This window comes from Synechococcus sp. HJ21-Hayes (genome assembly GCF_024345835.1).
Lineage (GTDB): Bacteria > Cyanobacteriota > Cyanobacteriia > PCC-6307 > Cyanobiaceae > Vulcanococcus.
Map to the genome: position 1 here is coordinate 1 of NZ_JAGQBW010000016.1, position 55000 is coordinate 55000.

The 55000-nt window shown below is 66.5% G+C and carries 54 protein-coding genes (1 of these 54 cut by a window edge); 24 read left to right on the top strand and 30 right to left on the bottom strand.

Going from position 1 to position 55000, the window contains the following annotated elements; all coding sequences use genetic code 11:
- Positions 1-1312 (bottom strand): polyphosphate kinase (locus KBZ14_RS12160; protein WP_255118605.1); only part of this gene is annotated, 1312 nt, incomplete at its 3' end.
- A 44-nt stretch (positions 1313-1356) separates the two neighbouring features.
- Positions 1357-2613 carry an MFS transporter gene (locus tag KBZ14_RS12165; protein WP_255118669.1) on the bottom strand — a complete coding sequence of 419 codons (1257 nt, stop codon included), beginning with the start codon at positions 2611-2613 and terminating at the stop codon, positions 1357-1359.
- A 97-nt stretch (positions 2614-2710) separates the two neighbouring features.
- Between KBZ14_RS12165 and KBZ14_RS12170 the strand changes: the two genes are divergently transcribed.
- The 5 genes from KBZ14_RS12170 (at position 2711) to KBZ14_RS12190 (ending at position 7813) form a co-directional block, all read left to right on the top strand.
- Complete coding sequence (locus KBZ14_RS12170) at positions 2711-3079, top strand: YbjQ family protein (RefSeq protein ID WP_255118606.1); 369 nt, start codon at positions 2711-2713, stop codon at positions 3077-3079.
- 80 nt (positions 3080-3159) lie between these two features.
- The gene (locus tag KBZ14_RS12175) at positions 3160-3792 is read left to right on the top strand and encodes a helix-turn-helix transcriptional regulator (protein WP_255118607.1); all 633 of its coding nucleotides are present in this window, start codon (positions 3160-3162) and stop codon (positions 3790-3792) included.
- A gap of 87 nt (positions 3793-3879) precedes the next feature.
- On the top strand, positions 3880-6012 hold the full coding sequence (locus KBZ14_RS12180; RefSeq protein WP_255118608.1) for a glycosyl hydrolase family 18 protein: 2133 nt from the start codon (positions 3880-3882) through the stop codon (positions 6010-6012).
- An 87-nt stretch (positions 6013-6099) separates the two neighbouring features.
- On the top strand, positions 6100-6579 hold the full coding sequence (gene moaC, locus KBZ14_RS12185) for a cyclic pyranopterin monophosphate synthase MoaC (RefSeq protein WP_255118609.1): 480 nt from the start codon (positions 6100-6102) through the stop codon (positions 6577-6579).
- Positions 6554-7813: a molybdopterin molybdotransferase MoeA gene (locus tag KBZ14_RS12190; RefSeq protein WP_255118610.1), complete on the top strand. Its 1260-nt coding sequence runs from the start codon at positions 6554-6556 to the stop codon at positions 7811-7813. Before moaC ends, KBZ14_RS12190 begins: the two co-directional genes overlap by 26 nt.
- A 147-nt stretch (positions 7814-7960) precedes the next feature.
- Here the strand turns inward: KBZ14_RS12190 and KBZ14_RS12195 are convergent, their stop codons facing one another.
- The gene (locus KBZ14_RS12195; protein ID WP_255118611.1) at positions 7961-8413 is read right to left on the bottom strand and encodes a molybdopterin synthase catalytic subunit; all 453 of its coding nucleotides are present in this window, start codon (positions 8411-8413) and stop codon (positions 7961-7963) included.
- Between the two features lie 10 nt (positions 8414-8423).
- Positions 8424-8687, bottom strand: a complete 264-nt coding sequence (locus KBZ14_RS12200; RefSeq protein ID WP_255118612.1) for a MoaD/ThiS family protein — start codon at positions 8685-8687, stop codon at positions 8424-8426.
- A 68-nt stretch (positions 8688-8755) separates the two neighbouring features.
- Here KBZ14_RS12200 and moaB point away from each other — a divergent pair, with 68 nt between their 5' ends.
- Positions 8756-9262, top strand: a complete 507-nt coding sequence (gene moaB, locus KBZ14_RS12205) for a molybdenum cofactor biosynthesis protein B (protein WP_255118613.1) — start codon at positions 8756-8758, stop codon at positions 9260-9262.
- Positions 9259-9792 (top strand): HPP family protein, encoded by a 534-nt coding sequence (locus tag KBZ14_RS12210; RefSeq protein ID WP_255118614.1) that lies wholly within the window; start codon positions 9259-9261, stop codon positions 9790-9792. Before moaB ends, KBZ14_RS12210 begins: the two co-directional genes overlap by 4 nt.
- 45 nt (positions 9793-9837) lie before the next feature.
- On the opposite strand, the gene modB is transcribed toward KBZ14_RS12210, so the two are convergent.
- From modB to KBZ14_RS12230, 4 genes are all read right to left on the bottom strand, one after another.
- Positions 9838-11670 carry a molybdate ABC transporter permease subunit gene (modB, locus tag KBZ14_RS12215; RefSeq protein ID WP_255118615.1) on the bottom strand — a complete coding sequence of 611 codons (1833 nt, stop codon included), beginning with the start codon at positions 11668-11670 and terminating at the stop codon, positions 9838-9840.
- Positions 11671-11679: 9 nt separating this feature from the next.
- The gene (gene modA, locus KBZ14_RS12220) at positions 11680-12501 is read right to left on the bottom strand and encodes a molybdate ABC transporter substrate-binding protein (RefSeq protein WP_255118616.1); all 822 of its coding nucleotides are present in this window, start codon (positions 12499-12501) and stop codon (positions 11680-11682) included.
- A gap of 36 nt (positions 12502-12537) precedes the next feature.
- The gene (locus KBZ14_RS12225) at positions 12538-13545 is read right to left on the bottom strand and encodes a GTP 3',8-cyclase MoaA (protein ID WP_255118670.1); all 1008 of its coding nucleotides are present in this window, start codon (positions 13543-13545) and stop codon (positions 12538-12540) included.
- Between the two features lie 90 nt (positions 13546-13635).
- Positions 13636-14292 carry a molybdenum cofactor guanylyltransferase gene (locus tag KBZ14_RS12230; RefSeq protein WP_255118617.1) on the bottom strand — a complete coding sequence of 219 codons (657 nt, stop codon included), beginning with the start codon at positions 14290-14292 and terminating at the stop codon, positions 13636-13638.
- Between the two features lie 37 nt (positions 14293-14329).
- Between KBZ14_RS12230 and cynS the strand changes: the two genes are divergently transcribed.
- Together cynS and KBZ14_RS12240 are read left to right on the top strand one after the other, a co-directional pair.
- Positions 14330-14785: a cyanase gene (gene cynS / locus KBZ14_RS12235; RefSeq protein WP_255118618.1), complete on the top strand. Its 456-nt coding sequence runs from the start codon at positions 14330-14332 to the stop codon at positions 14783-14785.
- The gene (locus KBZ14_RS12240) at positions 14782-16956 is read left to right on the top strand and encodes a molybdopterin oxidoreductase family protein (protein WP_255118619.1); all 2175 of its coding nucleotides are present in this window, start codon (positions 14782-14784) and stop codon (positions 16954-16956) included. Before cynS ends, KBZ14_RS12240 begins: the two co-directional genes overlap by 4 nt.
- A gap of 17 nt (positions 16957-16973) precedes the next feature.
- Here KBZ14_RS12240 and KBZ14_RS12245 read toward each other — a convergent pair whose 3' ends face one another.
- From KBZ14_RS12245 to KBZ14_RS12275, 7 genes are all read right to left on the bottom strand, one after another.
- On the bottom strand, positions 16974-17567 hold the full coding sequence (locus tag KBZ14_RS12245; protein WP_255118620.1) for a Crp/Fnr family transcriptional regulator: 594 nt from the start codon (positions 17565-17567) through the stop codon (positions 16974-16976).
- Positions 17554-18393, bottom strand: coding sequence for an ABC transporter ATP-binding protein (locus tag KBZ14_RS12250; protein WP_255118621.1), 840 nt, complete (start codon positions 18391-18393; stop codon positions 17554-17556). The genes KBZ14_RS12245 and KBZ14_RS12250 overlap by 14 nt, the downstream gene beginning before the upstream one ends.
- A gap of 13 nt (positions 18394-18406) precedes the next feature.
- Entirely contained in the window at positions 18407-20437 is a 2031-nt protein-coding gene (locus tag KBZ14_RS12255) for a nitrate ABC transporter ATP-binding protein (RefSeq protein WP_255118622.1), read from the bottom strand.
- Complete coding sequence (gene ntrB, locus KBZ14_RS12260; protein ID WP_255118671.1) at positions 20437-21279, bottom strand: nitrate ABC transporter permease; 843 nt, start codon at positions 21277-21279, stop codon at positions 20437-20439. The genes KBZ14_RS12255 and ntrB overlap by 1 nt, the downstream gene beginning before the upstream one ends.
- A 150-nt stretch (positions 21280-21429) precedes the next feature.
- A complete protein-coding gene (locus tag KBZ14_RS12265) occupies positions 21430-22725 on the bottom strand; it encodes a CmpA/NrtA family ABC transporter substrate-binding protein (RefSeq protein ID WP_255118623.1) in 1296 nt (431 codons plus the stop codon).
- 233 nt (positions 22726-22958) lie between these two features.
- Complete coding sequence (locus KBZ14_RS12270) at positions 22959-23438, bottom strand: nitrate reductase associated protein (RefSeq protein ID WP_255118624.1); 480 nt, start codon at positions 23436-23438, stop codon at positions 22959-22961.
- Positions 23439-23444: 6 nt separating this feature from the next.
- Positions 23445-24524: an anthranilate phosphoribosyltransferase family protein gene (locus tag KBZ14_RS12275; protein ID WP_255118625.1), complete on the bottom strand. Its 1080-nt coding sequence runs from the start codon at positions 24522-24524 to the stop codon at positions 23445-23447.
- Between the two features lie 188 nt (positions 24525-24712).
- Here KBZ14_RS12275 and KBZ14_RS12280 point away from each other — a divergent pair, with 188 nt between their 5' ends.
- From KBZ14_RS12280 to KBZ14_RS12295, 4 genes are all read left to right on the top strand, one after another.
- Positions 24713-26230 carry a ferredoxin--nitrite reductase gene (locus KBZ14_RS12280; protein WP_255118626.1) on the top strand — a complete coding sequence of 506 codons (1518 nt, stop codon included), beginning with the start codon at positions 24713-24715 and terminating at the stop codon, positions 26228-26230.
- 80 nt (positions 26231-26310) lie between these two features.
- Positions 26311-27702 carry a CbiX/SirB N-terminal domain-containing protein gene (locus KBZ14_RS12285; RefSeq protein ID WP_255118627.1) on the top strand — a complete coding sequence of 464 codons (1392 nt, stop codon included), beginning with the start codon at positions 26311-26313 and terminating at the stop codon, positions 27700-27702.
- On the top strand, positions 27699-28490 hold the full coding sequence (gene cobA / locus KBZ14_RS12290; RefSeq protein WP_255118628.1) for a uroporphyrinogen-III C-methyltransferase: 792 nt from the start codon (positions 27699-27701) through the stop codon (positions 28488-28490). Before KBZ14_RS12285 ends, cobA begins: the two co-directional genes overlap by 4 nt.
- Before the next feature lie 194 nt (positions 28491-28684).
- Complete coding sequence (locus tag KBZ14_RS12295; protein ID WP_255118672.1) at positions 28685-29161, top strand: redox protein; 477 nt, start codon at positions 28685-28687, stop codon at positions 29159-29161.
- A 21-nt stretch (positions 29162-29182) separates the two neighbouring features.
- Here the strand turns inward: KBZ14_RS12295 and KBZ14_RS12300 are convergent, their stop codons facing one another.
- The 9 genes from KBZ14_RS12300 to KBZ14_RS12340 all read right to left on the bottom strand — a co-directional run bounded on the left by KBZ14_RS12300 (position 29183) and on the right by KBZ14_RS12340 (position 38471).
- On the bottom strand, positions 29183-29386 hold the full coding sequence (locus KBZ14_RS12300) for a hypothetical protein (protein WP_255118629.1): 204 nt from the start codon (positions 29384-29386) through the stop codon (positions 29183-29185).
- A 136-nt stretch (positions 29387-29522) separates the two neighbouring features.
- Entirely contained in the window at positions 29523-31586 is a 2064-nt protein-coding gene (locus KBZ14_RS12305; protein ID WP_255118630.1) for a transglutaminase family protein, read from the bottom strand.
- A gap of 89 nt (positions 31587-31675) precedes the next feature.
- The gene (locus tag KBZ14_RS12310; protein WP_255118631.1) at positions 31676-32563 is read right to left on the bottom strand and encodes a transglutaminase family protein; all 888 of its coding nucleotides are present in this window, start codon (positions 32561-32563) and stop codon (positions 31676-31678) included.
- Entirely contained in the window at positions 32548-33567 is a 1020-nt protein-coding gene (locus KBZ14_RS12315) for an alpha-E domain-containing protein (RefSeq protein ID WP_255118632.1), read from the bottom strand. The genes KBZ14_RS12310 and KBZ14_RS12315 overlap by 16 nt, the downstream gene beginning before the upstream one ends.
- On the bottom strand, positions 33561-35009 hold the full coding sequence (locus KBZ14_RS12320; protein ID WP_255118634.1) for a circularly permuted type 2 ATP-grasp protein: 1449 nt from the start codon (positions 35007-35009) through the stop codon (positions 33561-33563). The genes KBZ14_RS12315 and KBZ14_RS12320 overlap by 7 nt, the downstream gene beginning before the upstream one ends.
- A 78-nt stretch (positions 35010-35087) precedes the next feature.
- Positions 35088-36800 carry an urease subunit alpha gene (ureC, locus tag KBZ14_RS12325; RefSeq protein ID WP_255118635.1) on the bottom strand — a complete coding sequence of 571 codons (1713 nt, stop codon included), beginning with the start codon at positions 36798-36800 and terminating at the stop codon, positions 35088-35090.
- 44 nt (positions 36801-36844) lie between these two features.
- Positions 36845-37162, bottom strand: coding sequence for an urease subunit beta (locus KBZ14_RS12330; RefSeq protein ID WP_255118636.1), 318 nt, complete (start codon positions 37160-37162; stop codon positions 36845-36847).
- Between the two features lie 16 nt (positions 37163-37178).
- Complete coding sequence (locus KBZ14_RS12335) at positions 37179-37481, bottom strand: urease subunit gamma (protein WP_255118637.1); 303 nt, start codon at positions 37479-37481, stop codon at positions 37179-37181.
- A 36-nt stretch (positions 37482-37517) separates the two neighbouring features.
- Positions 37518-38471, bottom strand: coding sequence for an urease accessory protein UreD (locus KBZ14_RS12340; protein WP_255118638.1), 954 nt, complete (start codon positions 38469-38471; stop codon positions 37518-37520).
- 83 nt (positions 38472-38554) lie between these two features.
- Here KBZ14_RS12340 and ureE point away from each other — a divergent pair, with 83 nt between their 5' ends.
- The 11 genes from ureE to urtE all read left to right on the top strand — a co-directional run bounded on the left by ureE (position 38555) and on the right by urtE (position 48532).
- The gene (gene ureE / locus KBZ14_RS12345) at positions 38555-39058 is read left to right on the top strand and encodes an urease accessory protein UreE (RefSeq protein ID WP_255118639.1); all 504 of its coding nucleotides are present in this window, start codon (positions 38555-38557) and stop codon (positions 39056-39058) included.
- Positions 39058-39765 (top strand): urease accessory protein UreF, encoded by a 708-nt coding sequence (locus tag KBZ14_RS12350; protein WP_255118640.1) that lies wholly within the window; start codon positions 39058-39060, stop codon positions 39763-39765. The genes ureE and KBZ14_RS12350 overlap by 1 nt, the downstream gene beginning before the upstream one ends.
- 54 nt (positions 39766-39819) lie before the next feature.
- Complete coding sequence (locus KBZ14_RS12355) at positions 39820-40704, top strand: ABC transporter permease (RefSeq protein WP_255118641.1); 885 nt, start codon at positions 39820-39822, stop codon at positions 40702-40704.
- Positions 40701-41504 (top strand): ABC transporter ATP-binding protein, encoded by an 804-nt coding sequence (locus tag KBZ14_RS12360; protein ID WP_255118642.1) that lies wholly within the window; start codon positions 40701-40703, stop codon positions 41502-41504. The genes KBZ14_RS12355 and KBZ14_RS12360 overlap by 4 nt, the downstream gene beginning before the upstream one ends.
- On the top strand, positions 41501-42514 hold the full coding sequence (locus tag KBZ14_RS12365) for an ABC transporter substrate-binding protein (RefSeq protein ID WP_255118643.1): 1014 nt from the start codon (positions 41501-41503) through the stop codon (positions 42512-42514). Before KBZ14_RS12360 ends, KBZ14_RS12365 begins: the two co-directional genes overlap by 4 nt.
- Before the next feature lie 5 nt (positions 42515-42519).
- Complete coding sequence (ureG, locus tag KBZ14_RS12370) at positions 42520-43125, top strand: urease accessory protein UreG (protein WP_255118645.1); 606 nt, start codon at positions 42520-42522, stop codon at positions 43123-43125.
- A 184-nt stretch (positions 43126-43309) separates the two neighbouring features.
- Positions 43310-44602 carry an urea ABC transporter substrate-binding protein gene (gene urtA, locus KBZ14_RS12375; RefSeq protein WP_399210830.1) on the top strand — a complete coding sequence of 431 codons (1293 nt, stop codon included), beginning with the start codon at positions 43310-43312 and terminating at the stop codon, positions 44600-44602.
- Positions 44603-44736: 134 nt separating this feature from the next.
- Entirely contained in the window at positions 44737-45894 is a 1158-nt protein-coding gene (gene urtB, locus KBZ14_RS12380) for an urea ABC transporter permease subunit UrtB (protein WP_255118646.1), read from the top strand.
- 3 nt (positions 45895-45897) lie between these two features.
- Positions 45898-47055 (top strand): urea ABC transporter permease subunit UrtC, encoded by a 1158-nt coding sequence (gene urtC, locus KBZ14_RS12385; RefSeq protein ID WP_255118648.1) that lies wholly within the window; start codon positions 45898-45900, stop codon positions 47053-47055.
- The gene (urtD, locus tag KBZ14_RS12390) at positions 47052-47822 is read left to right on the top strand and encodes an urea ABC transporter ATP-binding protein UrtD (protein ID WP_255118649.1); all 771 of its coding nucleotides are present in this window, start codon (positions 47052-47054) and stop codon (positions 47820-47822) included. The genes urtC and urtD overlap by 4 nt, the downstream gene beginning before the upstream one ends.
- Entirely contained in the window at positions 47819-48532 is a 714-nt protein-coding gene (gene urtE, locus KBZ14_RS12395; protein WP_255118650.1) for an urea ABC transporter ATP-binding subunit UrtE, read from the top strand. The genes urtD and urtE overlap by 4 nt, the downstream gene beginning before the upstream one ends.
- A gap of 57 nt (positions 48533-48589) precedes the next feature.
- Here urtE and KBZ14_RS12400 read toward each other — a convergent pair whose 3' ends face one another.
- From KBZ14_RS12400 to KBZ14_RS12425, 6 genes are all read right to left on the bottom strand, one after another.
- Positions 48590-49417 carry an aminotransferase class IV gene (locus KBZ14_RS12400; protein WP_255118651.1) on the bottom strand — a complete coding sequence of 276 codons (828 nt, stop codon included), beginning with the start codon at positions 49415-49417 and terminating at the stop codon, positions 48590-48592.
- A 57-nt stretch (positions 49418-49474) separates the two neighbouring features.
- Positions 49475-50794: an anthranilate synthase component I family protein gene (locus tag KBZ14_RS12405; protein ID WP_255118652.1), complete on the bottom strand. Its 1320-nt coding sequence runs from the start codon at positions 50792-50794 to the stop codon at positions 49475-49477.
- Positions 50791-51474 carry a 7-cyano-7-deazaguanine synthase QueC gene (gene queC / locus KBZ14_RS12410; protein ID WP_255118674.1) on the bottom strand — a complete coding sequence of 228 codons (684 nt, stop codon included), beginning with the start codon at positions 51472-51474 and terminating at the stop codon, positions 50791-50793. The genes KBZ14_RS12405 and queC overlap by 4 nt, the downstream gene beginning before the upstream one ends.
- Positions 51475-51557: 83 nt before the next feature.
- Entirely contained in the window at positions 51558-52205 is a 648-nt protein-coding gene (locus KBZ14_RS12415; RefSeq protein ID WP_255118653.1) for a 7-carboxy-7-deazaguanine synthase QueE, read from the bottom strand.
- Positions 52202-53857, bottom strand: coding sequence for a CTP synthase (gene pyrG / locus KBZ14_RS12420; RefSeq protein ID WP_255118654.1), 1656 nt, complete (start codon positions 53855-53857; stop codon positions 52202-52204). The genes KBZ14_RS12415 and pyrG overlap by 4 nt, the downstream gene beginning before the upstream one ends.
- Positions 53858-53944: 87 nt before the next feature.
- Positions 53945-55000, bottom strand: the 3' portion of a protein-coding gene (locus KBZ14_RS12425; protein ID WP_255118655.1) for a sigma-70 family RNA polymerase sigma factor. The gene runs 54 nt beyond the window's last position; 1056 of the gene's 1110 nt are visible here — the last part of the coding sequence; its start codon lies off the right edge, out of view — the gene reads right to left on this strand; the stop codon is at positions 53945-53947.

A 55000-nucleotide genomic window follows, 5' to 3' on the forward strand; every position in this document is an offset into this window, starting at 1 on the left:
CCCACTGGATGTTGTTGTCCTCGTCGAAGCGGGCCTTGAGTTCCACCAGGGCCATCACCTGCTTGCCGTTTTCGGCAGCGCGGATCAGGGCCTTGATGATCGGAGAGTCCTTGGAGACGCGGTAGAGGGTCATCTTGATGGCCAGTACCGAGGCGTCGTCGGCGGCCTGGTTGATGAACTCCTCCACGGAGGTGGCGAACAGATCGAAGGGGTGATGCAGCAGCACATCGCCCCGGCGCAGCACCGAGAAGATGCTCTCGAATTCTTCGGCTTTGATCGACCCGTCCTCCAGCAGGCTCTTCTGGGCCCTAGCCAGGGCCTTGTGGGTGCGGCCGCGATGGGGTTTGTCCTTGAGGTTCGGCAACGGCACCGCCATCAGGCTCATCAGATCGTCGAGGCCGAGAGGCCCGTTGATCCGGTAGAGGTCGGCCGGTTCCACGGCGGTGCCCTCCAGCAGAAGATCCACCACGGCATCGGGCATCTCATTGGCTACCTCGATGCGCACCACTTCACCGCCCATCCGGCGTTTGCGCAGGCCCTGTTGTAGGGCTTCCATCAGGTCGTCGGCCTCGAGGTCGCGCAGTTCCAAGTCGGCGTCGCGGGTGACGCGGAAGAAGTAGTGGCCCTCGATCTCCATGCCGGGGAACAGCAGGTTGAGGTTGAAGGCCACCACCTGTTCCAGGGGAACCGCCGTGAACAGCGGCGTGGGCTCGTGGTCACTGAGCTCAACCGGCAGCTCCACAAACCGCGGCAGGTTCTTCTGGGGCACCTTCACCCGCGCGAATTGCTGCTGGCCGCTGTCGGGGTCGCGAATCAGTGCGGCGATGTTGAGGCTGAGGTTGCTGATGAAGGGAAAGGGGTGCGCTGGGTCGACGGCCAGCGGCGTGAGTACCGGAAAAATGGCGTTCTGGAAGTAGTCATCCACCCACTCCTGCTGGCGGTGGTTGAGACGGGCATAGTCCATGAGGTGGACGCCGTGCTCCGCCAGTTGGTGCTTCAGGTAGAGGCGGTAGTGGGCCTGCTGCTGCTCCAGTAGCGGGTGCAGGCTCTCCCGGATTCTGGCCAGCTGCTGGGTGGGGGTGAGGCCGTCGTCGCTCAGGGTTTGCACACCGGCTTCTTCTTGTGACTTCAGTGAAGCCACTCGCACCATGAAAAATTCGTCGAGGTTATTGCTAAAGATGGCGCTGAACTTGGCCTGCTCTAACAACGGCGTGTGTTCACTCAGGGCCTGGGCCAGTACCCGCTGGTTGAAGGCAATCCAGCTCAGCTCTCGGTTGACGTAGTGCTCCGGAGCGACGACTGGTTCTGCCATTGATGCCCACCGTGCGCCCTTGGCAAGGTAGCAATCGAGGTCCGTCAGTTTGTGTGCTGCTCTGGCTTGACGGCGCTGCCTGGCAGTCCCCCGGCCACCAGCAGGGCCACGCCCGTGAGCAGCAGGATGCCCAGCCAGAAGGGACTGCGTTGGCCGATCAGGTCGTAAGCCAGGCCGGCCAGGGGTGGCCCCACAAAGCTGCCCAGGCTCTGCAGCCCCTGGAGGCTGCCCAGGGCCGCACCCTGGCCCGAGGCATCCAGCCGACGGGAGACTAGGGCCCGCAGGCAGGGGGTGACCAGGCCGGTGCCCATGGCCAGGATCGCTACGGCGCTGAACACCACCGGCTGGGCCGTGCTGATCGTGGCTAGGGGGATCAGCAGGCAGCCGGCGATCACGAAGCCCAGGCCTGCCAGCGTGAGGCGCCACTCACCGAAGCGCTCCACCAGGGGGCCGATCAGCCCTCCCTGCACCACGGTGGCCACCACGCCGACCACCAGGAAGGCCATGGTGGCCAGCCCTGGGCCCCAGTTGAAGGCCTGTTTGAAATAGAGCACCAGCACGGCGGTGAAGCCGTTGAAGGCGAGGAAAAAGAGGAAGAAGGCGGCACACAACCGCCGCACCTGGGGATTGGTGAACACCCGTTGCAGGGCGCTCAGGGGGTTGAGATCCCGCTTGCGGGGCATGGCCCGGCGCTCCTCCGCCGGATGGGTTTCAGGCAGCAGCGTCAGCACCAGCACCAGGTTGAGCAGGGCAAAACCAGCGGCGGCCCACACCGGCAGGGTCACGTTCACGCCCGCCAGCAAGCCTCCGAAGGCCGGGCCGAGGATGAAGCCCAGCCCGAAGGCCACGCCGATCAGGCCGAAGGCCTTGGCGCGGTTTTCCGGTGTGGAGATGTCCGCCAGCACCGCGCCGGCGGTGGCGGCGGTGCCGCCGCTCACCCCATCGATCAACCGCGCGCCGAACAACAGCGCGAGGGGCAGGGCTGTGCCCGCTGCCCAGGGGATCGCCTCCCAGTTGATGCTCACGGTGATGGCGAACAGGCTGAGCCCCAGCACCGACCCGGCCACGCAGGCGCTGATCACGGGTTTGCGGCCGAAGCGATCGCTGAGGGCACCGATCAGTGGTGTGAAGGCGAACTGGGCGATGGCGTAGCTACCGGCCAGCAGGCCGAGGGTGCGGCCATTGCTGGTGAAGCTCGCCAGCAGGAACGGCAGCAGTGGAAACACGATGCTTTCCCCCAGCCGGTCGTTCAGCAGGGTGACGAAGGCGCAGAGGGTCGTGGAGGGGCGCGAGAGGCGCACGGGCCGGGGCCGCAGATCGCTCCAGTTCAGCAAATGCCCGGTCCATCGCCCCGGCTAGAACGCCACTAGCGCTTCGCTGGCCCTGCCGCTGCAGCTGATGTTCGTGACCACCACCTTCACGATTGAGGGCTACGCCATCCACGAGTACAAGGGCATCGTGCGTGGGATCGTGGTGCGCTCGCCAACGCTGGTGCAGGGATTTCTAGGCAGCCTCAAACAGATTGTCGGCGGACGCATCGGCGCTTACACGCAGATGTGTGAGCAGACCCGTGAAGCTGCCTACAACCAGATGGTTGAGCACGCCCGGCTTCTGGGGGCGAACGCCATCGTCGGCACGCGCTACGACGGTTCCGACGTCACCAGTGGCAGTGGCGGCGCCACGGAGGTGCTCTGCTACGGCACGGCGGTGGTGGTGGGGCCTCTTGAACCTGTTCAACCGGCGCGCCCGCCCTATTTGTCGACATGACCCCCCATGGCGTCGAGCCTGATCCCGGGCAATTGCGGGCCTTCACCGGCCAAGTCCATCAGCAGCTTCAGAGTTGGCGATTGCTGATTGCCACTACCCATCGCCCCTACGCCAATCTGCTGACGATCCGGCTGAGCGAGCTTGATCCTCAGCCGCCGCATCTGCCGCAGCGCTTGTTGGCCGTCTGCGATTCGGCTGCTGCCGTGCGTGAGCAGCTGCCGGCCGAAGCGGGCGATGTGCTGCTCTTCATCGAAGAGTCCTTGAGCGACGGTTCGGTGCTGCCATTGGTGGAGGCGCTGCAGCGAAGCGTGAACCCACCCACCATCCTGATGGCGATGGCTGGCCCCTTGCAGCCGGCTCTGGTTCAGGCCGCCTGGCGGGCGGGGGTGCATGCCCTGGTCTGCAGTGATGACTTCGGCAGCGGTGAACTCGCCCGCGCTCTGGCCGCCATCAACCAGGGGGTGCGCTACTGCGGTCCAGCCTGCGAGCCTCTGTTGAGCAGCCAGGGGCCCGCAGCCGACGCCCTCAGCCGGCGCGAGCTGGAGGTGTTGCCGCTGCTTGCCGAAGGTCTCACCAACCGCCAGATCGCCGCACGGCTTCAGATCGCCGAGGTGACGGCCCGCGATCATGTGCAGAAGATCCTCCACAAGCTGCAGGTGAGCGATCGGGCCGCAGCTGCTGCGTTGGCGGTGCGCCTGGGCCTGGCGCGCTGAACAACCCTTCAGCTGAAGGATGTGCCCGCCCCGGGACTGCAGGCACGGTGTCTCCAGTGAACGGAGACCGGCTCTTTGGAGAACCCTGTGACCAACACGCCGATCGTGGCGGCCTACTTCCCGGAGTGGGGCATCTATGGGCGGGATGTGCAGATCGCCGATGTGCCGGCGGATCGCCTCACTCACCTGATCTATGCCTTTGCCCGCATCGGCAGCGATGGGCGGATGGCGCTGTTCGACAGCTATGCCGCCACTGAAAAGCGCTTCACGGATCCGCAGGACGCCGTCGGTGGTGAGGCCGACAGCTGGTTCTACCCGGCAGAGGATCCCCGCAGCGGCCAGAGCGTCTGGGGCAACTTCAACCAGATCGCCGAACTGAAGGCCCTGCATCCTCACCTGCGCACCAGCATCGCGATCGGCGGCTGGACTTTGTCGGGCAACTTCTCAACCAGCCTCGACAGCGCCGCTGAGCGCGAGGTGTTTACCCAGTCCGTGGTCGACTTCCTGCGCACTTACACCATGTTCGACGGGGTCGATTTCGACTGGGAGTATCCCGGTGGCGGCGGCCTTGAGAGCAACGCCGCCTCGACCGCCGACGGCGCCAACTACGTTGCCACCTTGCAGCTGCTGCGCCAGAAGCTTGATGGCCTTGGCGGTGAGCTGGGCCGCCGCTACGAGATCTCGGTGGCCTCGGCTGCCGGGGTCGACAAGATCCCCGGCTTTCACTTGAGCGAACTGAAGGAGTTTGTCGACTTCTTCAATGTGATGACCTACGACTTCCACGGCACTTGGGAGGCCTCAACCGGCCATCAGGTGCCACTGCGAGGAGATGCGATCGGCTACGACATCAGCACGGCGATTGATCGCTACCTGCAGGCCGGCGTTGATCCTTCGCAGATCGTGCTCGGTGCTCCCGCTTACACCCGCGCCTGGAAGGGGGTGCAATCCAGTCCAGACGACTACGGCGTGGTTGATTTCGGCTATGGCGACAGTGCCGCCGGGGCTGCCCCTGGCAGCTTTGAGGCCGGCGTCTATGACTACAAGGATGTGCTGGCCCAGCTGCGTGCCGGCGGTTGGCAATTGATCTGGGACGACAACGCTCAGGCTGCCTACCTCTGGAATGCAGCGCAGCAGACCTTCAGTTCGTTTGAGACCCCCGCCACGATTGCCCTCAAGAGTGCCTGGGCGCGTGAGAAGGGACTCGGTGGTGTGATGTTCTGGGACCTCACGAATGACGCGGTCGGTGATCCGGACAGTCTGGTTGAGGCGGCTGCCGACTTCTGGCTGGATGGCCGCAGCTTTGCTGAGATTGCTGCCGCGTCAGGGTTGCGCTTTGACGCGATTGTGGGTGGCAATGGTCAGTTTGACCTGGCCGATGTGCTGGAGGATCCGGCTAACGGCGGCCCCGCACTTCCAGTGGAGCTGCAAACCCAGCCGGTGATTCCCCAGCCGGTGCCGGTGGACCCGCAGTTGCCCGAAAGCCCTGCAGCGACAACGCCTGTGGACAGCGGTGGCATTGCTGTGGCGCTGCAGCTCAGCAGCCAGTGGAGCGGTGCCTTTGAGGGTCAGCTCCTGCTGACCAACCCCGGTGGGCAAGCCCTCAGCCAGTGGAGCGTCAGCTTCAACAGCCGTTATGAGTTGCGGGGCCTGTCCGACTTCACCATGCAGCAACGGCGCCAGGCCGATGGCACCTGGCAGGTGACCCTGAGCCCGCCCAGCTGGGGCACGACCCTGCAGCCGGGTACGACTGCCCGCTCTTACGTGCAGGGCCTGATCCCAGGAGGTGGGCAACTATCCAGCCTCGATGGAGCTCTGGTGCTGACCGCAGCTGTCACTGAAGCTTCCAGCCAACCGGCCGCAGAGCCAGCACCGATCACCCCGGTCGATCCGATCACCGGTGGCGTTGGTGCCGGGGTGTCGGCTCCAACGGTCGATGTGCTGGTCGGCAGTGGCGACACGCGACTGCAGGCCCGCGGCGACCAGGCGGAGCAGTTTCGCCTCGGCTACGCCTGGGGCCGTCAGCTGACGATCGCAGGCTTTGATCCCACCCAGGATCGACTCGATCTGCGGGGCTTCTGGGGCGAAGGTCAACAGGCCCGTGTGCTCGGCAGTGCCGAGGGCGTGCGCGTTGAGCTGCCTTTCAACCAACAGTGGGTTCTGCTCCCTGGGGTGACCTTGGAGCAGTGGGGAAGCCAGGCGCTGCAGGTCTGGGCGAGTTGAGGAGGGGCTGGAGTCAACCTGGCCGGCCTGTGCTGCAGCAGTTGAAGGCCCAGCCGGCCATGCTGTGGGTCTTCGGATTGGGATGCCATGGCAGAGCTGACCCATCTCAATGCGGCCGGGCAGGTGCACATGGTTGAGGTGGGCGATCGCCCACCCACCCGCCGTGAGGCCACGGCCGAGGGCTTTCTGGTGATGCAGCCCGAGGTGCTCGACCTGGTTCTTGAGGGGCGGGCGCCCAAGGGCGACGTTTTGGCGGTGGCCAGGGTGGCGGCGATCCAGGCGGCGAAACGCACCTGGGAGTTGATCCCGCTCTGCCATCCGATTGCCCTCAGCGGCGTGGAGGTCACGATTGAGCCCAGTAGCGACGGCAGCACGTTGCGTCTGGAGGCCAGCGCTCGCACCACCGGCAGCACCGGGGTGGAGATGGAAGCGCTCACTGCCGTGCAGGTGGGGCTGCTCACCCTCTACGACATGCTCAAATCCGCCGATCCGGCCATGACGATCGGCCCGGTGCGACTGCTCAGCAAGAGCGGCGGGCGCCATGGCGACTGGCAGCGCCATGACTGAGCCCTACGGCCGTGAAGGGCTGCCGCTGGAGCAGGCCCGGGCGACGATTTTGGAGCACCTGCAGCCGCTGGGCCTGCGGGAGTCGTTGCCCCTGGCTGCCTGCCTGGGGCGCACCACAGGGGCAGCGGTGCTGGCTCCGGCGGCGGTGCCGGGCTTCCGCGCCTCGATCATGGATGGCTACGCCATTGCTGGTGGGGCCGTTCCCGCCATTGGCACGCGATGGAGCCTGGTGGGTGTTTCGGCTGCCGGCACGCCTTACGGTTCGGCCCTCGCGGCGGGCGAAGCGGTGCGCATCCTCACCGGTGCCGTGGTGCCCGAGGGCAGTGAGCGGGTGCTGCCGCAGGAGCTGGTGGGGGTGGTTGGTGAGGGCGAGGAGCTCGAGCTGTTCCAACCCTGCGGGCCCAACACATGGATTCGTCACCCCCAGGAGGAGGCCGCACCGGGCCAGGAGCTGGTGCCCGCGGGTCAACGCCTGGGCGCGGCGGATCTGGGGCGCCTGGCCAGTTGCGGGCTGCAGGAGCTGGTGGTCACGCGCCGGCCGCGCGTGGGGCTGCTGATCAGCGGTGATGAGTTGCTGCAACCTGGGCTGCAGCGGGGACCAGGCCAGATCTGGGAGAGCAACAGCACCTTGTTGTGTGCTCTGCTGCAGCGGTTGGGGTATGTGCTTGCCGAGCAAAGGGTGGTCGTTGACCAGCCGGAGCCGTTGCGCATCGCCCTGCGGGATCTGGCCCAGAGTTGTGATGTGGTTGTGGGCACAGGCGGGGTGTCCGCCGGCGACAGTGACTGGATCAGGCCGCTCGTGGATGAGCTGGGAGAGGTGCGGTTCTGGAAGCTGTTCCTCAAACCCGGTCGCCCCTTCGCCTGGGGCCAGCTGGCGGGTGTGCCGTTTTTTGGTCTGCCGGGCAATCCGGTGGCGGCGGCGATCACGGCGCTGCAGTTGCTCTGGCCGGCGCTGCAGCGGCTCGAGGGGGCTGAGCTGCAGCTGTTACCCCGGCTGAAGGTGCAGCTGGAGGCGCCGTTGCGCCGTGGTGCCGGCCGGCCTGAGCTGGCCCGGGCCCAGTTGGCGGTGGCGGCTGATGGCGGGCTGTCGGCGCGGGTCGCAGGGTCGCAGGCCTCCTCGCGGATCGGCTCGCTGCAGGGGGCTGATCTGCTGTTGGAGATCCCGGCGGAACTTGGGAGCCTGGAGGCGGGCACGGAGCTGTGGGCGCAGCTGTTGCGCTTGCCTGTGTTTTGAGTGGTGTGGGGCTTTCAGCTGCAACAGATAGTGGTGACCACGTCGTCTGGGCTGGGAAGGCTGAAGCGTTGGTTCTCGCGGTCGAAGCTCTGCTGCCACCGGCTCTGTTGCCACCGGTCCGTGCAAGAGGTAGCTGAACCTGCAGGTTCAAAGCGGTGTGTTACCGCTCAGCCACTCGCTGCTGCCATCGGTGCGCCACTCGCGTTTCCAGAAGGGGGCGTGGTGTTTGAGCGCCTCCAGTAGTTCCTGGCAGCAGCGCTGGGCGGGTCCGCGGCGGTTGGCGCCGATGGCGACCAGCACGATCGCCTCACCTGGGATCACCCGACCGATGCGGTGCTGTACCAGGCAGCTACTCACCCCGTGGCGGTTGCAACAGTTCACAGCGAGCTGCTCCAGCTGCTGCTCGGTCATGCCTGGGTAGTGCTCGAGCTCCAGGGCCTCTAGGAGGGTGCCATCGGCAGCCGTGTCCCGCACGCGACCAACGAACAGGCTTTCAGCGGCGCTTTCGGCGATCCCCAGGCCTTTCAGCTCCGTCTGCCATCGCTCCAGAACCTCCAGGGGTTCGAAGCAGGTGCTGTGGAGATCGATCCTGAGCTGCATGGTCTTCGCTTCAGCCTCCGCTGATCGGCGGCAGGAAAGCGAGCTCATCGCCTGGTTGCAGGGGGGTGTCGGCGTCGGCGAACTGCTGATTGATGGCTACGCGCACCTGTTGATCGAGCGCGCCTGGCAAATGCAATTTCAACCAGAGCTGACGGGGGGTGAGTACGGAATCAGGTTGGGGGGCTGCCGGCCACTGCTGCTCAGCCCAGCCCGCCTGCTCGCGCAGCCCGGCGAACAGCAGGATCCGGATCTTCCCCGCAGACAGCCCAGCCATGGCAACAACGCTAACCAGCCCTGCGCGCGATCCCTTGCGACCATGGCTTCAGCGCCGTTGCCTCCGATTTGAGCCTCGCCATCGCCTTGCTCACGGTGTCTGACACCCGCACCTTGGCGGATGATCGTTCGGGTGATGCGCTCCAGCAGCGGATCGAAGCCGCCGGCCACCGGCTGGCGGAGCGCCGGATCAGGCGTGATGATCGTTATCAGATCCGTGCTGAGCTGAGCCGTTGGATCGCCGATCCCGCCGTGCAGGTGGTGATCACCAGCGGCGGCACCGGCCTCACCGGCCGTGATGGCACCCCTGAGGCCGTTGCTCCGCTGCTCGATAAAACGATCGAGGGTTTTGGCGAGCTGTTTCGGGTGCTCTCCTTTGAAACGATCGGTACGAGCACTCTCCAGAGCCGCTGCCTGGCGGGCGTGGCCAATGGCACCGTGATCTTTGTGCTGCCTGGTTCGCTGGATGCCGTGCAGACCGCCTGGGATCGACTGATCTCCGCCCAGCTCGATGAAGCCACCCGCCCCTGCAACCTGGTGCAGCTGCTGCCGCGGTTCACGGAGCCAGCAGGGTGAGCGGGCTGCGTCGCCTGCACGTGGTGGTTCGGCGTGAACGCCGCCGCGGTCGGCGCTATCAGCCCCGCTTTCGGTTCAACCAGATCGGGGTCACGTCGCTGGCGGCGCTCGGCGCGGTGCTGTTCCTGGGCCTGCTCTCCCTGTGGAGCGGCCAGCTGCTCATCGTGGCGCCGTTGGGTGCTTCTTGCGTGCTGCTGTTTGGCTACCCCGCCAGCCCCCTGGCCCAGCCGCGCAACATCGTGCTCGGCAATCTGCTCGGTGCCCTGGTGGGTGTGGCCCTGGTGAGCACCGCCGGGCAAGGGCCTCTGGTGCTGGCCTTGGCCGTGGGCCTCACGATCCTCATGGGGCAACAGTTGCGTTGCTTGCATCCGCCCGCCGGCGGGATGGCCTTCCTTGCGGTGTATCTGAAGGTGGCCTGGGGCTTTCTGCTGTTTCCGGTGTTGAGTGGCTCGATGCTTTTGGTGCTGCTGGCCTGGGGCTTCAGCCGCTGGGTGCCTGGTGCATCTCCCTACCCCCGGCATTGGTTGTGATCTGCGATGGGGCTCATGCCGCGGCTGGCTCCTGCACCGCTCGGTTCAAGACTCCAGCCACAGGATGGCCGTCCTTGGGATCACCAGCTCGAGCTCGTTGGCCTGACCTTGTAGCTGTCGCCATTGCCAGGCTTGTAGTCCCACTTCAATAGCGAAGGCACTTGCGCCGATCTGTACATAGGTGCTGACCTGCAGGCCGCCATGGCTCACATTGATCAGCCGGCAGGGATTCACGATCAGCTCGGGGCAAGCCTTCGTGCTGCCGATGGTGCAGAGACGTAGGTCATGGGCCTGCAGGCCAATCCAATTCGGAGCGGCTGGGGACGACGGTTGTGCTGCCTTGATCACAAGGCCCCAGGTCTCAGCCAGGCACCGATCGGCGCTCAGCCAGTGGATTGGGCTGAGGTTCTTGCAGCCCATGAGCTTGGCCACAGCCAGCTGCCGGGGATGGGTAAACAGTTCCTGGGTTTCTCCCTGGCGGATGAGGCGTCCGCCATCGATCACCAGCAGTTCATCGCTCAGCCGGTGGGCTTCATCGATGTCGTGCGTGACCAACAGGATGGGGGTTCCAGTGCTGCGCTGCAGGCTGTCGACCAAGTGCTGCAATTGCTGCCGACGGAAACTGTCCTGGGAGTTGAGGGGCTCATCCAACAACAACAACTCGGGCTCGATTGCCAGGGCTCGTGCCAGGGCCACCCGCTGACACTGGCCTCCTGATAACTGATCTGGAAACAGCCGTGCCTGCCCCTCAAGTCCCACCGCTGCCAGCAGCATCGCCACCCGAGAATGTCGCTGTTCGCGGCTGAGCTGGCTCAGCCCAAACGCCACATTGGCGGCGACGCAGAGGTGGGGGAAGAGCGCATGTTGCTGAAACACCATGGCGATCCGCCGGTGCTGCGGTGCGACCCAGACCCCATGGTCGCTATCGCAGAGCAGCCGCTCACCCAGTTGGATGCGGCAGTGTTGCGGCCGCTCAAGCCCGGCGATGCAGCGCAGCAAGAGGGTCTTGCCGGCCCCAGACGGGCCCAGCACCGCCAACCGTGGCACCTGGCTGCTCCAGCGCACAGTCAGCTCAAAGCTTCCGCGGTGGAGCTGAATGGCCACCTGCAGAACGGCAGGGGCAGCGGGTTGGGGCGGCCTGAGCGGTTGCGCCGCCACACAGCTTTCCTCCTCCGGATGGATGGCCGAACGCCCGTGCACCACCCTGGGGGATCGGCGTCGGTTGAGGCCTTCGACCAAGACCAGGCAGCCACCGTTGAGCAGGAGAACCATGGCCGTGAGCCGCCAGGCCTCGGGTAGGGAGCCGTTTTCGACGGCGCTATAGATCGCGAGGGGCAGCGTCTGTGTACGGCCGGGGATGTTGCCCGCCAGCATCATGGTGGTGCCGAATTCTCCGAGCGCCCGGGCAACGCTGAGGCTCAGACCGGCCCATAGGCCAGGGAGGATCAGTGGCAGGGTGACGCGCCGGAGCACCTGCACTGGACTGCAACCCAAGCCCAGGGCCACGGCCTCGAGGGCTGGGTCGAGTTGTTCGAGGGAGGCCAGGGTGCTGCGGTACATCAACGGGAATGCCACCACGGCAGCGCTGATCACCGTGGCGCCCCAGCTGAACACCACGGTGATGTCCATCGCCTGCAGGAGCTGCCCGATGGGCCCGTTGGGGCCCAGCAATTGCAGCAACACAAACCCCAATACCGTTGGCGGCAACACCAGCGGTGACAGCAGCAGCAGGTCGGCTAGGGCCCGCCGCCGGCCGTGCCAGCCCCTCACCAGTAGAGCAGCCCCGATTGCCGGAGGGCTCAGCAGGAGAACCGCCAGGGCTGCTGCTCGCAGCGAGAGCAGCAGCGGGGACCAGAGGGTGTCCACTGCAGGGGGCATGGTGGTGGTTCAGCCCCCAGAGGGCAGCGGTGAAAAGCCGGCGCGCATGAAGGCATTGCGGGCCGCAGGGCTGCTTAACCCTTCGAGATAGACCTTGGCGGCCTTGGGCTGGCGACTGCGTTGGATGACCGCGCCGTAGTAAAGAATTGGCTGATGACTGGTGGCTGGCGCCGTAGCGGTGATGCGAAGGTTGGCCACGCCAACTACATCACTGCGATACACGAATCCCGCATCGACGCTGCCACTGGCGACCGCGGCAGCCACGGCGCGCACTGAGCCAAGAGGTACGAGCTTTGGTTGAAGTGTGGTGGTGAGTTTGTAGTACTGCAGAACCTGGCGGCCGTAATCACCCGCCGGGACCGCGTTGTCACCGATGGCGATGCGGCGAATCCGGGGGCTTGTGAGATCACGGAAGCCGAGCATGCCCCGCTGGCTGGTGGGCACCACCAGCACCAGTTGGTTGCTGATCAGTTTGCGGCGACTTCCCTTCAGCAGAAGCCCGGCCCGCTCAAGGGCATCCATCTGTTTGCTGCCGGCCGAGAGGAAGACATCCACTGGTGCCCCCTGCTCGATCTGGCGTTGGAGGATTCCGGAGGCTGACAGGTTGAACTGGGGAGCCGGACCCCGTTGCCTGCGGGAGAACGACGAGGCTAGGTCCTGCAGAACATTGGTGAGACTGACGGCAGCACTGACCAGTAGGGGTTGCGCAGTTGGGGGGAGCTGTGACAGTGCCCGGGGTGTGCTGACCAACAGCAACGGCACTCCTGCCAGTGTCAGCACCACGGCCAGGGTTGTGCGGTGGATGGTGTTCAGGGCCGTGGATCTGGGCATCACGGCAGGTTCCCAGGGCTGATGGTGGCAGGCAAGTTATCCCCCGAGATAAGCCATTTCGGCACGTGCCAAGACGGTTGAGGGAGCCCCAACGACGTTCCGTCTCTGGTCGCGCTCTTCGCTGTAGCGATCGTCCCGCCGACGCCAAAGGGTTGAAATCGTGTGCTCTAGCTCCGCGGGGTCCACGCCCTGGTGCAGCCACGGTTTGAGGTCTACTCCGCTCTCGGGTGCGGAAAACAGACAGGTGTAGGCCACGCCATCGGCGGTGACGCGTAGGCGGTTGCAGTCGCCGCAGAAGGGTTGGCTTACCGAGGCCACCACAGCCACGCAGCCGTTTCCATCGCGGTAGCGCCAGCGGTTGGCGGTGCCGTGTGGCTTGCGGCCGAGGTGCTCCAAGGGCCAGCGGGCATTGATCTGCTGCACCATCTCGGCGGCGCTCACCACATCGGCCGGGCTCCAACCGTTGCGGTTGCCCACATCCATGTATTCGATCAGCCTGAGTTCCAGGCCCTGGTTGCGGCAGAGCCCGGCCAACGGCACCACTTGATCGTTGTTGCGGCCGCGCTGGATCACGGCGTTGAGCTTCAGCTGTCCCGCTGCTGGATCGAAGCCGGCGGCGCGGGCGTGCTCGATCGCCTCAAGCACTGCAGTCAGAGCTCGCTTGCCGGCACGGGCATCCGCTAAGCCCGCCATGCGGGCCACACTGGCTCCATCCGCTCCATCGAGACTGAGCGTGATGCGATCCAGGCCGGCGGCGCGCAGGGCGTGGGCGCGGCTGGCGCTGAGCAGGGTGCCGTTGCTGGTGAGGGTGATCTCGCGTAGGCCCTGGGCGCGCAACGGCTGTACGGCGCTGATCAGCGCATCGAGCTGGCTGTGCAGCAGCGGTTCGCCGCCGGTCAGCCGCAGGCTCTGGGCCCCAAGAGCCACGGCCGCTTGGATCAGCTGCAACCGTTGCTCCAGGTTCAGCAGTCCCGGTGGCTCCTGGCCATCGGGCAGGCAGTAAGGGCAGGCCAGGTTGCAGCGGGCTGTGAGCGAGAGGCGCAGCACGCCGAGGGGGCGCTGAAGCTGATCGCGGGGGTGAGCGACGGCCGTCTCTGCAGCGGAGTCCAGTCTGCTGGCCCGCCCGTGGGCAGCTCAGATGTCGTCGGGGCGGTTCAGGTTGCGGATCGTGCGGGCGTCCAGCGTCACGCGGTGGCAGGGCTGGTGGGTGAGCCAGCTCTGCAGGCGGCGCTCCCCCTGGCCGATTGCGGCGGCCAGGCCATTGCGTTGAGCGGGGCCGCTTGGGTAGAGGCCGAGCAGGGGCTGCAGACGCTCACCGTCGTGGGCCAGGTGGATGGCCCCAGGGGCGGCCTCAGCTGCGGCCAGCAGGCTTTCCAGCACGGACAGGGTGAGATTGGGCATGTCCACCGGGCAGAGCAGCAGCCGTTGGTTGGGGTGGTGTTCCATCAGACGGTGCAGGGCCAGCAAGGGCCCCTCCCAGGGAGACGGCTCGGCCAGGACGGTGATAGTGGCTGGTGCAGCTGCCGTGGGTTGCTCAGCGAGCTGCCCAGCCAGGGCCAGGTGCTCTGGCCAGCGGCTCAGGAGCGTGATCGGTGCTCGCAGCGCGGCCAGCAGCCGCAGCGTGCGCTCTAGCCAGCAGCCGCCTTCGGGGTGGGGGAGCAGCGCTTTGTCTTGGCCCATGCGTCGGCTGGCTCCGCCGCTGAGCAGGCAGCTACGCAGCGGTGCCGGGCTGGCGCCCTGCGTCACCTCGTTCTGTAGCAACCGCTGCCTGAGTGCATCGGCCTGATCCATAGGGTCCGCCGATCGATCCGCTCCAGCCTGCAGCGCCATGGCCCTCTCTCCCCTCACTGCCGCCCTGTTGGCCGCCAAGCGCCGCCTTGGGCTCAGCTTCGCCGATCTCGGCCAGCGCTTGAGGGCCGATGAGGTGTGGGTGGCGAGCCTGATCTATGGCCAGGCCACGGCCACGCCGGAGCAGGCCGAGGCGCTGCTGCAGGCCCTAGAGCTGGGGGGTAGCGGCGGAGCTGAGCTGCTGGATCAGCTCACCACTTACCCGGTGAAAGGGGCCCTCGATCCGGTGATCCCCACGGATCCGCTGCTCTATCGCTTCTACGAAATCCTGCAGGTGTATGGCCTGCCCTTGAAGGATGTGATCCAGGAAAAGTTCGGCGATGGGATTATGTCGGCGATTGATTTCAGCCTCACCGTGGACCGCCAGGAGGATCCCAAGGGGGATCGGGTGGTGGTGACGATGAACGGCAAGTTCTTGCCTTACCGCACGTGGTGAGCGCCCCTGCGGCAGCGGCCCTGGCCCAGTGCCCGTACTGCGGTGTGGGTTGCGGCCTGGAGCTCAAGCCGCCCGCGGCGGCAGGCGACCCCCACTGGACAACCCGTGGAGATCGCCTGCACCCCTCCTCCCTGGGCCAGGTGTGCGTCAAGGGCGCCACCGTGGGTGAAACCCTTCACCACAACAGGCTCACCACCCCGCTGTGGCGGGAGCGCCGAGACCAACCGTTTCAGCCCATCAGCTGGGAGGCGGCCTTTGAGCAGCTGCTGACGCAGATTCGTCGCACTTTGGCGGACCAGGGTCCGGCTGGCCTGGCGATCTATGGCTCGGGGCAGTTCCTCACGGAGGACTACTACGTGGCCAACAAGCTGCTCAAGGGTGCCTTGGGCAGCAACAACTTCGATGCGAATTCACGCCTGTGCATGAGTTCGGCGGTGGCCGGCTATGCCCGCAGCCTCGGCTCCGATGGCCCTCCCTGCTGTTACGACGATCTCGATGCGGCCGACCTGGTGGTGCTGATTGGCACCAACACGGCTGAGTGCCATCCGGTGTTGTTTCAGCGGCTGCTGAAGCGCAAACGCAAAGACAGACAGGCCTTGCGTCTGGTGGTGGTGGATCCCCGGGCTACGGCCACCAGCGATGCCGCTGATCTGCACCTGGCACTCCGCCCCGGCACGGATCTGGTGCTCTTGCACGGCGTGGGCCACCTGTTGTTGCAGGCCGCGGCGATCAACCAGGGCTTCGTGGCTGCCCACACGCAGGGTTTCGCAGAACTGGCGGCGCTATGGCAGGTCTGGACGCCGCAGCGGGTGAGTGATCTCTGTGGGATCAGCGAAGCCGATCTGCACCAGCTAGCCCAGTGGTGGGCTGGCTCGGCCGGAGTGCTCAGCCTCTGGTCCATGGGGGTGAACCAGAGCAGCGAGGGCACCGCCACGGTGGCGGGGATCATCAATCTGCATCTGGTCACCGGTCAGATCGGGAGGAAGGGGGCGGGCCCCTTTTCGCTCACGGGCCAGCCCAATGCGATGGGGGGGCGTGAGGCCGGTGGCCTAGCCCAGCTGCTGCCGGGCTATCGCGTTGTGGCGAACGCCGAGCACCGCGCCGAGGTGGAGCGGCACTGGGGCTTCGCTCCCGGTTCAATCGCGGCCGAACCCGGTCTGGCGGTGTGGCAGCAGATCGAGGCGATGGAGCGGGGAGACCTGGGGCTGTGGTGGGTGGCTGCCACCAATCCCCTGGTGAGCATGCCGTCGCTGGATCGGGTGCGGGCGGCGGTGGCCAATTGCCCGCTGGTGGTGCTGAGTGAGGCCTACGCCGATACGGAAACGGCCGAGGTGGCCCATCTGGTGCTGCCGGCGGCCCAGTGGAGTGAGAAGAGCGGCGTGATGACCAACTCCGAGCGCCGCGTCACCCTGTGTGCTGCCTTCCGGGATCCACCGGGTGAGGCCAGGGCTGACTGGGCGATCTTTGCTGAGCTGGGTCGCCGCCTGGGTTTCGTGGATCAGTTCAGCTACGGCTCAGCGGCGGAGGTGTACGCGGAGTTCACGGCACTCACGGCCGGCCGGGTGTGTGAAGTGAGCGGCCTCAGCCACGACCTGCTGGCCCAGCACGGTCCCCAACAGTGGCCTTTTCCGGCAGGTACGCAGCCCGGTGGTGGCCAAGCGCGCCTCTATGGCGAGGTGTGTGCCTTCCCGGCTGCTCCCGCAGGCCATCGCTTCCCCACTGGTAACGGTCGGGCCCGCCTGTGGGCTGATCTGCCCCTGGGCTTAGCCGAACCCCCCTGCGACGCCTACCCGCTGGTGCTCACCGTGGGCCGTTACCTGGGCCATTGGCACACCATGACGCGCACGGCCCATGTGGCGCGGATTGTGAAACAGCATCCTGAGCCGCTGCTGGAGGTGCATCCCACCGATGGCGAGCGCCATGGCCTGGTGGATGGCGCCATGGCCCAAGTGAGCTCCCGCCGCGGCTCCGTGACGGCCCGGGTGCAACTCACCGATCGCATTCGGCCGGGCACGGTGTTCCTGCCGATGCACTGGGGGGCCACCCAGGCCAAGGCCTGTGAAGCCAACCGGCTGATGCATGAGCTGGGCTGCCCCCATTCCAAGCAGCCGGAGTTGAAGGCCGCTGCCGTCTGGGTTGCGCCTTGGCCCAGGCCAGAGGCGTCCACCTAACGGGACAGCCTGCCGCCTCAGGCCTCCACCAGCAGCGGCGCGATGCGCAGGGTCCGCTCGGGCCCGCTGTCCTGCTGGATCAGGCCCGTGTCCCGCCATTTCGAGAGCTGGCGCGTCACCGTGACGCGGGTGTGGCCACTGAGTTCCGCCAGGTCGGCATGGGTGAATTTCAGGGGCAACTCATACCAGTGGCCGCTGCGTCGACCCAGCCGTTGCACCAGTAGCTGCAGGAGGGCGGCGATGCGCTGTTCGGCGTCCCCCAGGTGGCGGATCATCAGCAGGGCCACGGTCCAGTCGTTCAGGCTGCTGGCGCCGGCGGGAGGCATGGCCGAGCATCCCGCCACCAGCTGGGCAGGGCTCAGGGCCTGCAGGTGCAGCCGGGCGTGGCGCAGCAGGTCGAGGGGGAGATGGTCGCCGGTCTGGAGGAAGCCGAGGGTGATGGGGTGGGCCTGTAGTGCTTCCTGCTCCGGCCTCGAGATGGCCACGCGGACCAGTCCGGCCGTGATGCTCAGGCAACTGCTCTGCAGCAGCACCCGCTCGTCCAGCAGCATGGTGTGACCGGCCTTGATCTGCAGGTGGCCTTCGCTCGGTCGCCGCTCAATCGTCGTCATGGGCAAAACGGCGATAGAGGAAGTCGAGGGCGTGGTTCCGTAGCTGGGCGTAGCGCGGATCGTTCTGGATCGTCTCGTAGCGGCGCGGGCGCTCGAACGGCACCTCCACGATTTCACCGATGGTCGCGGCTGGTCCATTGGTCATCATCACCACCCGGTCGGCCAGAAAGAGCGCCTCGTCGATGTCGTGGGTGATCATCAGCACGGTGGGTTTGTATTCCCGCCAGATGGCCAGCAGTTCCTCCTGTAGCTCCTCCTTGGTGATGGCATCCAGGGCGCCGAAAGGTTCATCCAGAACCAGTACTTCCGGTTGCACTGCCAGGGCACGTGCGATGGCGACCCGTTGCCGCATGCCGCCGGAAATTTCCCCGGGCCGTTTGTGGCGGGACTCCAGAAGCCCAACCATCTCCAGGTGATGGTCCACCACTGCGGCTCTGGCTTGGGCATCCAGCTCGGATCTGGCCGCTTTCACCGCTAACGCAACGTTCTGCTCCACCGTTTTCCAGGGCAGCAGCGAATAGTTCTGGAACACCACCATGCGATCGGGACCTGGACCGTCGATGGCTTGGTCCTGCAGGCTCACCCGGCCGCTGGTGGGGCTCAGGAAGCCCGACACCATGTTGAGCAGGGTGCTCTTGCCGCAGCCGGAGTGGCCGACCACGCAAATGAATTCCCCCTGCGCCACCGTCAGGTTGATGTCCCGCAGGGCTTCGAAGGGGCCGTTTTTGGTGTGGAACACCTGGCCGACGCCCTCAAAGCGCAGGTAGTTGGGGTTGCGGCTGAGGTCGCGTTCAAAGCGACCGGCTGGCACAGGGGGGCTGGTCATGGCGCTGGTCATCTCAATGAACGGCGAGGGGGCGGTTGGTCTGGCCGCTGGGCACGGGCACAACCGCTTCGGCCGTGCCGCGGTTGAAGGGGAGCTGTTGCAGGTAGGCGATCGGATTGTCCTGGTCGAAGGCGAGGCCGCAGGCCAGGGGAATCGGCTGCCGTTCGGGCCGCAGGGCTGGCAGGCCGGCCTGCTCCAGGGCGGCGTTGCAGAGGTCGTTGCGGTACACCTGCCCCAGCAGCTCGAGGCGGTTGCTGGGGAACGGGGTCCAACCCCAGCGGCTGCACTGGGTGAGGATCCAAGCCCCTTCCGCGCCGTTAGCCACGTGGGCACGATCGCTGTGGTACCGGTTCAAAGGCAGACGCCGACCGGAGGCTGGGCCGGTGCCCAGGTCGAACTGGCGCTGCAGCGCTAGGGCGGAATCGGTGCCAAGCCATTGGGGCCGGCTCAACAGGCCCACCAGGTAGTCGTGTTGGCCACCGTCCTCGCAGATCTGACCGCCGCGGATCAGGCCGCTGCAGACGTCAAGCAGCAGGGATTCGTGTTCGGCGGCCCAGCCTTCGTGGCAGGTGAGCACCTTTTCGGGGTGGTTGCTCCAGATGTCGAGGTCGGTGGCCAGCACGTCGGCCAGGCCAGCCTCGACCGCCTTGGCCACGCGGTAGCGGCCGGCGATGAATCCATCGATCTCACCCGCCAGCAGGGCGGCCTGCATGGCCAGCGGCGAGAGGGTGAGGAACTCCACATCTCGATCGGGATCGATGCCACCGCTGGCCAGCCAATGGCGCAGCAGCAGATCTTGCATGCTTCCCCGTTGGCCGATGGCCAATCGCAGGGGCCATTCACGGCCCTTGAGCCGCTCCGCCAGGGTGGTCAGCGAGTCGATGTTGAGATCCCGGAAGCGGCGTGCCAGACAGATGGCATTGCCGTTTCGGGTCACCGTCATCGGGGTGATCGCCGGCCAAGCGGGCTGGCCGTGCAGCCCCAGGGCCAGGGCCAGGGGCGCACTGGCTGAGGTGATCGCCAGGTCGAGTTCGCCGGCCCGCAGCTGCTCTTCCATCTGCTGCCAGCGGTGGAACACCACCGGGATCACCTGCACCTGGCGTTCGCTGAAGAAGCCCCGCTCCAGCCCCACAGCAAGGGGGGCCACATCCAGGCCCGGCAGGTAGCCGATGCGCACCTTGCGTGGGGCGCTGCCCGCCGTGGTTGGCACGGGCGTGGGCTCGGCGGGTGTGGCGCTGGTGAGGCTCTGGCGCCGTTGCTTCAGGCGCCTCTGCTGCTGCAGGAAGTTGATCAGCTCAGTGCGCAGCTTGTAGTAGTCGGGGTGCTCCATCACCTCCAACCGCTGGCGGGGTCGTGGCAGGTTCACCGTCACGATCTGGCCGATGCCTGCGGCCGGGCCGTTGGTGAGGCACACCACCCGATCGGAGAGCAGCAGGGCTTCATCCACCGAGTGGGTCACCATCACGGTGGTCACACCGGCCTGCTGGCAGATCTGCATCAGCTGCTGTTGCAGGTTGCCCCGGGTGAGGGCATCGAGGGCGCCGAAGGGTTCATCCAGCAGCAGCAACTTGGGCCGTATCGCCAGGGCGCGGGCGATGGCCACCCGTTGCTTCATGCCACCGGAGAGTTCCCCCGGCAGCTTGTCGGCCGCGTGGGCCAATCCGACCAGCTCGATGCTGGCGTTGATGCGCTCTTGGCGCTCGGCTTCACTGGCCTGGCGCATCACGTTGTGCACCGCCAGACCGATGTTCTGGCGAACGGTTTGCCAGGGCAGCAATGAGTAGTTCTGGAACACCACCATCCGATCCGGGCCCGGATCGGTGACCTGGCGGCCGTCCATCAGGATGCCACCGGTGTTGGCCTGATCCAGGCCCGCCATCAGGTTGAGCAGGGTGGATTTCCCGCAGCCGGAGTGGCCGATCAGGGAGATGAACTCCCCTTCGGCGATCTGCAGATCGATGTCCTTGAGGGCGACGTACTGCCCGCCCTTGGGCAGCGCAAAGCTGCGGGTGACGTCATCGACGGTGAGGAAGGCGTTGGCCATCACTTGCCTCCCTTGGCCACCAGGTTGCCGACGGCAGCCACCAGGCGATCCAGCGCCAGGCCCACCAGGCCGATCACCACAATCGCCAGGATGATCTGACTGGTGCTGCTGTCGCCACCAGCGTTGTAGGCGTCCCAGATGAAAAAGCCGATTCCGCCGTCGGCCTTGAGCATTTCGGCGGCCACGATCGCCAGCCAAGCCAGGCCGATGGCGATCCGCAGGCCCGTGAACACGTAGGGGGCGGTGGCGGGCATCAGGATGTCGCGCAGGTAGCTGCGCTTCCGCAGCCGCAGCACCCGCGCCACGTTGGTGTAATCCTGCGGGATTTCGTTGATGCCTACGGCCGTGTTGATGATGATCGGCCAGATGGCGGTGATGAAGATCACGAAGATGGCAGCCGTGTCCGCCTGCTGAAACAGCAGCAGCGAAATCGGCAACCAGGCCAACGGCGGCACGGTGCGAAGCACCTGGATCAGCGGATCGAAGCCGCGGCGCAGGAAGCGGTTCAGGCCGATCGCCAGGCCGGCGGCGATGCCCACCACCGCCGCCAGGGTGTAGCCCACGGCCACCCGCTGCAACGAGATCAGCAGCTGCAGCCCCAGACCCTTGGAGGTGCCGCCGTCATCAAAGAAGGGGTTGATGATGTAGGGGTCCCAGGTCTGACTGATCACCTGGATCGGCCCGGGAAATCCCTCCGAGCTGAACTGGGACAGGAATTGCCAGATGGCCAGGGTGAGCCCGATGCATACCACCGGGGCCTTGATCTGGCTCACGAGCGGGGAGCGCATCCAGCTCGCCTTGCTGGGGCGCGGGCTGCGGGGGGTGGCGGAAAGGCTGGTCATGACGGGACTGCCGCCGCGTTGGCGGAGAAAGGAGGTCATCGCGGTCCGGGGCTGCCATCGCGGGGGCAACCCAGGCCGTGTTGTTGGTTTCAGGCGTGGGCGAGCTGATCAGGGCCCCGGCGGCGGTGACGCCGGCCGGGGCCCTTGGGCTCACTTGAGGGCCTTGATCTTCAGGCCGTTCAGGTAGGCCTGTGGGTTGTTGGCGTCGAACTTGACGCCGTCGAAGAACACCTCCACGCCGCGGGAGTCGCCGGCCGGGCCATTGCCATACCCGTTGGCCTTAGCGGCGGCGCGCCACAGGTCGCTGCGGTTCACCTTGTTCACCAGAGCCTTGATGTTGGTGCCTTTGGGCAGATAGCCCCAGCGGATGTCTTCGGTGATGAACCAGGTGTCGTGGCTCTTGTAGGGGAAGGAGGCGTTATCGGCCCAGAACTTCATCGAGAGGTTCTTCATCTTGGCCACCTTGCCGTTGCCGAAATCGATGGTGCCCTGCAGGCGGGGCAGGAGATCGTCGGCGTTGGCTTTCACATACTTGTCTTTGGCGAGCATCTTGGAGAGCTCCACCGTGTTGGCGGGGTTGTCGGCCCACTTCTGGGCCTGCTGCACGGCCATCAGTAGACGCAGGGTGGCGTTGGGGTTTTTCTTCACCCAGTCGGCCCGCATGGCGAAGGCTTTTTCGGGATGGTCCTTCCAGAGCTGGCCGGTGATCAGGGCGGTGTAGCCCAGCTTCTTGTTCACCAGGCGCTCGTTCCAGGGCTCACCCACACAGAAGATATCCATGGTGCCCGACTGCATGTTCGCCACCATCTGAGGCGGTGGAATCACCACAAGATCGGCCTGCTTGTTGGGATCCACGCCGTTGGCGGCCAGCCAGTAGCGCGTCCACAGGTCGTGGTTGCCGCCTGGGAAGGTCACCGCAGCTTTGAATTTGTCGCCGGTTTTGTTTTTTTCGGCAACCGCCTTGGCGATGGCCGGGGTTTTGGTGCCGAAGTTGTACTTCTTGAATTCGTTGGAGGCGGAGATGGCCTGACCGTTGGTGTTGAGGCGGGCCAGGATGAACATCGGCACCGGCTTCTTGCTCTTGCTGATGGCGCCGGTGGTGAGCAGGTAGGGCATCGGCGACAGGATGTGGGCGCCGTCGATGCCGCCCCGGGCGCCGCCCAGCTCCAGGTTGTCGCGGGTCACGGCCCAGGAGGTCTGCTTCTTGAGCTCCACGCCGGTCATGCCCTGTTTGGCGAAGAAACCCTTCTCCTGGGCCACGATCAGGGGTGCGGCGTCGGTGAGGGCGATGAAGCCCAGCTCCACGCTGGTGGTTTCCGGTTTGCCAGGAGCGGCCTGGGCGGGGCTGGTGCCCAGCAGGCCGGCGACACCGCCGAACTGAACAACCACGCCGGTGGCGGCGGCCAGGCCGGAGAGCAGTGCTTTGCGTCGGGTGATGGATGACATGAAGATTTGACCCCCATGGGGCCCGTGCGATCAGGTGAGAGCCTCTGCGGCCGCAGGCGGCGCAGGAGCCAAGGCCTGACCGGCCTCAGAACAACGGGCCGCCGTCAGAGCAAATTCAGTGGTTGGCGCACAAGCTGACCAACGGACATCAAGAGACCACGCCGCGGGCACCCGCTCCCGTTGCTGTTGTTACGAAATGGCGGCTTGATTCCTCCCTTGGTGCCCAGCCGCACCTATCGAGCCTGCGGCGGCAGCAGTTCCGCCAGGGCGGAGTCCAGATTGTGGTGGTCATGGCCGGGGCGGACCAGCTTGCACAGGGCAAAGCGCTCCAGTTCCCCTAGCTGGGCCCAGCACGCGGCCTCGAGTCGCACCCCCCGTTGCCCAGCTGCGCGTTCCACCTCCAGGGGAACGCGGCTGGAGTCCTGCCAGGGTTGGTTTTCAGCTGGCGGCAGCGGTTTGGCCTGTCCATCGGCCATGGCGGCGGTGCGGGCCAGCAGGTGTTGCTTGAGCCCCTGCAGGGCATCGGGTCCGTCGGGCCAGTCCACCAGTTCCTGCCGCTGTGGTTGCGTGAGTTCCAGCCAGTGGTTGAGCTTCAGCTTGAGGCCGCTCAGATCCAGTTTGCGGCGAACACACAGGGGGATGCAGCGCCAGGTGCCGATGAAATCGCTCTCGAATGCAAAGCAGTGCTGTGCTTGGGGGCCGGGGGCTGGCATGGGTCGTCAGCAGCCGTGTTGGCCCATGTTGTGCAGCTGGCTGAGCACGGTTCCCGCCTGCAGCAGCTCCCGGCAGCGTTCCAGGCCGGCGGCCTGGCTGTCGCTGTGGCCCGCCTGCCAGAGGTAGGTGCCGGCATTCCAGATCAGGGCTGTTGCCAGCGGACCCTGGCCACCGAGGGCCGCCAGGGCCTGGGCCGCCCAGGTGTCCAGGTCATCCCAGCGGGGGTCATCCCCATAGCAACCGTGGTCCCGGGGGTGCAGGATCATGCGCCCATCGCCGCTGGCCGTGGGGCGCCCGGTGACGCAGGCGCGGCTGATGGGCAGGTCGGTGCTGCCCTCCAACCCTTTGATCGTCAGCACCTCCGTTTCACCGGCCAGCTTCAGGGCCTGCCAGGCGCGCGTTTCTGTGGGGGGGTGCACGAAGCCACTCACCAACAGATGGTCGCCGCGGTGGGGGGTCCAGAGCAGTTCCAGGCTGGCCAGGGGGGGGCGCTTGCCGATGTCCTCACGAATCGGGATCAGCACTTCCGCGGCGGGGAAGTGGTCGGGCTGATGCACCAGGGCGAGGTTCCAGCGATCCAGGCTCTCCTGCACCCAGGCAAGGCTGCGGCCGCTGAGCTGCAATCCCAGGGCGGCAAACAGTTCCATGGTGGTGACGCCGTACTTCACGGGCATACGCCGGCCCCCCTGCAGCACCACCGGGATGCCGGCGCTGGCCAGCACCAGGGTGGTGAGGGGATAGATCGGAGCCGTGCGGCTGCGGCCGTCGTAGGGGATGCCGAAGCAGAGGGCGCGGCTGCGGCTGTGCAGTTGCGGCCCCTGCCGGCGGTACACATCCAACATGCCGGTGAGCTCCTGGGGCTCCGGCCGGCGGATGCGATGGGCGATCAGGAAGGCGCCGATCTGGGCGGGGCTGGCTTCCCCGTTGATCATCATCTCCAGTGCATCGGCCGCCTCCTCGCGGCTGAGTCCACTGCTGGTGTGCTCGCCGCTGCCCACCTTGCCTAAATAGATGCGGAATCGTTCGCGGCCCGCGGGCTTGGCTGCCGGCGGCGGGAAGGACGCTGCGGGAGCCTGCGCAACCATGCGGCCGATGCCACGGCGAGACAGCTGATGATTCTCCGTCATCGACCGTCCGTCTCAATCGCCCTCAATCGCCCTCAATCGCCTGGGCGCCAGGGCACGGTGCGCCATGTACACCGCATTGGTAGTGATTGTGACACTTTGTCGGTGGGGCCGTTGCGCACCCTGGGTGCCCTTGGCTGATGGTTGCGATGACTACTGCTCTCAGCAAAATCGAACAGGCCAAGGCTGAGCTGTGCGGCCTGGATCTGGAGCCCCAGTTGGGCCAGTTGGCGGCCCAGGGCTGGGACAGCCTGGATGAGGCCACCCTCACCATCCGCCTCAAGTGGCTCGGCATCTTTTTTCGCCCGGTGACGCCCGGCCGCTTCATGGTGCGCTTGCGGCTGCCCAACGGGGTGATCCAGGCCGATCAGTTGGAGGTGCTCGCCGATGCGGTGGATCGCTGTGGCAGCGACGGATCCGCTGACATCACCACCCGTCAGAACCTGCAGCTGCGGGGGCTGCTGCTGGAGGACATGGCGCCGCTGATGGCCGCGATGGAGGCCGTGGGTCTCACCAGCCGCCAATCGGGCCACGACAACCCCCGCAATATCACGGGTAACCCCCTGGCGGGAATCGACCCCGAAGAGTTGCTGGACACCCGGCCGCTGGTGACGGCGATCCAGGAGCGCCTGCTGGCCGACGATGCCCCACGCAACCTGCCTCGCAAGTTCAATGTGGCGGTGGGGGGTGCTCCGGACAGTTTTCTGCTCCACAACGACCTGGCCTTCCTGCCCGCCGACTGCGGTGGTGAGCTGGGGTTCACGGTGATGGTGGGGGGCTTCTTCTCCGCCCAGCGCAATGAATTGGCGGTGCCCTTGGGCCTGTGGTTGCGCCCTGAGCAGCTGCCCAATTTCACCCTGGCCCTGCTGCGCCACTTCGAACAGCACGGCAATCGGGTGGCTCGCAACAAGAGCCGGTTGATGTATCTGATCGATGCGCTCGGCCTTGAAACCTATCGCCAGGCGGTGCTGGAGGCGTTCGTGGCCCTAGGGGGTGAGGCCTGCCCCCACGATGGTCGCCACCACGTGCACCGAGCCCCCCGCTCTGGCCTGGGGGTGCAGGTCCAGAAGCAGCCGGGGCTGCATTGGCTGGGCCTGAGCGTGCCGGTGGGGCGCCTGGATGCTGCTGGGATGGCGGAGCTGGCGCGGCTGGCTCGCCGATATGGCAGCGGTGAACTGCGCTTCACCGAAGCCCAGAACGTGCTGATCCCCGATGTGGCCACTGAGCATCTGGAGGCCCTGCTGGCGGAGCCGCTGTTGCAGCGGTTCCGCCCGGCTCCCGGTGCGTTGGAGGGGGAGGCCGTGAGTTGTACCGGTAATCGCTATTGCAGCTTTGCCCTGATTCCCACCAAGACCACGGCCCAGGCGGTGGTGGCCGACTTGGAGCAGCGGCTGGAGTTGCCCCATGCCGTGCGCACCCACTGGACCGGCTGCCCCAATGCCTGTGGTCAGCCCTACATGGGTGAGATCGGTCTGATGGGGGCCAAGGCCCGCCATGGGGGCGAGATGGTGGAGGCGGCGAAGATCTTCCTCGGTGGTTCCATGGGCGCCGATCCCCAGTTGGCAGAACTGCACCACAAGGGTGTGCCCCTCACCCAGCTCGCCGACGTGCTCGAAGACCTGCTGGTGGAGCGCTTTGGCGCCTGCCGCCGCCCATCGGCGTGTTGAAGCCTTTGCCTGGCAGGGTGGAGGGAGTTGCTGGCCTGGCGCTGCTGAACCAGCCCTGCCCTGATCACAACCGTGCTGTGTTGGCGTCTCTCGGCAGCGATGAGCGTTGGCGGCAACTGCAGCGCCTGCGCCGCGCCAGTGGTTCCCTGCAGCCCTGGTTCGAGGCCCTGGCCCGCGGTGCGCTTGCCCCGGAGCAGGATCTGCTGGCGGCCCTGGTGGGTCGCGTGGATCGCTGCGGAGCCGAACGCTTGATCCAGCTCTGCGGGGCTAGGTCTGAAGTTTTGCTGGCGGCCCTCCAGCAGGAGCTGCCCACCGCGAGTGCGGCGGGTCGGGAGCCGTGGCTGGAGCCGCTCCTGCAATGGCTGCAGCTGGCTTCGGCCACGCCGCCCCCGCCCCTCGATTGGCTCACGGTCCTTGGGCTGTTTCGGGATCTGCGGGTGGCCCAGCTGCTGCGCCAGGCCATCGGGCCGGGAGTGGTAGTCCGGGAGCCTCAGCTGCTGGTGCTGCTTGGCCATCAACGCCAGGCCGGAGATGGGCTGCTGTTGCAGCAGCGGGCCCTGGCCCCTGGTGCCAGGGCCCAGCGCCTGGCGGCCCTGGAGGGGCTCGCCGTGGGGTTGGGTGTTTGGCCGCGGCGGCCCCTGGTTGGGGCGCTCCGCCAGCTCGCGGCCGATCTGGATCCGGAGCTGGCGGCCAAGGCCGTGGATCTGCTGGCCCGGTTGCCGGGTGCTCAGCCGCAGTTGCAACGGCTGCTGTGCCAGCGCCTCGATCCCGGCGTGGCGGCGCGTGTGCAGCGGCGCCTGCAGGCCACGCCTCTGGTGTTGGTGGTGCATGGGCGGCAGGGGGGGCTGATCCCGGCTGATCTGCAGGAGCTGGCGGCTGCGGTGCAGCAGCGCCGTGGTGCGCCGGTGCTGCTGCAGGCCCTTACGGCCCCAGCCCCTGAGGGGGATGGGGCCTTCTGGCGGACAGCCCAGCGGGCCGGTGGCATCAGCCTGGTGCCGCTGTTGTTGCTGCCGGGAGGCCATGTGCGGATCGATGTGCCCGCCATTGCCGCCAGCTGGCGGGTGGCCATGGCCCCAGTGGGGCCGCTGGCCCTGGAGCGCAGACCGTTCCTGGGAGCCTGGCCTGGCTGGCAGCAGTTGTTGGCTGCGGAACTGCAGCGGTTGGCTGCTGGTCGTCCCTGTCGCTGGTTGCATCACCCCCTGACGGGGCCCTTGCCTCAGCGCTACCTGAGCCACCTAGGGGCCGTGCTGGCTTGCCCAGGCTTGGCCACTCCATACACTGCACAACTCAGCGACCTTGGCCCGCTCGCCCAGGGCCCTGGTGTTCTGGTGCCCCTCACCCTGGCGCCCAATCGACTCAGCGAATCCCTGGCCCAGGGACTCTGCGGGCCGGGGGTTGATGTTCTCCCACCCCTCCTGCAGCTGCCTGCCGTGCGTCAGTTCCTCATCTCGGCCCTGGAGGCACTGCCATGACGGACAAGCCCGCGGCGATCGGCAAGGTGTACCTGGTGGGGGCTGGGCCGGGGGATCCCGAACTGCTCACCCTCAAGGCCCATCGGCTGTTGCGGCAGTGCGATGCCCTCGTGTACGACTCCCTAGTGCCCAAGGCCCTCCTGGATCTGGTGCCGGAACGCTGCGAGCGTCACTTCGTTGGCAAGCGCCGTGGCCACCACTCGGTGCCCCAGCCCAGTACCAATGCGGTGCTGGTGGAGCTGGCGACCAGGCATCGCCTGATCGTGCGGTTGAAGGGTGGTGACCCTTTCCTGTTCGGCCGCGGCGGGGAGGAGGCGGCCCACCTGGTGAACCATGGCGTGGCCGTGGAGGTGGTGCCTGGGGTCACGGCCGGCATCGCTGCGCCGGCCTATGCGGGTATTCCCGTGACCCATCGCCGGGCCGGCTCCAGCGTCACCTTCGTGACGGGCCATGAGGAGATCGATAAGCGTCGCCCCGGCGTTGACTGGCAGGGACTGGCCCGCAGCAGTGATGGGCTGGTGATCTACATGGGGCTGCACAATCTGCGCCGCATCTGTGATGAGCTGATGGCCGGCGGTCTGGCAGCCCAGACCCCGGCCGCGGTGGTGCAGCAGGGAACGGTGCGGGGGCAGCGCCAGTTGGTGAGCGAGCTGGGCACCTTGGCGGATCAGGTGGAGGCCCAGGCCTTTGCCTCGCCATCGATCGTGGTGATCGGCACGGTTGTGAATGAACGGGTAGAGAGCTGCGCACCCGAGCCGGCCGATGCCGAGATGCCGATTCCCTTCTGAGCGCCGATCAACCACTCGGCAAACTGGTCTGCAATGCCGCGTCTTTCGTAGTCGATCGCACGCCCGCGGCCCTTGGGGCTCGGTTCACTGGGCGCTCCCGATTGCGCCTCGGCGCAGCTCCCATGGCCGCCGCCCCTCTCCATCAGGATGCATCGCTCCAGGAAAGCCGACGATCTGCGCCGAAGTCGGCGCCAATGTTTGAGTTGATTCCCTACGAGAAGTTCCGCGATACGCCAGCTGTTCGGTTTTTTGATATCACCGTTGCCGAGTCGAATGCCAGGGATCTGGTGATCCATGCGGGGCCGGCCATCAGTCCGCCGGATGAAGAGAAAACCGGCGCCTGGCAGTTCTATCTGCATCCTCACCAGGAGGATAATCTGCTCGCCCTGCATGGAGGGCGTACGTTCTATCTGGTGAACTTTGGATGGAATTATCCCTATCACATTGTGCGCTTGGAAACCGGCGGCGATATCCTGCGCATCCCGCCCGGCACCTTCCATCGTTCTGTGTCTGATCCCGATGGTTCCGTGGTGTTGAACCAGGCGGTGCGGGAGGAGGAGGCCAGCGTGGTGCGTGAATTCCGTGTCTACAACAGTCGGGTGATTCCGCGCCTGTTTGCCACCACCTTTAAAACGGCGCCACTGCCCAAGCTGCACGGTGTCAGCTGGTGAAACTCCCGTTGCCCCTCCAGATCAGCCCTGGGGGCGGCGGGGCAGGCCCAGGGTGTTGCGTTCCCCCAGCAGTTCGCACACCGCGTAGGCCGCCGGCAGGTTCGCCACCCGGCGCCATTCGCCGCTGGGATCCGTGCTGCGGCTCACGACGTAGCCACCGCAGCCATCCCTGGTGATGCGGCAGCCATCGCCTGTGAGGTTGACCAGCTGGAACTGTTCGCCCATGGCGGCTGCCCAATTAATCCGTTTCTAGATCTTTCGCGCGCCTGGGGAACTGTGTTTTGGACTGACGCAATCAAACGTGAGCCAGCTTGAACAGTTCCTTAAATTTCCCTTGGGGTCACGGTGATCTCGGCGATGCCTAGAGCCGCAGATCCACTGTGCAGCCATGCTCCCCGGCGGCGCGCCAGGGCAAAGCCTGCTCTTTCGGCCGCACGCGAGCGGCCGCCTCGGTGACGGGTACAAAGCCGGTGCTCTCGTGATCCAGCTGCCAGCAGGCCAGTGGACCGTCGCGATGTTCCTCGGAGGGTTGCAGGTCCAGCAGCAGTGGCACCTGGGCAGGGATGCAGGGATGGAGGCAGGGGTAGAGCTGCTCCAGTCGGTAACGCACCGCCAGGGGCTGATCGGTCCCGCTGCCCAGGGGCAGCGGCCGTCCCTGCAGATCCAATCGGTAGTGGCGGCGGAACGCAGGGTTGGCGATCAGCTCAAAGCGCCGCAGGGAGCTATCCACGAAGCGGCTAGTGCTGCCCCCCTCCACCGGCGTATCGCAGAGCAGCGGCCAGGGTTCGAGGGCCCGGCGAATCTCCAGTTCTGCACCCTTTCCGTCCTGCCACTGCAACAGGCTGGGGAAGCGCCAGTGCCAGATCGGCCGGAACAGCTCTGCTTCCAGGGGCAGGTCATCGGCGGCCAGCTCCGCCAGCACGGTCTCCAGGTCGGCCCAGAGTTGGCTCGGCAGCATGGCGCGGTCGTGCAGGCTGTTCCCCCATGGGCGCAGGGCTTGGGGCCGACACCCAGGATTCAGCAGGTGCACTGCCAGGGCCCGCCAGAGCAGCGCCACGGAGGTACTCCACTGCTGGTGGGGCATCGTTTCCAGTGCCCGGAATTCGATCAGGCCCTGGCAACCGGCCGTCCAGGCGGGGTTCCAGAACTTGTCGAGGCTGATTTCGCTGCGGTGGGTGTTGCCACTCTTGTCGGCATGGAGATGGCGCAGGGTTTCGCTGATGGCCACCCGCTGGTCCCCCGGCGGCAATTGTTCCAGCACCTGGTGGGCTAACTCCAGGTCAAGCCAGGCGGCACTGCCTTCGTCGGGGCGGGGCGCCTGGGAGGCCGGCCCCACGGAGTTGCCGCTGAAGAGATAGGCAAGGCAGGGATGGTGCTGCCAGTAGCGCAGGATGCCCACCAGCCAGGCTGGCCTGTGGAAGAAGGGGTTGCTGGCCAGGCTGGGCCCACCCCACAGCAGATGGTTGCCGCCGCCGCTGCCGTCCACCTGGGCTCCGTTCTGTTTCCAGGAGCGCAGTCCCACCGCCTGGCCCGCCAGCTCCAGCGCTTCCATCCAGTCGGCGTAATCGGCCCAGGTGGAACACACCGGCAGGTTCACCTCCAGCACCCCGGGGTCGGCGGTGAGGCCGAGCACCTGCCAGGCCCCTTCGATGTCTAGGGGCAGGACGCCACTCAGCTCCGGCTGGCACCAGGGGGCGCTGGCGCTGGCGATCACCTGCAGCAGCCGCTCCAAGGGCTGGCGGGCCAGGGGAGGCAGAAACAGGGTCCAGCCGCTGGCGTTGAGCTCGAGGGTGAGCACCTGGCGCAGCACCCCCTCCGGGAAATGCTGCAACGGCAGCCGCAGGCCGGCCGGCCCAGGGGCCCCCAGCAGCACCCGATGCTCCTCCGCCAGGGGCCAGGCTGCCGCCTGCCATTGCTCTTCGAAACAGAGCGGTGCCGCCCACACCCGCTGCTCCAGCTGCAGGGGATCCCGCAGTTCCAGGGGCTGCAGAGCACAGCCCAGCGCAGCCCCGATGGCCGCCAGCAGGGCCTCCGCCCCCTCGCAAGGCAACACAGGCCTTGGTTGCCCATCCGCCTGGGGCCAGGCCACCACGGGAGAGCCATCGGCCCCAGTGATCAGCCGCAGGGCCCAGCGGGGATTCACCTCGCCGTCGTAGCGCTTGCCCGGGCAGTAGAGCAGCGTGCTGCCCGGCCACACCCGCTGCTCCAGCTCGCGGGCCAGGGCTTTGGCATAGGTGAGCTTGGTGGGGCCGTCGGCGGCCACGCTCCATTCGGCCCCCTCTGGCTGCTCGGGCACGTAGGTGGGTTCGCCACCGAAGGTGAGGGCTATGCCTGCCTGCATCAGGCGCCGTTCCACCTCAGCGGCCGTGCTGCCCAGGTCCTGCTGCGGGTTGGCTGCCAACGGGGATGGGAGGGGGTGAACCACGGCACTGCCGCAGATGTGCTGCTGTCCTCTCGCGGCCAGGGCCCCTTCAGCTGCACCCATTGCTACAGGTTTGGATTTGGCCCCGGACTTCAGCTGCCCGCCATCACCACCTGGCTCACCGGATTGAGAATTTCGGCGCTGATCTCCCACTCCAGGGTGCTTTTCACCCCCGGCGGTCCGGAGAAGCTGCCGCTGATGGCGGCGGTGAGGTCGGACTTGGATGAGGTGGCCACGGGGATGTAGCGGTCGTCCACGGCCCCCTGGCCGCTGGGATCAAAGCCTCGCCAGCCGGCTCCCTGCAGGTACACCTCGGCCCAGGCGTGCAGGTCATAGCGCTCCGGTTTCGGCTCCACCAGGTGGTAGCCGCTCACGAAGCGAGCCGGAAGGCCCATGCTGCGACAACACTCGATCATCAACATCGCCAGGTCGCGGCAGGAGCCCACCCGTTCCTTGAGGGTGCGTCCGGCCGGCCAGGCCGGGCCCACGTGGCGCTGGGTGTATTTCACCCGGTCTTGGATCATCTCCACAAGCTGTTGCAGGAAGGTGAGGCTGCGCTGGTCGCTGCCCATCAAGGCCTCCTGGGCCAGATCCATGGCGGCAGCGTCGTGCTGGCCGTTGGGCAACCAGCCCTGCAGGTTGCTGAGCAGATCGGGATTGAGTTTGCCGATGGTTACGGGCAGCCGGGCCATGTCCTGATCCAGGCAGGCCTCGATCAGTGGTGGGTTGTAGGTCTCCACCTCGGAGCTGGCCACCACGGTCAGGTGGTCGCTTTCACCGAGAAAGCGGGCCCGGGTGATCGTGTCGCCGCCGGCGGCCAGCAGGTCGTAGAGCTGGCTGGGGTCCGGACTCACCTGCAGCCCGTAGGTGATCAGCCGCTGGAAGCCGTGGGGCCGCGGCCGCAGGCAGAAGCGATGGGATCCGAGCAGCACCGGCTCGCTGTAGCGGTAGTCGAACCGGTGGATCAGGCGGGCGCGCATGCCAGGTCGGTGCTTGAGGCGGAGGAGGTTTGGCTGTTGGGCTCGGCACCGCTGGCGAGGGCCGTGGGCATCACGAAGTAGCGATCGTGAATCAACCCATGCAGGGTATTCAGATCCCCCTGCAGGCCGTCGATGGCTTCATGCAGTCCGCCGGCCACCAGTTCATCGATGCGGGTGTAGCTCCAGCGAGCCAGCATCAGCCCACTGAGGCATTCCAGGTCGTCTGGGGGGCCAGGGAGGGCCCGGCCATGCACCACCTGCAGGGTCTCGTTGATGCGCTCCAAGCAGTAGCGCACCGAGCGGGGAAACACCGGATCTAGCAGTAGGAAGGAGGCCACCGCCTTGGGGGCGATGATCTGTTGCTGCGACTGGCGAAACATCTGATAAGCGCCGGCACTGCGCAGCAACGAGATCCACTGCAGTTCATCGAGCACGCCGCCCACTTCTTCGGTGCTGGGCAGCAGCAGGAAGTACTTCACATCGAGGATGCGCGTGGTCTTGTCGGCCCGCTCGATCAGCCGACCGAGGCGGCTGAACTGCCAGGAGAGGTCGCGGCTGAGGGTGGCGTCGGTGACGCCATAGAACAGCTGGCAACCACGGCGGATGTCGCGCAGTTGCTCTTGGGGGGGCTGGTCCCAGAAGCTGTCGCTTTCCAGCAGGGTCCAGTAAAGGCTGTTGATCTGCTCCCACATCTCCGTGGTGATCACATCGCGGATCTGGCGCGCGTTCTCCCTGGCCCAGGCGATGCAGTTCACAATGCTGCTGGGGTTGTCTTCCGCCCGCACCAGGAACTCCACCACCTGGATGGGGCCGCCATCCGGGTAGAGGGAATCGAACAGTTCGCGATCGCCGCTGGCATCGATCAGGGGCAGCCAGGGCTCGGCACTGCCGGGAGGGCAGTCGAGGGCCATGGCTTCACTCACCTCCACGAAGCGGGAGATGTTCTCCGCCCGCTCCACATACCTGTTGATCCAGTAGAGCGAATCGGCAACGCGGCTCAGCATGCGGGCACCTCCTGTTCGTCCACAATCCAGGTGTCCTTGCAGCCACCACCCTGGGAGGAGTTCACCACTAGGGAGCCCCGCTGCAGCGCCACACGTGTAAGTCCTCCGGGACTCACCCAGGCCCCCTTGCCCCGCAACACATAGGGCCGCAGATCCACGTGGCAGGGATAGAGCTCCCCATCGCTGAGCGATGGCACGGTGGAGAGTTCCAGGGTGGGCTGGGCGATGAAATTGCGAGGATTGGCCTTGATCTTCTCGGCAAATTCGAGGATCTCGCTCTGGCTGGCGTGGGGGCCGATCAACATGCCGTAGCCACCCGCTTCCGACACCGCCTTCACCACCAGTTCACTCAGGTGAGCCAGCACGTAGGCCTGCTCGTCGGGCCGTGAGCAGAGATAGGTGGGAACGTTCTCGATGATCGGTTCTTCGCCGAGGTAGTAACGCACCATCTCTGGCAGGTAGGCATAAATGAGCTTGTCATCGGCCACACCTGTGCCAGGTGCATTGGCGATGGCAACCCGGCCGGCTGCATACACCTCCATCAGCCCGCGAACTCCGAGCATGGAATCCCTGCGGAACACGGCGGGGTCCAGGAAGTCGTCGTCGATACGGCGGTAGATCACATCCACGGGCTCCAGCCCCGCTGTGCTGCGCATCCACACGCGGCCGTCCTGGCAGGCGAGGTCGCGACCCTCCACCAGCTGAATGCCCATCTGCTGGGCCAGGTAGCTGTGTTCGAAGTAGGCGCTGTTGAACACGCCGGGCGTGAGCAGCACCACCTTGGGGCTGTCGGTCCAGGGGGCCAGGTCCCGCAGGGTCTGCAGCAGATGGGATGGATAGTCGTCGATCGGTTGCACCGTGCGCCCGGCGAACAGGCTGGGGAACATGCGCTTCATCACGCGGCGGTTCTCCAGGAAGTAGGCCACGCCCGAAGGACAGCGCAGGTTGTCCTCCAGCACCCGCCAGGTGCCCGCGCCGTCGCGGATCAGGTCGAGGCCGGAGATGTGGCACCAGCGGCCCAGGGGTGGGGTGAACCCCATCAGTTGGGGGCGCCAGCCCTGGGAGGTTTCCAGGTCTTCGCGGGGAATGATGCCGTCTTTGAGGATGCGCTGCTCGCCGTACACGTCGGCGAGGAAGTGATCAATCGCCTCGAGGCGCTGGATCAGACCGCTCTCCAGGTTTTGCCACTCACCGGTGCGAATCAGCCGCGGTAAGGGGTCAAAGGGCAGGATGCGTTCGCCGCCCTTTTTGCCGGAATTGTTGAGGCGAAAAGTGGCGCCTAGGCGCTTCAGCAGCATGCCCGAAGCCGCATGGCTGCGGTTCAGCTCATCCAGGCCTAGGGCCCCCAGGGAGGAGAGCAGGGGTCGTAGCGCGGCCCGGGGTTCATCGCTGGAGCTGAAATACTCGTCGTAGCCCTTATTGGGCCTGTAGTCCGTGAACATGACTGGGCTGCGGTGGCGTGATCATGCAGAGCTACAGGGCACCTCTGCGTCACCATTGCTACGGAAGCCGTTGGTGGATCAGAGCAGGAAGTAGCGCTGGGCCATGGGCAGCACCTCGGCCGGTTCGCAGGTGAGCAGTTCGCCGTCGGCGAACACCTCGTAGGTCTGGGGGTCTACCTCCACTTTGGGCAGGGCGGTGTTGTTCTTCATCGCCGCCTTGCTGATGCCACCGCGGGTGTTCTGCACCGGCACACACAGCCGCTCTAGCCCGAGCCTGCGGGGCACGTCGTCCTCCAGGGCTGCCTGACTCACGAACGTGAGGCAGCTGGGCGCCAGGGCTTTGCCGAAGGCCGCAAACATCGGCCTGCCATGCACGGGGCCTGGGGTCGGGATCGAGGCGTTGGCATCACCCATCTGAGCCCAGACGATCGAGCCGCCCTTGATCACCAGCTCTGGTTTCACGCCGAAGAACCCCGGCTTCCAGAGCACCAGATCCGCCAGCTTGCCTACTTCCACCGATCCCACCTGATGGTCGATGCCGTGCACGATCGCCGGGTTGATCGTCACCTTGGCGATGTAGCGCTTGAGGCGGGTGTTGTCGTTGCGATCTGAGTCGCCCGCGAGGGCGCCCCTTTGCACCTTCATCTTGTGGGCGGTCTGGAAGGTGCGTGTGATCACCTCGCCCACCCGGCCCATGGCTTGGGAATCGCTGGCGATCAGCGAGAAGGCGCCGATGTCGTGGAGGATGTCCTCGGCGGCGATGGTTTCGCGCCGGATGCGCGATTCGGCAAAGGCCACGTCTTCCGGGATGCGCGGATCGAGGTGGTGGCACACCATCAGCATGTCGAGGTGCTCCTCGAGGGTGTTGCGCGTGTAGGGCCGGGTGGGGTTGGTGCTGCTGGGCAGCACGTTGGCCTCGCCGCAGATGCGGATGATGTCCGGTGCGTGGCCCCCGCCGGCCCCCTCGGTGTGGAAGGTGTGGATGGTGCGGCCACCGATGGCGCGGATCGTGTCTTCCACGAAGCCGGCTTCGTTGAGGGTGTCGGAGTGGATCGCGACCTGGATGTCGAAGCGATCCGCCACGGAGAGGCAGCAGTCGATCGCGGCTGGGGTGGTGCCCCAGTCCTCGTGGAGCTTGAGGGTGATGGCACCGGCGCGGATCTGTTCCTCGAGCCCTTCAGGTGTGCTGGCGTTGCCTTTGCCGAAGAAGCCCAGGTTCACCGGGAGGCCCTCGGCGGCCTGCAGCATGCGGGCCATGTGGAAGGCGCCGGGGGTGCAGGTGGTGGCATTGGAGCCCGTGGCGGGGCCGGTGCCTCCGCCGAGCATCGTGGTGATTCCGCTGGCCAGGGCGGTCTCCACCTGCTGCGGACAGATGAAGTGAATGTGCGTGTCGATGCCGCCGGCGGTGAGGATATGGCCCTCGCCGGCGATGGCCTCGGTCCCCGGACCTATCACGATGTCGACACCGACCTGGGTGTCGGGGTTGCCCGCCTTGCCGATGGCACAGATGCGGCCATCGCGGATGCCGATGTCGGCCTTCACGATGCCCCACCAATCCAGGATCAGGGCGTTGGTGATCACCGTGTCCACGGCGCCATCAGCGCGGGTGGTCTGGGCCTGGCCCATGCCATCGCGGATCACCTTGCCGCCGCCGAACTTCACCTCATCGCCGTAACTGGTGAAATCGCGTTCCACCTCCAGGATCAGCTCCGTGTCGGCCAGCCGCAGCCGATCGCCGGTGGTGGGGCCGTAGGTCTCGGCGTAAGCGCGGCGGGAGATGCGGTAGGGCATGGGGCGGCGGGGTGTGCAGGTGCGGGGGGCTGGCTGCTGGACGTTCAGTCGAGCGGGCCGTTGATCAGGCCGTTGAAGCCGAACACGCGGCGGTCGCCGGCAAAGGGCACCAGCTGCACCTCGCGGCTGTCGCCGGGCTCGAAGCGGATCGCTGTGCCGGCGGGGATGTCGAGCCGCAGGCCACGGGCCGCCTCACGCTCAAACGCAAGGGCGCCGTTGGCCTCAAAAAAGTGGAAGTGGGAGCCCACTTGCACGGGCCGGTCGCCTGTGTTGGCCACCAGCAGGGTGGTGACGGGCCGGCCCGCGTTGAGCTCCAGCTCACCGGGTTCGGGCATCAGTTCACCGGGGATCAGAGGGGCCATGGCTTGGGTGTGGGGGTCAGCGGATCGGGTCGTGCAGGGTCACGAGCTTGGTGCCATCGGTGAACACCGCCTCGATCTGCACCTCCTGCACCAGCTCCGGCACCCCTTCCATCACTTGGGTGCGGTTGAGCCAGGTGGTGCCTTCGCTCATCAGCTCCGCCACGGTTTTGCCATCGCGGGCGCCTTCGATCACTAGGAAGCTCAGCCAGGCCACCGCCTCGGGGTGGTTGAGCTTGATGCCGCGGTTGAGCCGCCGCTCCGCTAGCAGGGCGGCGGTGACGATCAACAGCTTGTCCTTTTCCTGAGGAGTCAGATGCATGTCATGACTGTGGCAGGGCCCAGGGGTGCAGCCAGTTCACTGTGAACCGGCAGGGGTCGATGGCACAGCCATGGGTTGGCTGTCCTGCTGCTGCAGGGGTTGCTCCTGGAAGGGCCACACCCGCGGCAGCTCCGGTGGGGGCAGGTGCCGCAGTCGACGGGTGTGGTGCCAGATCCGCGTGAACCAGTAGCGAGCCGCCTGGCTGGAAGGCCCCCGGTAGCGGGCCACCAGGCCCTGCTCGAGGGGGCCGCAGGCCATCTCCCCTTCCAAGCCGCTGCGCTCGGCGCGGCAGGCATCCAGGAGTGCCTCCAGCACCGGCCGATCCAGGGGCTGTGGCGCTGCCCACACCAGGGAGCCAAACACCGGTTGCCCGGCCAAGCCGTGGCGGCAGGCCAGTGCCTCACCGCCCAGCTCGAGCCGGTCCACCAGCTCCCAGCGGGGGCCCCCGGCGCCGTGGCGGCGGATCTCCAGCTGCGAGCGCCAGCGGCCCGCTGCGAGCTGTTCGCCGGCGGCGGTGCGGCCCAGGCGCACCACCTCAGCCCCCAGGAAGCTCGCCTCAGCCGCCAGCTCCACCCGGGCCCGCTGCTCATACAGGCCGCCGGCATAGAGCACCAGCTCCTGGGGGAGCCACTCCAGGTCGGCGCCGGCAGCCAGTTGGAAGTGGAGTGTTTGCCGCGCCCAGTGTCCGTCCGGCCTGCGGTGCAAGCGGCCCACGGAGCCATAGGCCTTCTGGGCCGCCACGCTGGTGAGCAGGGCCTGGCTGCCGGCGCCGAGATCGGCGCGCACCAGGAGTTGATCGCCTCCCACCAGCCCGCCGGCGGTGTGCAGCAGGGGCAATTCCGTGTGGCCACTGGGTTGCTGGAAGGCCCGCTGCAATTTCAGGGGTGAGCTGGCGCCGCCTTGGTGGACGGTGCGGCCGTTGCTGCGGCTGAAGTGCAGCCAGGCCTCCCCCCGCCAGGCGCTGCTGCTCGGTGTGTCGTGTGGGGCCATGGGCGCATGCTCCGCTCCCCTGGGGCCGCTTCTCGTAGCCATAGGCACACTTCTAGGGCCCCTGGCCCGCGATGGTGCCGTTCATGACTGTTGAGCCTGGCTCCCTCTCGTCAATCGTCCTGGTGGAACGGCTGGCCCCAGGAGCCTTGCCGCCGGTGGATTGCCTGCGTTTGCCCCTCAGTGCCGATCAGCGCACTAGTAGCCGCGGCCATCGCCGCAGTGCCTGTGGCTGCGATCTGGTGCTGCAGCTACCCCGGGGCGCAGCCCTGGAGCCCGGGGAGGTGTTGCTGAGCCACGACGCCAGCGTGGCCGTGCGGGTGGAGGCGGCCCCGGAGGCCTTGCTCCGGGTGCGCAGTCCGGATCGTTTGGCCCTGCTGCAGGCCGCCTATCACCTGGGCAATCGCCATGTAGCCATGGAGCTCCACGCCGACCAGCTGTTGTTGCTCCAAGACAGCGTGCTGGAAGACCTGCTGCGCCAACGGGGCCTCAGCGTGGAGCGGTTGCAGGCCCCCTTCCAGCCTGAGGCCGGCGCCTATGCGGGACCACCTGCCGGCCATGGCCAGCCTCACCACCACCACAGCCACTGATGTCCGTGATGTCCGGTGTTGGCTCTGGGGCGGCGGCAGCGCGCCTGCGCCTGTTTCAACTGGTGAGCCCGGCCCTGCCGGTGGGGGCCTTCAGCTATTCCGAGGGGCTGGAGGTGCTGGTGCAGGCGGGTCGCCTTACCGATGCCGCCGGCCTGCACCAGTGGCTCACGGCGGAACTGCAGCGGGGGGCCATTGGGGTGGAAACGGCCTCGCTGGTGCCCCTGGTTGCGCTGCTTGCCCGTTGCTGTGATGGGGAGGCCCAGGCCATCGCCGCGGTGCTCGATCTCGATGGCTGGTTGTGTGCCCAGCGGGAAGCGGCGGAGGTGCGAGCCCAGCAGCGGCAGATGGGGCGATCGCTCATCCAGCTGCTGGGGGATCTGGGTTGGCCGTTGCCGGCGGCGTGCTCGGCTCTCAGCTGGCCGGCGGCCTTTGCCTGGGCGGCCCACTGCCTGGAGCTGCCATCCCCCGCTATCGAGGAGGCTTACCTCTACAGCTGGGTCGCCAATCAGATCAGCGCCGCGGTGCGGCTGGTGCCGTTGGGCCCCACCGAGGGCCAGCGGCTGCAGTTGCAGTTGGCTCCCTTGCTGGCGGAGCGGGCGGCGCTGCTGGCGGGGTGTGACCCCCAGGAGCTGTGGAGTGGGGGCGTTGGCGCCGGCCTGGCGCAGTTGCAGCACGCGGAGCTTTACACCCGTTTGTTCCGCAGCTGACGATTGTTCCAGCCTGGCCTGATTCGGGCATGAAAACCGCGGCACAATGCGGCCATGCTTTCCATCTGGATCGGTGCCTGCGACCAAGGCCTGGCCTATGCCGGCCTTGCCCTGGGCGTGTACCTCACCCTGCGGGTTCTCAACTTCGCCGACATCACCGTGGACGGCTCCTTTGCCCTGGGCGGTGGCAGTGCGGCGCTGCTCCTGAGCGACCACGTGGCCCCGCCACTGGCGCTGCTGGTTCCCATGGCGCTGGGGGCCCTGGCCGGGGCCGTCACCGGCCTCATCCACACCCGGCTCGGGGTGAACGACCTCTTCGCCGGCATCCTCACCACCACCGGCCTCTACTCGATCACCCTGCGGCTGATGGGCCGCTCCAACATTCCCCTCACCGATCTGCGGTTGACGATCGACAGCTGGCCCGACCTGGGGCTGGCTAGTGATGGCCGCTGGCTGCTGGCGCTGCTCCTGGTGGTGGCTGGCCTGATCGGCTTGCTCACCCTGTTGCTGGCCACCGACCTGGGCCTTGCCCTGCGGGCCCTGGGCAACAACCCGGTGATGGCCCGCTCCAATGGGGTGAGCACGCGCCGCGGTCTCACCCTCGGCATCGCCGCCGCCAATGCTCTGGTGGCCTTGGCCGGTGCCTTGGTGGCCACTTACCAGGGCTTTGCCGATGTGACCATGGGTCTTGGCTCGCTGATCCTCGGCCTGGGGGCCGTGATCGTGGGGGAATCGGTGCTGCGTCCTCGCAGCGTGCCGATGGCGCTGCTAGCGGTGGTCCTGGGCTCGGTGCTGTTCCGGGCCATGATCGCCCTGGCTCTACAGCTGGGCATGGACCCTGTAGACCTCAAGCTGGCCACGGCCCTGCTGCTCCTCGCCGCCTTGGGGCTGGGCCGGCTACGCATCCCCGGGCTCTCCGATGCGGGAGGCCGCTCGTGAGCCTGCAGGTTCAACGGTTGCGCTGGGGCCATGCCCAGCCTGGGGGTGGCTGGCGCCAGCTCTTTGACAATTTTGAATTCAGCTGTCCCACCGGTCAGTTTGTTGTCGTGATCGGCAGCAACGGCTCCGGTAAGTCGACATTGCTCAACCTCGTGGCGGGCACCCTGCAGGCCGATACCGGCTCCGTGCAGCTCGAGGGGCGTGAGTTGGTGGGGATGCCTGATCATCGCCGCGCCCGCCGGATCGGGCGGGTGATGCAGAACCCCCTGGATGGCACCGCTCCGGGGCTCACGATTGCTGAAAACCTTCGCCTGGCCGAGTGCCGCCGCCGCTCGCTGTTGTCCCTGCGGGGGCTGGCCGGACTCCATCCCAGTCGCTCGGATCGGCGTCGTTATGCCGAGCTGTTGGAGGAGCTGGGTCTGCCCCTGGCCGATCGGGTGGACACCCCTGTGGGGCAGCTCTCCGGCGGCCAGCGCCAGACCATCAGCCTGGTGATGGCCACCCTCGGCCAACCGCGGTTGCTGCTGCTGGATGAGCACACGGCAGCCCTCGATCCGCGGGCGGAAGCCACGGTGATGGAGCTCACCGATCGCTTGGTGGCCCGGCTGGGAACCACCACCTTGATGGTGACCCACAGCCTCGAGCAGGCCCTTCGCCACGGCGATCGGCTGGTGATGCTTCAGGCCGGTCAGTTGATCGGCGATTGGAACGCGGAGGAGCGGCAACAGTTCACCCCAGCCACGTTGCGGGCCCTCTACGGTTCCGTCACAGTTGGCACCCACAGTTCCGAGTCCCCATGACCCTTGGGCGGCGTGAGTTCATCGCTTTGATGACAGCTGGCGGGGGTAGCTCTCTCGTTTTGGCGGCCTGCGGCAAGCTCGGTGGCCGGACGGAGCGCAAGGGGCCATTGATCGGCCTCCTCCAGATGGTGGATGCACCCCCACCGAATCTCACCCGTGAGGGTTTTGAGGCGGCCCTCGCCGATGCGGGCTACCGCGACGGCAGCACCGTCACCTTCATGCAGAAGGATGCCGCGGGTGAGTTGCCCAACACCACCCTGGTGATGAAGCAGTTCCTCGGCGACCAGGTGGACATGGTGCTGGCGGTGGGCACGCCGCCGCTGCAGGCCGCCATGAAGGTGTTGCCCGAGTCGGTGCCGGTGATCTTCTGCTACTGCTCCAATCCCTGGGGTGCCGGTGCTGGTACCCCGCCCGGGGGCGTGGGTCAACACCGCCCCAACGTGGTGGGAACAATCGGCACCAACCCCGTGGGCCGCGAGCTCGACCTGGCCCGGCAGGTGAATCCCGCCTTGAAGACGGTGGGCCTCATCTACAACCCTGGCGAGCCCAACTCCGAATACGAGGCCGGCATTCTCCAGAAGGAAGCGGATCAGCGCGGCATCCAGCTCGAAAAGCAGGCGGTGGCCAATTCCGGTGAGGTGTTGCAGGCCGCTCAGGCCCTGGCACAACAGAAGGTGGAGGCCTTCGTGAAGATCGGTGATTACGCCACCATTCAGGCCTTCAACTCCATCTGCAAGGTGGGGCTCGAGAACAAGATTCCGGTGTACTCCGTGGATCCGCCCGATATTGAGCTGGCCGGTTGCCTGGGGGTGATCGGATGGAACTATCGCGATGATGGCTATGCCGCGGGCAAGTTGGCCGTGCGGGTGCTCAAGGGTGAGTCGCCGGCGACTATGCCCTTCGAGCCCCTCACCAAGACCGATCTGCTGGTGAGCCAGGCCACCGCCAAGGCCATCGGGGTGACGCTGCCCCAGGACCTGCTCAAGCAGGCCAACAAGGTGGTGAGCTGAACGGGATGGGCGGCAGTCGTCTGCGCGTTGGTGTGGCCGGCCCGGTGGGCTCCGGCAAGACCGCCCTGGTGGAGGCTCTCTGCCGCCGCCTGCGGCAGCGGCTGCAGCTGGCGGTGGTGACCAACGACATCTACACCCAGGAGGATGCCCAGTTCCTCACCCGCGCCGGTGCCCTGGAGCCGGAGCGCATTCGCGGTGTGGAAACCGGTGGGTGCCCCCATACGGCCATCCGCGAGGACTGCTCGATCAACCGGGCGGCAGTGGAGGACCTGGAGCAGGCCTTCCCCGGACTCGACCTGGTGCTGGTGGAGAGCGGCGGCGACAACCTGGCGGCCAGCTTCAGCCCGGAGCTGGTGGATCTCTGCATCTATGTGATTGATGTGGCCGCCGGTGACAAGATTCCCCGTAAGGGCGGGCCTGGTATCACCCGTTCCGACCTGCTGGTGATCAACAAGATCGACCTGGCTCCGATGGTGGGCGCCAGCCTGGAGGTGATGCAGGGGGATACCGAGCGCATGCGCCCCGGACGCCCCTGGTGCTTCACCAACCTGCACACGGGCGAGGGACTGGATGCCGTGGAGGCCTTTTTGCTGCAACAGCTGCCGACCTAGTTGGCATTCGGTAGCGGCGCGCACAGCGGGCGAGGTCGAATCGGATTCGCAAGATTTTTTGGGGAGGCGCCTTTTTCTTGGGTTCCTCAAACTGTTCGTTTCGCTACCAAGTGGCGCCTGGGTGGCTCGATACGGTCCGGCTTACCGCTGTTCGGCGGGTGCTCATTTCGTGCTTTTAGAACCCATGACGTCTCCCTCGATGCGGAAGACCTCGCTGCGGCTGCTGGGCGGGGCTACCGCTCTGGCTACCTCCCTGTCCCTCGTTGCCTGTGGCGGCGGCGACAAGGCATCAGGAGATTTTGATGGCGAAGTGAAGGTGGGCATCCTTCACTCCCGCTCCGGCACCATGGCCATCTCCGAGAACACGGTGGCCGAAGCCGAGCTGATGGCCATCGATGAGATCAACGCCAAAGGTGGCGTGAAAATCGACGGCAAGAAGCTGAAGATTGTTCCCGTTGAGGAAGACGGTGCTTCCGATTGGCCCACCTTTGCTGAAAAGGCCAAGAAACTGATCGATCAGGATCAGGTGGCTGTGGTGTTCGGCGGTTGGACCTCCGCCAGCCGCAAGGCCATGCTGCCCGTGTTCGAAGCCAAGGATCACTTCCTCTTCTACCCGATTCAATACGAAGGGCAGGAGTGCTCCAAGAACATCTTCTACAGCGGTGCTGCCCCCAATCAGCAGGCTGAGCCTGCCGTGGACTGGCTGCTGAAGAACAAGGGCAAGGACTTCTTCCTGGTGGGTTCGGACTACGTGTATCCGCGTACCGCCAACACCATCATGAAGGAGCAGCTCAAGGCTTCTGGTGGCAAGGTGGTGGGTGAGGACTACCTGCCCCTCGGTAACACCGAAGTGGCTCCGATCATCGCCAAGATCAAGCAGGCCCTGCCCAAGGGCGGTGTGATCGTGAACACCCTCAACGGCGATAGCAACGTTGCCTTCTTCAAGCAGATGAAGGCCGCCGGCATCACCCCGGCTAACGGCTACTCGATCATGAGCTTCTCGATCGCCGAAGAGGAGATCGCCGCCATTGGTCCTGAGTACCTCGAGGGCACCTACGCCGCCTGGAACTACTTCCAGAGCCTCGACACCCCGGCTTCCAAGAAGTTCACCGCAGACTTCAAGGCCAAGTACGGCGACAAGCGGGTCACCAATGACCCCGCCGAAGCCGCTTACATGATGGTGTACCTGTGGGCCGCTGCTGCCGAGAAGGCCAACAGCGTGGACGACAACAAGGTGCGCGAGGCCCTGATCGGCGTGAGCTTCGATGCTCCCGAAGGCAAGGTGACCGTGCAGCCCAACCACCACGTTGAGAAGCTCGTGCTGATCGGTGAGGTGCAGAAGGACGGCATGTTCAAGATCCTCGAGAACAAGGGCTTCGTGAAGCCCGTGGCCTGGAACCAGTACGTGCCCGAGACCAAGGGCTACACCTGCGACTGGACCCAGAACCGTCCTGACGCCGGCAAGTACAAGATGTGATCCGGCAGGGGCCGGCATTGGGCCGGCTCCATCTCACACCATTGCAGGATTGCTGGGGGGAGAGAAATCTCCCCTCTTTTTGTTCCTGTTGTTTGATCTTTTTCTTCCTCTTTGCCTGATCCCTGCGGGTCGCGATGGATCTTCTCTACGACACACTGTTCAACGGCCTGGCCATCGGTTCGGTTCTGGTGCTCGCGGCACTGGGGCTGGCTGTGGTGTTTGGTCTGATGGGTGTCATCAACATGGCCCATGGTGAGTTGATGATGCTCGGCGCCTACACCACCTTTGTGGTGCAGAACATTTTCAAGGCTGTGCTGCCGGAAGCTCTGTTCCCGGTGTACATCCTGGTGGCCATTCCCCTGGCCTTCGCCGTGAGTGGCCTCGTGGGCCTGCTGCTCGAGAAAACCGTGATTCGGCGGCTCTATGGCCGCCCCCTGGAAACCCTGCTGGCGACCTGGGGTGTGAGCCTGATCCTGCAGCAGTTTGTGCGCTCGGTCTCCAGTGCTTTCGCCATTGGTCTGGTGCTGGCGGTGGTGAGCGGTTTGCTGGTGCCCCGCCTCACCCCGAAGCCGTGGTGGCAGCAGCGCTGGACGCCGCTGCTGGGCACGGGCAGTTGGATCGTGAGCGGCGTGATCGGCATCGTGGTGGCCTCGCTGTTGGGTGGTCAGCGGGTGTTGGATCAGCCCTGGTTCAGTGCGCGCAACATCGACGTGACGGCCCCGGTGTGGCTGCGGGGATCCATTGATGTGGGTGCGGTGAACATGCCCGCGGCGCGCCTGTTCATCATTGCGCTCACCGTGGTGGCGCTCGTGGCCGTGGGCTGGTTCCTGCAAAAGAGTGTCTGGGGGATGCGCATCCGTGCTGTGACCCAGAACCGGCCCATGAGTGATTGCCTTGGCATTCCCACGGAGAAGGTGGATGCGCTCACCTTCCTGATCGGTTCGGGCCTGGCTGGTGTGGCCGGTGTGGCCGTGACCCTGCTCGGTTCGGTGGGTCCGAACCTGGGGGGGAATTACATCGTGGATTGCTTCATGGTGGTGGTGCTGGGCGGCGTGGGCAAACTCGCCGGTACCGTGCTGGCGGCCCTGGGTATCGGCGTGCTCAGCTACATCGTGGGTTCCGGCTCCCTGTTGCTGGTGTGGCCGGCCATGCCGGCTGGTTTGAATGAACTGATCACCTTCTTCGCCACAACCTCGATGGCGAAGGTGCTGGTGTTCGCTGTGATTGTGGTGTTTCTGCAGATCAGGCCGGCCGGTCTGTTCCCGCAGAAGGGCCGCATGGTGGAGGCCTGAGCCATGGCCGATCTGCTCTCTTCCCGCAACCTGCGGCGCGCCCTGCCCTGGGTGGTGATCGTGGTGGTGGCCCTGGTGCTGCCGGCGGTGTTGCCGCCCTTTCGCCTGAATTTGCTGGGTCGTTTCCTGTCGTTGGGCATCGTGGCCCTCGGCATCGACTTGATCTGGGGCTACACCGGCATGCTCAGCCTCGGCCAGGGCATCTTTTTCGCCCTGGGTGCCTATGCCCTGGGGATGTATCTGCAGCTGAGCTCCCTGGAGCCAGGCCAGTTGCCGGAGTTCTTCTCGCTCTATGGGGTGAAGAGCTTGCCGGCGTTCTGGCAGCCCTTCACATCGCCGCTGTTCACTGGCTTTGCCATCTGGGTGATTCCAGCCCTGGTGGCTGGCGTGCTCGGCTATCTGGTGTTTCGCAACCGCATCAAGGGGGTTTACTTCTCGATCCTCACCCAGGCGGCCCTGCTGGTGTTTTTCAACTTCTTCAACGGCCAGCAGAAGTTGATCAACGGCACCAACGGCCTCAAGACCGATACCGCCCGCCTCTTCGGTGAGCTGGTGGGCAGTGATGCCATGCAGCGTCATCTGTTCTGGCTCACGGTGGTCTTTGTGATCGCGGCTTGGTTCCTCTGTCGTTGGCTCACGCGCGGTCGTTTTGGTGATGCACTGGTGGCCATTCGCGACGACGAGCCGCGGCTGCGCTTCACCGGTTACAACCCCACGGCCTACAAGACGGTGGTGTTCGCCGTTGCCGGTGCTTTGGCCGGCATCAGCGGCGCCCTCTACACCGTGCAGTCCGGCATTGTGTCGCCCCAATACATGGCGGTACCCTTCTCGATCGAGATGGTGATCTGGGTGGCGGTGGGTGGCCGCGGCACCCTGATCGGGGCGGTGCTCGGAGCTGTTGTGATCAACTACGCCAAGTCCCTGGTGAGCGAACAGCTGCCGGAAACCTGGTTGTTCATCCAGGGTGGTCTGTTCCTGCTGGTGGTCACGGCCTTGCCCGATGGCCTGGTGGGTTGGTGGCGCCAGGGTGGCCCCGGGCGTCTGATCGCCATGGTGGGCTGGCCGCCCAAGGCCGCCACCTATCCGTCGCTGGATCTCGATCCCGAGGTGCAGGCGGAGCACAGCGATTTCGACACCACACCCCGCGGTGGTGCCTCATGACGACAGCCCAACCAGCGATGAATCTGCTTGAACTGCGGGGGGTCACCGTCAGCTTTGACGGCTTCCTCGCTCTCAACGACCTCAACCTGCAGCTGGCCCCCGGCGAGCTGCGCGCGGTGATTGGTCCCAATGGCGCCGGCAAGACCACCTTCCTCGATGTGATCACCGGCAAGGTGCGTCCCACCAAGGGCGATGTGCTGTTCCGCGGAGCCTCCCTCGTGGGCCAGAGCGAGCACCGCATCTCGCGGCTCGGCATCGGCCGCAAGTTCCAGACCCCCAGGGTGTACCAGAACCTCACCCCCCGCCGGAATCTGGAGCTGGCGGTGCGTGGTCCCCATGGACCGGCAGCTCTGCTGTTTGGTTCCCTCAGTTCCGATCAACGCGACCGCGTGCAGCACCTGCTCGGGGTGGTGGGTCTGGAGAGCCATGCCAACCAGCTGGCCGGAGGGTTGTCCCACGGCCAGAAGCAGTGGCTCGAGATCGCCATGCTCGTGGCCCAGGATCCTGAACTGCTGCTGGTGGATGAACCGGTGGCGGGTCTCACCGACGAGGAAACGGCCCGCACAGGGGAGTTGTTGTGCCAACTGGCCGGTGATCACACGGTGCTGGTGATCGAACACGACATGGACTTCATTCGCGATTTGCAGTCGCCCGTGACGGTGTTGCATGAGGGCCACGTGCTCTGCGAGGGCTCGATGGATCAGGTGCAGAGCGATCCGCGGGTGATCGAGGTGTATCTCGGCAGCGAAACCCAGGAGGCCGCATGACCAGCAACCTGCTTGAAGTGCGTGGGCTGAACGTCTTTTACGGCGAGAGTCACATCCTGCGCGACGTTGACATGAGCGTGCGGCCTGGCCAGATGGTGTGCCTGATCGGGCGCAATGGCGTGGGTAAGACCACCCTGCTCAAGACCGTGATCGGGTTGTTGCGGCAGCGCACTGGATCGGTGCAGCTGCAGGATCGGGAGTTGTCTGCCATGGCACCGCACCAGCGGGCCCGGGGTGGCATCGGCTATGTGCCCCAGGGGCGGGAGATCATCCCCCAGCTCACGGTGCGCGAGAACCTGATGCTGGGCATGGAGGCCCTGCCCGGTGGCTTGGCCAGGAATCGCCACATCGACCCGGTGGTGTTCGAGCTCTTCCCCATCCTGGAGAAGTTCCTCAATCGCCGGGGCGGCGACCTTTCGGGTGGTCAGCAGCAGCAATTAGCCATTGCTCGGGCCCTCTTGGGCAAGCCCAAGTTGCTGCTCCTGGATGAACCCACGGAGGGCATTCAGCCCTCCGTGGTGCTCGACATTGAGCGGGCGGTGCGCCGCATCATCGAGACCACCGGCATCAGCGTGTTGCTGGTGGAGCAACACCTGCATTTCGTGCGCCAGGCCGACTGGTACTACGCGATGCAGAAGGGTGGCGTGGTGGCCAGTGGCCCCACCGGAGAGCTCAGCAAGGACGTGGTGGATCGTTTCCTCAGCGTTTGAGCAACAGGTGGGGCTCCGGGGTGTCCCCCAGGGACACCCGGGGCTGGCCGGTTTGGTTCAGAGCAGCTGACGCCAGAAGCCGGCGGGGTCCTGGCAGATGTCCAGGGGCCATCCGTCGAGCAGGTGGATGGGCCGGCAGCTCAGGCTGTTGATCAGCAGCCACTGGTCACCGGCTTGGGGCTCAGGCTCGAGCCGCTGTTCACGCGCCAGGCCCAGCTCGAGAGCGCGTTGTCGCATCACCCCCGGCAGGCAACCGCTGGCCAGGGGCGGCGTTAGCCATTGGCCGGCGCGGCGCACCAGCAGGTTGGCGCTGGTGCCGCAACAGAGTTCGCCGCTGGTGCTGAGCAGCAGAGCCTCATCGGCTCCTGCCACGCGGGCCTCCTGCCGTGCCTGAATCGCCTGGCCGTAGGCGAAGGTTTTGCACCCGCTCAGGCCACTGGCGGCGTTCCGGCGTTCATGGCGACTCACCATCGCGGTGAGGGGCGTGAAGCTGGGGGTGTGGGGTGTGAGCACCAGCCAGAACTGGTGCTGCAGCGGCGGTTCCCCCGGGCCGGGCAGGTCGATGCCGCGGCTGGCGCTGCCTGGAGCCGCCTGGCCTCGGCTCCAGTTCAGCCGCAGGGCTCCACTGGAGGCGCGGAGCTGGGCCCGCTGCACGGCTTGCTCGATCAGCGGCAGCAGTTGCTCCTGGGGCGGTGGTGGCGCCATGGCCAGCCGCTGGGCGGCGGCCTGCCAGCGCTGCAGATGCTGCTGGAGCAGGCGGGGCTCGCCCGCCTCCATCAGAATGGTTTCGAACAGGCCATCGGCCAGCTGCAGGCCGCGGTCGGCCAGGGGTAGGGCCAGCGCGTGCGGGGAGCCCCACTGGCCATCGATCCAGGCGATCGCCATCGGGGATCCGGCCCGCGCGTCTGCCCGTTTTATAGGCCAGATCTTTGGTGCCGATGCTCAGCTGAGCGCCTGTAGCAGCGGTTGCAGCTTCCAGCCCAGCTCGTCGGCTTCGCTGGTGGGATCGGAATCGGCCACGATGCCGCAGCCGGCCTGGGCGCGCAGCTGGCGTCCCTGCAGCATCACGCTGCGGATCAGGATGCTGCTGTCGAAGCTGCCGTCCCAGTCCACGCGCAGCAGCGAGCCGCAGTAGGGCCCCCGGGCCACCGGTTCCAGTGCATTGAGGCGCTGGCAGGCCCGCACCTTGGGGGCTCCGGTGATGGAGCCGCCAGGCCAGCAGGCCCGTAGCAGGCTCGCCCAGCTCTGGTCGTCCCGCAGCTGCCCGGTCACCACCGAGGTGAGGTGATGCACCTGGGGGTAGCTCTCCAGGCCCACCAGTTGGGGCACCTGAATCGAGCCGGGTACGCACACCCGGCCGAGATCGTTGCGCAGCAGGTCCACGATCATCACGTTCTCGGCGCGGTCCTTGGCACTGCACACCAGCTCCACGGCCGCATCGGCATCGCTGGCGGGGTTGCTGAACCGGGGCCGGGTGCCCTTGATCGGCCGGGTTTCCACCTGCCCAGCCGCACTCACCTGCAGAAAACGCTCCGGCGAGGCGGAGATCACTGCTTCGCCGGCGGCGTCCCCCGCGGCCATCACCAGCCCGGCAAAGGGGGCGGGGCAGTGGTGGCGCAACCGGCGGAACAGGGCCAGGCCATCGGGAGTGTGGTCCAGCTCGGTGTCACAGCAGGCGGTGAGGTTGGCCTGGAAGAGATCGCCGTCGGCAATCCACTGGCGGATGCGCGCCACCCCCTGGGCGTAGTGCTGGGGGCTGGTGTGCCAGTGCCAGCGATCGAGGGGGATGGCTGGGATGGTTGGGTCGTCCAGGGGCCGCGGCTGGGGGATGCTGCCGGCCACCAGGTTCGCCAGCGCGCGGTTGCGGCCAGAATCCGTGCCCTCCAGCCAGAGCTCCTGGGTTTGCAGGTCGAAGCGCAGCACCGGGTCGTGGCGGGCGAGCCAGAGGCTGGCCATGGCATCCCGTTTCCAGTGTTCGCCAGGCTCCACCCAGGCGCCTGCCTCGTAGCTGAGCCAGCCCATCCAGTGGCCTGGCGGCAGGGTGGCGAGCCGCTGGAAGGGATCCTCGGCTCCCGCTTGGCCGGGGAGGCCGCGGCAGCAGATCTGTTCCACGGGGGCCGCCGCCAGGGTGGTGTGGCGGCCCAGGGCGCTGCCATCCCCATCCAGCCACACCAGCCCAGCAGGCCCGAAATGATTGGCCAGCAGCTCGGCCACAGCGGCCGGCTCCCGCCAGTCCAGCCGTAGGCGCTCGGGTTGGCTCACGCCCCAGAAGGCCTGTGGCCACTGGCCAGGTCGGGGCGGCCCGCCTCGATCAGCGCGGCATCGCGGATGCGGCAGCTGTCGCACAGGCCGCAGGGCTCTTCCCCACCGCTGTAACAGCTCCAGGTGCGGGAAATCGGCACGTCCAGCCGCAGGGCCTCCTGGGCGATCTGGGTTTTGGTCCAATTCACCAGAGGGGCCCACAGCCGGGCCCCCTGGCCCTCACGACCGGCCTTGGTGGCGAGATCCGCCAGGGTTTGAAAGGCCTCGAGGTAGTCGGGGCGGCAATCGGGGTAGCCGGAGTAATCCACGGCATTCACCCCCAGCACCAGCCGCTCGGCACCCCGCGCCTCCGCCAGGCTCAGCCCTAGGGCAATGAACACGGTGTTGCGCCCTGGCACGTAGGTGCTGGGAATCACGCCCTCCTGGACTCCTTCGGTGGGCACGGCGATCGCGGCATCGGTGAGGGCTGATCCGCCCCAGGCGGCCAGGTTCACCGCGATGGTGTGATGCTCCGCCAGGTTCAGGGCGCTGGCCACCGCAGCGGCGGCCAGCAGCTCGCGGCGGTGGCGTTGGCCGTAGTCGAAGGAGAGGCCGATCACCCGGTAGCCCGCCTCCTGGGCCAGGGCGGCAGCGGTGGCGGAGTCCAGGCCACCCGACAGCAGGGCGATGGCGGTGGGCAAGGGGCTGGATGCGGAGGTCGCCAAGACCATGATGCCGAGCTGGCTGGAGTGGCGTGGTGCTGGTGCACTGCCAGCGGTCCGCCTCAGCGCACCCCCAGCCACTTGTGGCTTTGCAGGCTGAGGCGCCATTGGGGATGGGCTTTCACATGGCCGATCGCCAGCGCTTGTCCTTTGCTGCTCTGCCAGCCAGGCTGCAGGAGCAGCAGGGGTGCAGGTTGGCCGTGGGAACGCGCCTTGGCCGCTGCAGCCATGGCCTCGGCGAAGTAGAGATCGCTGCTGTCATGCACCACCACCTTCAGTTCATCGCAGTGCGCCAGCAGCTGCGGGGTGGGTGGCCTATGGGCTTTGGGCGAGAGGGTGATCCACGCGAACTCGCCGCTGAGCGGATCCACCCCGCTGGTTTCCAGGTGCAGGGGCAGGCCAGCGGCCTGCAGGCCTTGGCAGAGGGGATCGAGGTTGTGGTGCAGCGGTTCACCGCCGGTGATCACCGCGAAGGCGGCGCCCGCTTCGGCGGCGGCTTGGAGCTCCTCCAGCAGCGCGGAGACACTGCGTTGCGGGTGCACCCCCTCCGGCCAGGAGTGCTTGGTGTCGCACCAGCTGCAGCCCACGCTGCAGCCCCCCAGCCGGATGAAGAACGCACTGCGGCCGGCATGCATCCCCTCGCCCTGGAGCGAGTGGAAGGTTTCCACCACCGGCAGGGATGGGAGTAGAGCGACCTGCGCCGTGTTCATGGCGCCGCCGGCAGGATCTGCTGGCTGCCGCTGAGGGCCTCCTGGGGGGAGGAGGGCAGCCGTTGCTGGGCCGCCGCGATCAGGCCACGGAAGAGGGGATGGGGTTTGCCCGGCCGTGACAGAAATTCGGGGTGGTACTGGCAGGCCGTGAAGAAGGGGTGGCCCTTGAGTTCGATCAGTTCCACGAGGCGGCCGTCCGGTGAGGTGCCGCTGATCTCGTAGCCCGATTCCAGGAACAGGTTGCGGTAGGCGTTGTTGAACTCGTAGCGGTGGCGGTGACGCTCGTACACCACCTCCTCGCCGTAGAGGCTGTGGGCCATGGTGCCCGGGGTCAGCCGGCAGGGGTAGACGCCCAGGCGCATGGTGCCCCCCAGATCCACCACGTCCAGCTGTTCGGGCAGCAGGTGGATCACTGGATGGGCGGTGTCGGGATCGAGTTCGGCGCTGGTGGCACCGCTGAGGCCCGCCTGGTTGCGCGCCCATTCGATGACGGCCGTCTGCATGCCCAGGCACAGCCCCAGGAAGGGCACCCGTTGCTCGCGGGCCCAGCGGATGGCGGCCACCTTGCCATCCACGCCGCGGTTGCCGAAGCCGCCGGGCACCACCACCGCATCCATGCCCTTGAGCAGGGACTCCGCCCCCTGCTCTTCGATCTGCTCGGCGCAGATCCAGTGCAGGTCGAGGGAGGCATCGCGGTCGATGCAGGCATGGCGCAGGGCCTCCACCACCGAGAGGTAGGCATCGTTGAGCTGCACGTATTTGCCCACCAGCGCCACCTTCACGGCGGGGCCGGGATTGCGCAGCTTGGTCACCAGGTCCTGCCAGCGGGCCATGTCGCTGTCGTGGTCGGCCAGGTGCAGCACATCGAGCACTTCGCGGCAGAGCCCCTCCCGTTCCATGGCCAGGGGCACGGCGTAGATGCTGTCGGCATCGAGGGACTGGATCACGGCCCTGGTGGGAACACCGCAGAACCCGCCGATCTTGCCCTTGAGTTCTTCGTTGATCTCCCGGTCGGTGCGGCACACCAGCACGTCCGGCTGGATGCCGATCGAGCGCAGCTCCTTCACGGAGTGCTGGGTGGGCTTGGTTTTCAGTTCGCCCGAGGTGCCGATGTAGGGCAGCAGGGTCACGTGCACGTAGGCCAGATCGTGGCGGCCCACCTCGCCCCGGAACTCCCGGATGGCCTCCAGAAAGGGCAGGGATTCGATATCCCCCACGGTGCCGCCGATCTCGGTGATCACCACATCGGCGTTGCTGTTGGCGGCCACCCGCTTGATGCGCTCCCGGATTTCGCCGGTGATGTGGGGGATCACCTGCACGGTGCCGCCGTTGTAATCACCGCGGCGCTCCTTGTTGATCACCGACTGGTAAATCGAGCCGGTGGTCACGCTGTTGAGGCGTGACATGGCGGTGTCGGTGAAGCGCTCGTAGTGGCCCAGGTCGAGGTCGGTCTCAGCGCCGTCCTCCGTTACGAACACCTCGCCGTGCTGGTACGGGCTCATGGTGCCCGGGTCCACGTTGAGGTAGGGGTCGAGCTTGAGGATCGAGACGCTATAGCCCCGGCTTTTCAACAGGCGCCCCAGGCTGGCGGCCACGATCCCCTTGCCGATGCTGGACACCACGCCACCGGTCACGAAGACGAATTTGGCCATGGCACCTCGGGCGACCCTTCAATTTACTGGGCGTCTTCCGGGGCCTACTGAGCCCGGTGGGGCCTGTGGAGGTGAAGGCCATGGGCTTCAGCTCTTCTGATCGGTATCGAGGCTGTGCAGGTAGTCGTGCACCTTGCAGCGGCGCTGGGGCTGCCGCAGCTTGATCAGGGCTCGCGACTCGATCTGGCGCACCCGTTCCCGGGACAGATGCAGACCCTCGCCGATCTGGGCCAGGGTCTGGGGCGTGTCGTCTTCGAGGCCGTAGCGCAGGCGGATCACCGCCGCCTCGCGGAAGCTGAGCTCCTCCAGCAGGGCCTCCAGGTCGGCGTGGAGCTCGTCGCGGGTGAGCTGCTGTTCTGGGGTGGCGTGGCCGTCCTCCAGGAGGTCGCCCAGGTCGGTGTCCTGCTCGCGGCCCACTTTGGTGTCGAGCGACACGGAGCGCGGCACCCGCATCAGGGTGAGCCGCACCATGTCTTCGCTCAGGCCCAGTTCCCTGGCCAGGTCGGCCACGGAGGCGACCCGGCCCTGCTCCGAGGCGATCTGGCGCTGGGCTTTCTTGATCCGGTTCAGCTTCTCGGTGACATGCACCGGCAGCCGGATCGTGCGGCTCTGGGTGGCGATGGCCCGGGTGATGCCCTGGCGGATCCACCAGTAGGCATAGGTGCTGAAGCGGAAGCCGCGGGTGGGGTCGTACTTCTCCACGGCCCGTTCCAGGCCCAGGGTTCCCTCCTGCACCAGATCCAGCAGTTCCATCCCCCGCTGCTGATACTTCTTGGCCACCGCCACCACCAGCCGCAGGTTTGCCTGGATCATGCGATCGCGGGCTCGGCGGCCCTGGTGCAGGGCCTGCTTCAGCTCAGCCACGCTGCTGCCGATCCGCTCGGCCCAGGCGTCCTGTCCAGTGCGCAGGGCGGTGCGCAGGTCGGGAACCGTGAGCTCCACCCGCTCGGCCCACTGCTGCACCGTGGGCCAGTGGCCCAGGTGTGAGGCCAACCGCTGGCGCGCTTCCTCGAGGGTGATCAGCTGGGCTAGGCCAGGGGTGTCGGCACCCAGGGCCTGGCGTTCCCGCAGCAGGCGTTCGCGGCGCTGCACCAGCCGGGCCAGGGTCAGCTCCTCCTCATGGCTGAGCAGGTCCACCCGGCC

What these genes read in the sequence shown, in the direction of transcription:
- KBZ14_RS12265 (WP_255118623.1), bottom strand. Translation starts at nt 22,725, where the DNA reads ATGTCATCCATCACCCGACGCAAAGCACTGCTCTCCGGCCTGGCCGCC.
- KBZ14_RS12335 (WP_255118637.1), bottom strand. Translation starts at nt 37,481, where the DNA reads ATGCATCTGACTCCTCAGGAAAAGGACAAGCTGTTGATCGTCACCGCC.
- KBZ14_RS12350 (WP_255118640.1), top strand. Translation starts at nt 39,058, where the DNA reads ATGTCCGTGATGTCCGGTGTTGGCTCTGGGGCGGCGGCAGCGCGCCTG.
- KBZ14_RS12170 (WP_255118606.1), top strand. Translation starts at nt 2,711, where the DNA reads ATGTTCGTGACCACCACCTTCACGATTGAGGGCTACGCCATCCACGAG.
- KBZ14_RS12200 (WP_255118612.1), bottom strand. Translation starts at nt 8,687, where the DNA reads ATGGCTGGGCTGTCTGCGGGGAAGATCCGGATCCTGCTGTTCGCCGGG.
- modB (WP_255118615.1), bottom strand. Translation starts at nt 11,670, where the DNA reads ATGCCCCCTGCAGTGGACACCCTCTGGTCCCCGCTGCTGCTCTCGCTG.
- pyrG (WP_255118654.1), bottom strand. Translation starts at nt 53,857, where the DNA reads ATGGCCAAATTCGTCTTCGTGACCGGTGGCGTGGTGTCCAGCATCGGC.
- moaC (WP_255118609.1), top strand. Translation starts at nt 6,100, where the DNA reads ATGGCAGAGCTGACCCATCTCAATGCGGCCGGGCAGGTGCACATGGTT.
- KBZ14_RS12195 (WP_255118611.1), bottom strand. Translation starts at nt 8,413, where the DNA reads ATGCAGCTCAGGATCGATCTCCACAGCACCTGCTTCGAACCCCTGGAG.
- modA (WP_255118616.1), bottom strand. Translation starts at nt 12,501, where the DNA reads ATGCCCAGATCCACGGCCCTGAACACCATCCACCGCACAACCCTGGCC.
- KBZ14_RS12245 (WP_255118620.1), bottom strand. Translation starts at nt 17,567, where the DNA reads ATGACGACGATTGAGCGGCGACCGAGCGAAGGCCACCTGCAGATCAAG.
- KBZ14_RS12190 (WP_255118610.1), top strand. Translation starts at nt 6,554, where the DNA reads ATGGCGACTGGCAGCGCCATGACTGAGCCCTACGGCCGTGAAGGGCTG.
- urtD (WP_255118649.1), top strand. Translation starts at nt 47,052, where the DNA reads ATGACGACAGCCCAACCAGCGATGAATCTGCTTGAACTGCGGGGGGTC.
- KBZ14_RS12340 (WP_255118638.1), bottom strand. Translation starts at nt 38,471, where the DNA reads ATGGCCCCACACGACACACCGAGCAGCAGCGCCTGGCGGGGGGAGGCC.
- KBZ14_RS12280 (WP_255118626.1), top strand. Translation starts at nt 24,713, where the DNA reads ATGACTACTGCTCTCAGCAAAATCGAACAGGCCAAGGCTGAGCTGTGC.
- KBZ14_RS12230 (WP_255118617.1), bottom strand. Translation starts at nt 14,292, where the DNA reads ATGGATCAGGCCGATGCACTCAGGCAGCGGTTGCTACAGAACGAGGTG.
- KBZ14_RS12295 (WP_255118672.1), top strand. Translation starts at nt 28,685, where the DNA reads ATGTTTGAGTTGATTCCCTACGAGAAGTTCCGCGATACGCCAGCTGTT.
- KBZ14_RS12330 (WP_255118636.1), bottom strand. Translation starts at nt 37,162, where the DNA reads ATGGCCCCTCTGATCCCCGGTGAACTGATGCCCGAACCCGGTGAGCTG.
- cobA (WP_255118628.1), top strand. Translation starts at nt 27,699, where the DNA reads ATGACGGACAAGCCCGCGGCGATCGGCAAGGTGTACCTGGTGGGGGCT.
- urtB (WP_255118646.1), top strand. Translation starts at nt 44,737, where the DNA reads ATGGATCTTCTCTACGACACACTGTTCAACGGCCTGGCCATCGGTTCG.
- KBZ14_RS12300 (WP_255118629.1), bottom strand. Translation starts at nt 29,386, where the DNA reads ATGGGCGAACAGTTCCAGCTGGTCAACCTCACAGGCGATGGCTGCCGC.
- ureC (WP_255118635.1), bottom strand. Translation starts at nt 36,800, where the DNA reads ATGCCCTACCGCATCTCCCGCCGCGCTTACGCCGAGACCTACGGCCCC.
- KBZ14_RS12415 (WP_255118653.1), bottom strand. Translation starts at nt 52,205, where the DNA reads ATGAACACGGCGCAGGTCGCTCTACTCCCATCCCTGCCGGTGGTGGAA.
- KBZ14_RS12275 (WP_255118625.1), bottom strand. Translation starts at nt 24,524, where the DNA reads ATGGTTGCGCAGGCTCCCGCAGCGTCCTTCCCGCCGCCGGCAGCCAAG.
- KBZ14_RS12315 (WP_255118632.1), bottom strand. Translation starts at nt 33,567, where the DNA reads ATGCTGAGCCGCGTTGCCGATTCGCTCTACTGGATCAACAGGTATGTG.
- KBZ14_RS12355 (WP_255118641.1), top strand. Translation starts at nt 39,820, where the DNA reads ATGCTTTCCATCTGGATCGGTGCCTGCGACCAAGGCCTGGCCTATGCC.
- ureG (WP_255118645.1), top strand. Translation starts at nt 42,520, where the DNA reads ATGGGCGGCAGTCGTCTGCGCGTTGGTGTGGCCGGCCCGGTGGGCTCC.
- KBZ14_RS12365 (WP_255118643.1), top strand. Translation starts at nt 41,501, where the DNA reads ATGACCCTTGGGCGGCGTGAGTTCATCGCTTTGATGACAGCTGGCGGG.
- KBZ14_RS12270 (WP_255118624.1), bottom strand. Translation starts at nt 23,438, where the DNA reads ATGCCAGCCCCCGGCCCCCAAGCACAGCACTGCTTTGCATTCGAGAGC.
- KBZ14_RS12255 (WP_255118622.1), bottom strand. Translation starts at nt 20,437, where the DNA reads ATGGCCAACGCCTTCCTCACCGTCGATGACGTCACCCGCAGCTTTGCG.
- KBZ14_RS12400 (WP_255118651.1), bottom strand. Translation starts at nt 49,417, where the DNA reads ATGGCGATCGCCTGGATCGATGGCCAGTGGGGCTCCCCGCACGCGCTG.
- urtA (WP_399210830.1), top strand. Translation starts at nt 43,310, where the DNA reads ATGACGTCTCCCTCGATGCGGAAGACCTCGCTGCGGCTGCTGGGCGGG.
- urtC (WP_255118648.1), top strand. Translation starts at nt 45,898, where the DNA reads ATGGCCGATCTGCTCTCTTCCCGCAACCTGCGGCGCGCCCTGCCCTGG.
- ntrB (WP_255118671.1), bottom strand. Translation starts at nt 21,279, where the DNA reads ATGACCAGCCTTTCCGCCACCCCCCGCAGCCCGCGCCCCAGCAAGGCG.
- cynS (WP_255118618.1), top strand. Translation starts at nt 14,330, where the DNA reads ATGGCCCTCTCTCCCCTCACTGCCGCCCTGTTGGCCGCCAAGCGCCGC.
- KBZ14_RS12320 (WP_255118634.1), bottom strand. Translation starts at nt 35,009, where the DNA reads ATGTTCACGGACTACAGGCCCAATAAGGGCTACGACGAGTATTTCAGC.
- urtE (WP_255118650.1), top strand. Translation starts at nt 47,819, where the DNA reads ATGACCAGCAACCTGCTTGAAGTGCGTGGGCTGAACGTCTTTTACGGC.
- ureE (WP_255118639.1), top strand. Translation starts at nt 38,555, where the DNA reads ATGACTGTTGAGCCTGGCTCCCTCTCGTCAATCGTCCTGGTGGAACGG.
- KBZ14_RS12310 (WP_255118631.1), bottom strand. Translation starts at nt 32,563, where the DNA reads ATGCGCGCCCGCCTGATCCACCGGTTCGACTACCGCTACAGCGAGCCG.
- KBZ14_RS12250 (WP_255118621.1), bottom strand. Translation starts at nt 18,393, where the DNA reads ATGACCAGCCCCCCTGTGCCAGCCGGTCGCTTTGAACGCGACCTCAGC.